Annotated in this window: 37 protein-coding genes, 2 pseudogenes and 1 riboswitch; of the genes and pseudogenes, 37 read left to right on the top strand and 2 right to left on the bottom strand. The window is 33.8% G+C overall.

Annotated features, from left to right (window positions below; all coding sequences use genetic code 11):
* The first annotated feature begins 558 nt into the window (after positions 1 to 558).
* The 25 genes and pseudogenes from ACFCYN_RS07755 to dpaB form a co-directional block, all read left to right on the top strand.
* Positions 559 to 1,323, top strand: coding sequence for a FliA/WhiG family RNA polymerase sigma factor (locus ACFCYN_RS07755; protein WP_172445242.1), 765 nt, complete (start codon positions 559 to 561; stop codon positions 1,321 to 1,323).
* Between the two features lie 530 nt (positions 1,324 to 1,853).
* Positions 1,854 to 2,552 (top strand): 30S ribosomal protein S2, encoded by a 699-nt coding sequence (gene rpsB, locus ACFCYN_RS07750; protein WP_056470859.1) that lies wholly within the window; start codon positions 1,854 to 1,856, stop codon positions 2,550 to 2,552.
* 127 nt (positions 2,553 to 2,679) lie between these two features.
* The gene (tsf, locus tag ACFCYN_RS07745; protein ID WP_172445241.1) at positions 2,680 to 3,564 is read left to right on the top strand and encodes a translation elongation factor Ts; all 885 of its coding nucleotides are present in this window, start codon (positions 2,680 to 2,682) and stop codon (positions 3,562 to 3,564) included.
* A gap of 92 nt (positions 3,565 to 3,656) precedes the next feature.
* Positions 3,657 to 4,379, top strand: a complete 723-nt coding sequence (gene pyrH / locus ACFCYN_RS07740; RefSeq protein WP_056470854.1) for a UMP kinase — start codon at positions 3,657 to 3,659, stop codon at positions 4,377 to 4,379.
* Between the two features lie 2 nt (positions 4,380 to 4,381).
* On the top strand, positions 4,382 to 4,939 hold the full coding sequence (gene frr, locus ACFCYN_RS07735) for a ribosome recycling factor (RefSeq protein ID WP_098117483.1): 558 nt from the start codon (positions 4,382 to 4,384) through the stop codon (positions 4,937 to 4,939).
* A gap of 187 nt (positions 4,940 to 5,126) precedes the next feature.
* Positions 5,127 to 5,906: an undecaprenyl pyrophosphate synthase gene (locus ACFCYN_RS07730; RefSeq protein WP_375948531.1), complete on the top strand. Its 780-nt coding sequence runs from the start codon at positions 5,127 to 5,129 to the stop codon at positions 5,904 to 5,906.
* A gap of 17 nt (positions 5,907 to 5,923) precedes the next feature.
* Positions 5,924 to 6,712 carry a phosphatidate cytidylyltransferase gene (locus ACFCYN_RS07725; protein ID WP_172445239.1) on the top strand — a complete coding sequence of 263 codons (789 nt, stop codon included), beginning with the start codon at positions 5,924 to 5,926 and terminating at the stop codon, positions 6,710 to 6,712.
* 33 nt (positions 6,713 to 6,745) lie between these two features.
* Positions 6,746 to 7,897: a 1-deoxy-D-xylulose-5-phosphate reductoisomerase gene (dxr, locus tag ACFCYN_RS07720; RefSeq protein ID WP_172445238.1), complete on the top strand. Its 1,152-nt coding sequence runs from the start codon at positions 6,746 to 6,748 to the stop codon at positions 7,895 to 7,897.
* A 13-nt stretch (positions 7,898 to 7,910) separates the two neighbouring features.
* Positions 7,911 to 9,167 (top strand): RIP metalloprotease RseP, encoded by a 1,257-nt coding sequence (gene rseP / locus ACFCYN_RS07715; protein WP_375948529.1) that lies wholly within the window; start codon positions 7,911 to 7,913, stop codon positions 9,165 to 9,167.
* A 155-nt stretch (positions 9,168 to 9,322) separates the two neighbouring features.
* Complete coding sequence (locus ACFCYN_RS07710; RefSeq protein ID WP_098171322.1) at positions 9,323 to 11,020, top strand: proline--tRNA ligase; 1,698 nt, start codon at positions 9,323 to 9,325, stop codon at positions 11,018 to 11,020.
* 161 nt (positions 11,021 to 11,181) lie between these two features.
* A complete protein-coding gene (locus ACFCYN_RS07705; protein ID WP_375948526.1) occupies positions 11,182 to 15,489 on the top strand; it encodes a PolC-type DNA polymerase III in 4,308 nt (1,435 codons plus the stop codon).
* A gap of 233 nt (positions 15,490 to 15,722) precedes the next feature.
* The gene (gene rimP, locus ACFCYN_RS07700; RefSeq protein WP_098117476.1) at positions 15,723 to 16,196 is read left to right on the top strand and encodes a ribosome maturation factor RimP; all 474 of its coding nucleotides are present in this window, start codon (positions 15,723 to 15,725) and stop codon (positions 16,194 to 16,196) included.
* Between the two features lie 16 nt (positions 16,197 to 16,212).
* A complete protein-coding gene (gene nusA, locus ACFCYN_RS07695) occupies positions 16,213 to 17,337 on the top strand; it encodes a transcription termination factor NusA (protein ID WP_172445235.1) in 1,125 nt (374 codons plus the stop codon).
* A gap of 8 nt (positions 17,338 to 17,345) precedes the next feature.
* Complete coding sequence (rnpM, locus tag ACFCYN_RS07690) at positions 17,346 to 17,615, top strand: RNase P modulator RnpM (RefSeq protein WP_172445234.1); 270 nt, start codon at positions 17,346 to 17,348, stop codon at positions 17,613 to 17,615.
* Positions 17,612 to 17,911, top strand: coding sequence for a YlxQ family RNA-binding protein (locus tag ACFCYN_RS07685; RefSeq protein ID WP_098117473.1), 300 nt, complete (start codon positions 17,612 to 17,614; stop codon positions 17,909 to 17,911). The genes rnpM and ACFCYN_RS07685 overlap by 4 nt, the downstream gene beginning before the upstream one ends.
* Before the next feature lie 23 nt (positions 17,912 to 17,934).
* Complete coding sequence (gene infB / locus ACFCYN_RS07680; protein ID WP_375948523.1) at positions 17,935 to 20,109, top strand: translation initiation factor IF-2; 2,175 nt, start codon at positions 17,935 to 17,937, stop codon at positions 20,107 to 20,109.
* Positions 20,110 to 20,295: 186 nt separating this feature from the next.
* Positions 20,296 to 20,643, top strand: coding sequence for a 30S ribosome-binding factor RbfA (rbfA, locus tag ACFCYN_RS07675; protein ID WP_025568543.1), 348 nt, complete (start codon positions 20,296 to 20,298; stop codon positions 20,641 to 20,643).
* Positions 20,644 to 20,714: 71 nt separating this feature from the next.
* The gene (gene truB, locus ACFCYN_RS07670; protein ID WP_375948520.1) at positions 20,715 to 21,626 is read left to right on the top strand and encodes a tRNA pseudouridine(55) synthase TruB; all 912 of its coding nucleotides are present in this window, start codon (positions 20,715 to 20,717) and stop codon (positions 21,624 to 21,626) included.
* 72 nt (positions 21,627 to 21,698) lie between these two features.
* Positions 21,699 to 22,643 (top strand): bifunctional riboflavin kinase/FAD synthetase, encoded by a 945-nt coding sequence (gene ribF / locus ACFCYN_RS07665; protein ID WP_375948518.1) that lies wholly within the window; start codon positions 21,699 to 21,701, stop codon positions 22,641 to 22,643.
* A 135-nt stretch (positions 22,644 to 22,778) separates the two neighbouring features.
* Positions 22,779 to 23,048 carry a 30S ribosomal protein S15 gene (rpsO, locus tag ACFCYN_RS07660; RefSeq protein WP_025568545.1) on the top strand — a complete coding sequence of 90 codons (270 nt, stop codon included), beginning with the start codon at positions 22,779 to 22,781 and terminating at the stop codon, positions 23,046 to 23,048.
* A gap of 231 nt (positions 23,049 to 23,279) precedes the next feature.
* Positions 23,280 to 25,394, top strand: a complete 2,115-nt coding sequence (gene pnp / locus ACFCYN_RS07655) for a polyribonucleotide nucleotidyltransferase (RefSeq protein ID WP_375948516.1) — start codon at positions 23,280 to 23,282, stop codon at positions 25,392 to 25,394.
* A gap of 286 nt (positions 25,395 to 25,680) precedes the next feature.
* Positions 25,681 to 26,661 (top strand): polysaccharide deacetylase family protein, encoded by a 981-nt coding sequence (locus tag ACFCYN_RS07650; protein WP_375948514.1) that lies wholly within the window; start codon positions 25,681 to 25,683, stop codon positions 26,659 to 26,661.
* Positions 26,662 to 26,760: 99 nt separating this feature from the next.
* A complete protein-coding gene (locus tag ACFCYN_RS07645; RefSeq protein ID WP_172445228.1) occupies positions 26,761 to 28,002 on the top strand; it encodes a M16 family metallopeptidase in 1,242 nt (413 codons plus the stop codon).
* A 216-nt stretch (positions 28,003 to 28,218) separates the two neighbouring features.
* A complete protein-coding gene (gene dpaA, locus ACFCYN_RS07640; RefSeq protein WP_098117466.1) occupies positions 28,219 to 29,118 on the top strand; it encodes a dipicolinic acid synthetase subunit A in 900 nt (299 codons plus the stop codon).
* Positions 29,118 to 29,543, top strand: a pseudogene (gene dpaB / locus ACFCYN_RS07635) (dipicolinate synthase subunit B); the annotation flags it as partial. The gene dpaA and the pseudogene dpaB, both read left to right, overlap by 1 nt.
* A gap of 30 nt (positions 29,544 to 29,573) precedes the next feature.
* On the opposite strand, the gene ACFCYN_RS07630 reads toward dpaB, so the two are convergent.
* Complete coding sequence (locus tag ACFCYN_RS07630; RefSeq protein WP_375948511.1) at positions 29,574 to 31,070, bottom strand: recombinase family protein; 1,497 nt, start codon at positions 31,068 to 31,070, stop codon at positions 29,574 to 29,576.
* 129 nt (positions 31,071 to 31,199) lie between these two features.
* Between ACFCYN_RS07630 and ACFCYN_RS07625 the strand changes: the two genes are divergently transcribed.
* The 6 genes and pseudogenes from ACFCYN_RS07625 (at position 31,200) to dapA (ending at position 36,154) form a co-directional block, all read left to right on the top strand.
* Positions 31,200 to 31,376, top strand: a complete 177-nt coding sequence (locus ACFCYN_RS07625; RefSeq protein WP_172445226.1) for a cell division protein FtsZ — start codon at positions 31,200 to 31,202, stop codon at positions 31,374 to 31,376.
* A 522-nt stretch (positions 31,377 to 31,898) separates the two neighbouring features.
* Complete coding sequence (locus ACFCYN_RS07620; RefSeq protein ID WP_375948509.1) at positions 31,899 to 32,432, top strand: hypothetical protein; 534 nt, start codon at positions 31,899 to 31,901, stop codon at positions 32,430 to 32,432.
* Positions 32,433 to 32,575: 143 nt separating this feature from the next.
* Positions 32,576 to 32,758: pseudogene (gene spoVFB, locus ACFCYN_RS07615) on the top strand (dipicolinate synthase subunit B); the annotation flags it as partial.
* Positions 32,759 to 32,941: 183 nt separating this feature from the next.
* Positions 32,942 to 33,985 carry an aspartate-semialdehyde dehydrogenase gene (gene asd / locus ACFCYN_RS07610; protein WP_172445224.1) on the top strand — a complete coding sequence of 348 codons (1,044 nt, stop codon included), beginning with the start codon at positions 32,942 to 32,944 and terminating at the stop codon, positions 33,983 to 33,985.
* A gap of 25 nt (positions 33,986 to 34,010) precedes the next feature.
* Positions 34,011 to 35,240 (top strand): aspartate kinase, encoded by a 1,230-nt coding sequence (gene dapG / locus ACFCYN_RS07605; RefSeq protein WP_172445223.1) that lies wholly within the window; start codon positions 34,011 to 34,013, stop codon positions 35,238 to 35,240.
* 20 nt (positions 35,241 to 35,260) lie between these two features.
* On the top strand, positions 35,261 to 36,154 hold the full coding sequence (gene dapA, locus ACFCYN_RS07600; RefSeq protein WP_375948507.1) for a 4-hydroxy-tetrahydrodipicolinate synthase: 894 nt from the start codon (positions 35,261 to 35,263) through the stop codon (positions 36,152 to 36,154).
* A 56-nt stretch (positions 36,155 to 36,210) separates the two neighbouring features.
* Here the strand turns inward: dapA and ACFCYN_RS07595 are convergent, their stop codons facing one another.
* Complete coding sequence (locus ACFCYN_RS07595) at positions 36,211 to 37,743, bottom strand: multicopper oxidase family protein (protein WP_375948550.1); 1,533 nt, start codon at positions 37,741 to 37,743, stop codon at positions 36,211 to 36,213.
* Between the two features lie 415 nt (positions 37,744 to 38,158).
* Between ACFCYN_RS07595 and ppsA the strand changes: the two genes are divergently transcribed.
* From ppsA to ACFCYN_RS07565, 6 genes are all read left to right on the top strand, one after another.
* On the top strand, positions 38,159 to 40,771 hold the full coding sequence (ppsA, locus tag ACFCYN_RS07590) for a phosphoenolpyruvate synthase (protein ID WP_375948505.1): 2,613 nt from the start codon (positions 38,159 to 38,161) through the stop codon (positions 40,769 to 40,771).
* Between the two features lie 608 nt (positions 40,772 to 41,379).
* Positions 41,380 to 43,038 carry a ribonuclease J gene (locus ACFCYN_RS07585; protein ID WP_375948548.1) on the top strand — a complete coding sequence of 553 codons (1,659 nt, stop codon included), beginning with the start codon at positions 41,380 to 41,382 and terminating at the stop codon, positions 43,036 to 43,038.
* A gap of 169 nt (positions 43,039 to 43,207) precedes the next feature.
* Positions 43,208 to 43,891: a ClpP family protease gene (locus ACFCYN_RS07580; protein WP_257131817.1), complete on the top strand. Its 684-nt coding sequence runs from the start codon at positions 43,208 to 43,210 to the stop codon at positions 43,889 to 43,891.
* Positions 43,888 to 44,100, top strand: a complete 213-nt coding sequence (locus ACFCYN_RS07575; RefSeq protein WP_098172736.1) for a YlzJ-like family protein — start codon at positions 43,888 to 43,890, stop codon at positions 44,098 to 44,100. Before ACFCYN_RS07580 ends, ACFCYN_RS07575 begins: the two co-directional genes overlap by 4 nt.
* Before the next feature lie 123 nt (positions 44,101 to 44,223).
* Positions 44,224 to 46,623 (top strand): DNA translocase FtsK, encoded by a 2,400-nt coding sequence (locus tag ACFCYN_RS07570; protein WP_172445220.1) that lies wholly within the window; start codon positions 44,224 to 44,226, stop codon positions 46,621 to 46,623.
* A 61-nt stretch (positions 46,624 to 46,684) separates the two neighbouring features.
* A riboswitch (purine riboswitch) is annotated at positions 46,685 to 46,786 on the top strand.
* Between the two features lie 249 nt (positions 46,787 to 47,035).
* A complete protein-coding gene (locus tag ACFCYN_RS07565) occupies positions 47,036 to 47,761 on the top strand; it encodes a GntR family transcriptional regulator (RefSeq protein ID WP_098117454.1) in 726 nt (241 codons plus the stop codon).
* Positions 47,762 to 47,902 lie beyond the last annotated feature (141 nt).

The following is a 47,902-nucleotide window of genomic DNA, read 5'->3' as shown; positions in this document are numbered from 1 at the left end:
GTTTTCACATTATCTTAAAGAATATGAGGATAAAATTGGTGGATTTAATATTATAATTTTTTTAAGGTAGTAGAAAAGTGAAACATAAAGTTTAATTCGTAATGTACTTAAGGGAAAACATAATCGCTTTTTAAAAGAAGTAGTATGTATTTGAAATACTATTTGAGTTTGAAGATTTAGTTGATTCTTATTAAAGAAAGTCGGAAATTTTTTAATAGATTCATATTCATTACCTAAATTATTTGTTTATTGATATAACCGTATAATTTTTTCGCTTTGTTAAGGTTCAATTAGCATAACATTTTAAGTGATGGAACGAATGAAGCAAGACATCAGTATATTGTGGCAATGCATTTATAATACATAAAAAAATCACTTTAAAATTAATTATTAAATTTAAAGAGGACTACAAAAAAGATGTGTGAGAGCACAACGATTCAATTCTACTAATGTATTAATGACCTAATTAATTTTCACAAGTAAACTCAAACTTAAAGGGAGTTGAATTTGAATCAAGTTATCAACATAATATGGTAATTCGCTGAGGTGAAAGACGTGTTGCAAGTTCAAAAAAATGTTTCACAAAGTTATTGGAAAACGTGGATAGAGGATCGCGATGTAAATGCAGGAGATGCGTTAGTTCGCATTTATATGCCATTAGTTCATTTTCAAGTTAATCGTATAGCTCATAGATTACCTTCAAATGTCAGTAGAGATGATTTAAGAAGTTTTGCGATGATGGGCTTATATGACGCATTAGAGAAGTTCGATCCAAATAGGGATTTAAAGTTTGAAACCTATGCTTCAATTAGAATAAGTGGAAATATAATGGATGGTCTTCGAAAAGAGGATTGGCTACCTAGAACTACGAGAGATAAAGCTAAGAAAATTGATTATGCAATTGAAAAGCTAGAACCAACGCTTCAGCGCAAAGTCACCCCAGAAGAAATTGCACAATATACTGGTTTTTCCTCAAAAGAAGTTGTTAATGTCATTAATGATGTATTTTTTTCAAATATGTTATCATTTGATGACCAAATAAAAGATGATGGAGATGGACAAGTAAATTTTATCCAGACGATTAGAAATCACGAAACATTAACACCAGAAGAGGAAATACTGAAGGATGAACAAATTAAACAGTTAGCCGAGACGATTGTTGCTGAATTAAATGAGAAAGAACAAATGGTTATTAGCTTGTTTTATCATGAAGAATTAACATTTACTGAAATAGGGTCAATTATTAACTTGTCTACATCTAGAGTTTCTCAAATCCATGCAAAAGCAATTTTTAAACTTAGGGATTTTTTTAGTAATAACTAGTATTATTCAACTTAATATCGTGTGGATTAAATTTTTTTCTTAATAAGTAGTTGGCATTATTATTTAATTATTTTGCTTTAATGAAAGTATGCGTTTTTTAAAATTTTGCGAGAAACAGACAAAGTTTCTTGCTTTTTCTTTGAAGAACAGAAAATATAGAAGATAAATTTTGAATAAATTAACAAAAAATTCCTATACTGATAATATTGCTTTTAGAATCAAATAAAAATTCAAGTGACAAAAGAAAAATTTATTTTAATAGAAGCAATTAAATAAATTGTAGAAAATGTTGGACTTTTCTATAGTTGAAATCAGTCAAGAAACGTCAAATTTAAATCAACTCAAATAAGAGAGTAGAAAGTTCGACAATAATTTCTCGTTTTCTCTTGATAAATAATTCTACATATGCTATAGTAATCCATGGTGTTATTACACACGCTTGCCGATTTTCTTATTGGTGCTACCCAGTATGGGAGTGATAGGAGAAGATGACGCGAGCGGAGGAAAAAGAACCATTAGGAGGAAATAAAATGTCAGTAATTTCTATGAAGCAATTATTAGAAGCTGGTGTTCACTTCGGTCACCAAACTCGCCGTTGGAACCCAAAAATGAAACGTTACATCTTCACTGAGCGTAACGGTATCTACATCATCGACCTACAAAAAACAGTTAAAAAGGTTGAAGAATGTTACAACGTAATGAAAGGTATCGCTGCTGAAGGTGGAAACATCCTTTTCGTTGGTACTAAAAAACAAGCTCAAGAAGCTATTAAAGACGAAGCAATTCGTTCTGGAATGTACTTCATCAACCAACGTTGGTTAGGTGGAACATTAACAAACTTCCAAACAATCCAAAAACGTGTTAAACGTTTAAAAGATATCGAAAGAATGCAAGAAGATGGCACTTTTGAAGTGTTACCTAAGAAAGAAGTTATTCAACTTAAAAAAGAATTAGAACGTCTTGAAAAATTCCTAGGCGGAATCAAAGACATGAAGCAACTTCCTGATGCATTATTCGTTGTTGATCCTCGTAAAGAGCGTATCGCTGTTGCTGAAGCTCGTAAGTTAAACATTCCTATCATCGGTATTGTTGACACTAACTGTGATCCAGATGAAATCGATCACGTTATCCCAGCAAACGACGATGCTATTAGAGCTGTAAAACTTCTTACATCAAAAATGGCAGATGCGATTCTTGAAGCGAAACAAGGCGAAGAAACAACTGCTTAATGAGAAATTGAAAGGTGATAAGAGGGTTTAGCCTTTTATCACCTTTTTTTAAGGTTAAAATAATCAAAAAATGTTTACCTTATAAAACGATTAAATAAAATAAGCTTACATATAGGAGATGAATACTATGGCAATCACTGCACAAATGGTAAAAGAATTACGTGAAAAAACTGGCGCTGGTATGATGGATTGTAAAAAAGCATTAACTGAAACTGAAGGTAACATGGAAAAAGCAATCGACTACCTTCGTGAAAAAGGGATCGCAAAAGCTGCTAAAAAAGGTGATCGTATCGCTGCTGAAGGTTTAACTTTCGTTGAAGTTTCTGGAAACGATGCAGTACTAATCGAAGTAAACTCTGAAACTGATTTCGTTGCTAAAAACGAAGGTTTCAAAGAATTAGGTTCTATTTTAGCTAAACACATTGTTGCTAACAAACCTGCAACTGTTGAAGAAGCTTTAGCTCAAACAATGGAAAACGGTGAAACTCTTGAAACTTTCATCAACCATTCAATCGCTAAAATCGGAGAAAAAATCTCTTTACGTCGTTTTGAACTAGTTTCTAAAACAGATGCTGACGCATTTGGTGCATACTTACACAGTGGTGGACGTATCGGTGTTCTTTCAGTTGTAGAAGGAACTACTAAAGAAGACGTTGCTAAAGACGTTTCTATGCACATCGCTGCAATCAACCCTAAATATATCTCTCGTGATGCTGTTTCTCAAGAAGAAGTTGAGCATGAGCGTGGAATTTTAACTCAACAAGCATTAAACGAAGGTAAACCAGAAAACATCGTTGCTAAAATGGTTGAAGGACGTATTGGTAAATACTTCGAAGAAATCTGCTTATTAGATCAATCTTTCGTTAAAAACCCAGACGTTAAAGTAGGTCAATTCGTTAAAGCTGCTAACGGAACTGTTACATCTTTCGTTCGTTATGAAGTTGGAGAAGGCTTAGAAAAACGTGAAGATAACTTTGCTGAAGAAGTAATGAATCAAGTTAAAGGTAACTAATTTAGTTACTATGAATGAAAATAGGGGACACTATGTGTTCCCTATTTTTTAAAGAACGTAAATTACATAGAGGTACTTAAATGGAGGGTATTATGAGTAAAGCAAAGTATAATCGCGTAGTATTAAAACTTAGTGGAGAAGCATTAGCTGGTGGGCAAGGATTTGGAATTAATCCATCAGTTATTAAATCAATTGCTGAGCAAGTTAAAGAAATCGCAGAACTAGATGTTGAAGTTGCAGTTGTTGTTGGTGCTGGTAATATTTGGCGCGGTAAAACAGGTAGCGAAATGGGTATGGACCGTGCTACTGCAGACTACATGGGTATGTTAGGTACAGTAATGAACTCGTTAGCACTTCAAGATAGTCTTGAAACACTTGGTGTACAATCACGTGTACAATCATCAATTGAAATGCGTCAAGTTGCAGAGCCATATATCCGTCGTAAAGCAATTCGTCATTTAGAGAAAAAACGTGTTGTCATTTTTGCTGCTGGTACAGGAAATCCTTATTTCTCAACTGATACTACTGCTGCATTACGTGCTGCTGAAATCGAAGCAGATGTTATTTTAATGGCAAAAAATAATGTTGATGGAGTGTACTCAGCTGACCCATCAATCGATAAAACGGCTGTAAAATACGAAACACTAACATACTTAGACGTATTAAAAGAAGGTTTAGGTGTAATGGATTCAACAGCATCTTCATTATGTATGGACAATGACATTCCACTAATTGTATTCTCAATTATGGAAGAAGGTAATATTAAACGTGCCGTTCTTGGCGAAAATATTGGAACAATAGTAAGGGGGAAATAAAAATGTCTAATCAAATCATCTCTTTAGCAAAAGAAAAAATGACTAAAGCTGTTTCAGCTTACACAAGAGAATTAGCGACTGTTCGTGCTGGTCGTGCAAATCCAGCTATTTTAGATAGAGTTTTAGTTGAATACTATGGTGCTCCAACACCACTTAACCAAATGGCAAATATTTCAGTGCCAGAGGCAAGATTATTATTAATTACTCCTTATGATAAAACTGTAATTAACGATATGGATAAAGCAATTCAAAAAGCTGACTTAGGTTTAAATCCTTCAAATGACGGAAATGTAATCAGAATAACATTCCCACCATTAACTGAAGAGCGTCGCCGCGATTTAGTTAAAAGTGTAAAGAAATTAGCAGAAGATGCTAAAGTTGCAGTTCGTAACATTCGCCGTGATGCAAATGATGATTTAAAGAAAGCAGAAAAAAATGGCGATATTACTGAAGATGAATTACGTGGTCTTGTAGAAGACATTCAAAAACAAACAGATTCACATATCGAAAAAATCGATGGAATCTCAAAAGATAAAGAAAAAGAGATAATGGAAGTTTAATACTGCATTGCAAGGTATATCTTACTAGCGCTTAGAAAAATAATGATTTTTTCATGTTTTGTATTACATAATTTCATTATTGCATTATAATTAAATAAACTAAGCGCTTTGAGTAAAAAGACCCTCTGTTTAAGGGGGTTTTTTTACTCAATGCTTTAATTAGATATACTTAAACGGAGGATTAAAGATGTTTAAATTAATTTCTTTTTTTAAAAGAAATAAGGTAGAGAAAAATGTACCTCCAAGTTCGCAATTAAATGGGGTCGATGGAGTAATTCCTGAGCATGTTGCTATAATAATGGATGGTAATGGTAGATGGGCACAAAAGAGAAGTTTACCAAGAGTAAAGGGCCACTACGAGGGAATGAAAGTAGTTCGAAAAATCGCAAGAACTGCAAGTAATTTGGGAATTAAGACTTTAACTCTATATGCTTTTTCAACTGAAAACTGGAAAAGACCAAAAACTGAAGTAGAATTCTTAATGAAGTTGCCACAAGAATTTCTAGGTACATTTTTACCTGAATTAATCGAGGAAAATGTACAAGTAAGACTAACTGGAAATAAAGAGCAATTACCAAGCTATACAACCGAAGCAATTTTAAAGGCCGTTGAGGAAACAAAGGATAATACAGGTATGGTATTAAACTTTGCTCTAAATTATGGATCTAGAGATGAAATAATAAATGCAGTTAAAAAGATTTCTTCAGATGTATCGGATAATAAAATAAATAAAGAAGAAATTAATGATGAATTGTTTAATTCGTATTTAATGACGAGTGATTTTAAAGATCCAGATTTGTTAATTAGAACTAGTGGGGAATTAAGAATTAGTAATTTTATGCTTTGGCAGATTGCTTATTCTGAACTATATTTTACTGATGTATTATGGCCAGATTTTACTGAAGAATCTTTAATTGAAGCAGTGAAAGAATATCAAAATCGTGCAAGAAGATATGGTGGTATTTAAGAAAGCGGTGAACGAATTTGAAACAGCGTATTATAACAGGAGTTATAGCTGGAGCATTATTTTTAGGATTAGTAATATTTGGTAAATGGCCGTTTGGGATACTTGTATTTGCTTTAGGCACAATCGGCTATTTTGAATTAATAAAAATGAAAAAGTTTAATTTATCTAGTGCACAAACGGTACTAGGATTAATTTTAACATTGGTTTCTATCATACCGAATGATCTGTCAAATAAGATATTTCCAGATCAAATTGGTAAAACTGAAATTTCTATTGTATTAATCCTCTTACTTTTATCATATACGGTAATTACAAAGAATACATTTACTTTTGAAGATGCTTCTTTCATAGTATTAAGTAGTTTATATGTTGGCTTTGGTTTTCATTATATGTACGAAATGAGAAATATGGGGATTGCGTACTTTTTCTTCCCATTATTCGTCATATGGGCAACTGATTCGGGTGCATATTTTATTGGTAAAGCAATGGGTAAAACAAAACTTTGGCCAGATATTAGTCCAAATAAAACGATTGAAGGTTCAATAGGTGGAATTATTTGTGCCATAGTTGTTGCAGTAATTTTATCGATTATGTTAACTTTAAATCATAATATACTATATTTAGTACTAATAGCCGTTTTAGTATCGATTTTTGGTCAATTAGGTGATCTTGTTCAATCTGCATATAAAAGACATTACGGTGTAAAGGACTCAGGAAACCTGTTACCTGGTCATGGTGGGATTTTAGACAGATTTGATAGTATCATTTTCACATTGCCAATCGTCTATTTATTATTTACGTTATAGTATTAGTTTTTGTATTTAAGGAGACATATGAGAATGAAGAAAATCAGCTTACTCGGAGCAACTGGTTCAATCGGTATTCAAACACTTGATATAATTAGAAATCAATCGAATGATTTTGAATTAGTCGCATGTTCTGCCGGTAGAAATATTGACGAATTATATAAGATAATTTTAGAATTTAATCCAAAACTAGTTTCAGTTGCAAGTAAAGAAGAAGCAAAAAGACTAGCGGGGCTGGATATCCCTTCTAAGACGAAAATTTTATATGGCGAAGAAGGTCTAATCGAAGTTGCAGTCCACGAAGACAGTACAATTCTAGTAAATGCAGTCGTTGGAAGTGTTGGCTTAGTGCCTACAATGAAAGCAATCCAAAGTGGTAAAACAATCGCTCTAGCGAATAAAGAGACTTTAGTAACGGCTGGTCATATTGTAATGGCAGAAGCAGCAAAATATGGTGTTTCAATCTTGCCAGTAGATAGTGAGCATTCGGCGATCTTCCAATGTTTAAATGGTGAAAACCCAAATGAAATACATAAATTAATCATCACAGCTTCCGGTGGTAGTTTTAGAGACAAGTCAAGAAATCAATTAAAAGATGTTACAATTGAAGATGCCCTAAATCATCCAAATTGGTCAATGGGTGCTAAAATTACGATTGACTCAGCTACAATGATGAATAAAGGTTTAGAAGTCATTGAAGCGCATTGGTTATTTAATATGCCATATGAACAAATTGATGTAGTATTACATAGAGAAAGTGTTATTCACTCTATGATTGAATTTAAAGACGGTAGTGTAATGGCACAATTAGGAACACCTGATATGAGAGTCCCTATCGCTTATGCACTAAACTATCCTGAAAGAAAACCAGTAGCAAATCATAAACCATTAGATTTAATTAAATTTGGGACACTTCATTTTGAAAAAATGGATTTTAACAGGTTTAAATGTTTGGATTTTGCTTATCATGCTGGAAAAATAGGTGGTAGTTTACCAACAGTGTTAAATGCGGCAAATGAAGAAGCAGTAGCTGCTTTTCTTCAGGGAAAAATATCATTCTTACAAATTGAGAATTTTATAGAAAATGCTCTTGAAAAACACAATGTAATAAGTAATCCTTCATTGGAAGAAATTCGTAGCATTGATGATCAAACAAGACAATTCGTTTCATCACTATTAAAGTAAGGGTGGTAATTACATGAATACAGTAATCGCGTTTATCGTAATTTTTGGCGCACTTGTATTTTTTCATGAACTAGGTCATCTATATTTTGCAAAACGTGCTGGTATATTATGTAGAGAATTTGCAATTGGATTTGGTCCAAAAGTTTTCTCGTTTTATCGAAATGAAACTACATATACAATAAGATTATTACCACTTGGTGGCTATGTTCGATATGCTGGAGAAGATCCGGAAATGGTACAAGTTAAGCCTGGATCACATATCGGATTACAATTTAATTCAAATAATGAAGTAACAAAGATTGTTGTTGATCAATTTGATCGTTTCCAAGACCTTCGTTTTGTTGAAGTAGATTCGATTGATTTAGAGCATAAGCTAGAAATCATTGGAATAGAAGAAGGTTCTGAAGAAGTTTCTAAATTCAATGTAAATGAAAAAGCGTTCGTTTATAGTGAAGGACAAGGTCATCAAATTGCACCGTATAACAGACAATTTAATAGTAAATCTGTTGGTAAAAGAGCGATTGCAATTTTTGCTGGTCCGATGATGAACTTTGTTTTAGCTTTAGTTATTTTCATCTTACTAGGTTTACTTCAAGGAACACCTGTTAACGATGCAAAAATCGGTAAGCTACTTCCAAAAGGTGCAGCGCAAACGGCTGGTCTAAAAGAAGGAGATGCGGTTTTATCAATTGATAATCATTCAGTTTCGAAATGGGCGGAAGTAGTTAAGATTGTAAGAGAAAGCCCGGGAAAAGAATTATTATTTAATGTTAAACGAGATAACAAAACGATTTCGCTTCCAGTTACGCCAAAATCAGAAGAAATTGATCATAAAGTAAATGGCTTAATTGGTGTATATGCGCCAGTTGAGAAAAATGTTTTTTCTTCGATTAAATATGGAATAACTGAAACGTATGGTTGGACAAAAGAAATAGTTTTAGCAGTTGGTCATTTAGTTACTGGTCAATTCTCTATTAATAATCTTTCTGGTCCAGTTGGTATTTATCAAGTTACAGATCAAGCTGCACATTCAGGTATATTCTATTTAATGAAATGGGCAGCATTCTTAAGTATCAACCTTGGTATTATGAATTTATTACCACTACCAGCTCTTGATGGTGGTAGACTGACATTTTTTGCAATAGAAGCATTAAGAGGAAGACCGATTGATCGCCAAAAAGAAGGTGTTGTTCACTTTATCGGTTTTGCGTTATTAATGTTATTAATGATTATCGTAACTTGGAACGATATTAAAAGATTATTCTTATAAGAAGCTCTGTTTAATTTAAACGTGTAATGAGAATCCGCGTCTTACTTGCTAAAAAAACGGACTTACTGAGCCCGTTTTTTAGTGGGAGCGGATTCTTATCATTATTAGTAAAAAAAGAATTTGAGAATAAAAGAAAAAATATGAGGTGAATCCTTTTGAAACAAAGTATCGTATATAGTCCAACTCTTCGTGAAGTACCATCAGATGCAGATATTAAAAGCCATCAATTATTATTAAGAGCTGGTTTTATTAGACAGAATGCATCTGGTATATATAGTTTTTTACCACTTGGGAATAAAGTTCTTCAAAAAGTAGCAAATATCGTTCGAGAAGAAATGAACAATGCAGGTGCGATGGAAATGTTAATGCCATCAATGCAAGCACAAGAATTATGGGAAGAATCAGGTCGTTGGGAAAATTTTGGACCAGAATTAATGCGTTTAAGAGATCGTCATGGTAGAGGATTTGCTCTAGGGGCAACTCATGAAGAAGTTGTTACTTCAATTATTCGCGATGAATTAAAATCGTATAAAAAGTTACCGATTACACTTTATCAAGTTCAATCTAAATTCCGTGATGAAAAACGTCCTCGATTTGGATTACTACGTGGTCGTGAGTTCTTAATGAAAGATGCCTATTCATTCCATGCGACTCAAGAGAGTTTAGATGAAGTGTATGATCGACTATTTACTGCTTATAGTAATGTATTTACACGCTGTGGTCTGAATTTCAGAGCGGTTGTAGCAGATTCAGGTGCAATGGGTGGTAAAGATACACATGAGTTTATGGTGTTATCTGACATCGGTGAAGATACGATTGCTTTTTCGAATGAATCTAACTATGCAGCAAATATTGAAATGGCTCCAATTATTACAAATTATGAACCATCAGACGAGCCGCTAGAAGAAGTTCAAAAAGTAGAAACGCCAAATCAAAAAACAATCGATGAAGTGATTGAATTCTTAAATTTACCGATTGAAAAAAGTATTAAATCAATTATTTTTAAAGCAGACGAAAATTTTGTTTTAGTTCTTGCTCGTGGTGATCACGAAATCAACGATATTAAATTGAAAAATTATTTAGGTGCACATTCGGTAGAGCTTGCTTCTAAAGAAGAAGTAAAAGAGCTAATGAACTGTGAAATCGGATCATTAGGTCCTATCGGCGTGAAATCTGATTTATTAGTTTTAGCTGATCAAGCAATTAAAGGAATTGTAAATGGTTGCTGTGGAGCAAATGAAGAAGGTTACCACTACATTAACGTTACTGTAAATCGCGACTATAACGTTAAAGACTTTGTAGATTTAAGATTTATTCAAGAAGGTGACTTATCACCAGACGGTAATGGTACAATCTCATTTGCAAAAGGTATTGAGGTAGGTCATGTATTCAAATTAGGTACAAAATATTCTGAGTCTATGAATGCTACATTCTTAGATGAAAATGGTAAATCAAATCCAATCATTATGGGATGCTACGGAATCGGTGTATCTCGTACATTAGCTGCAATTGTAGAACAATATAATGATGAAAAAGGTATTGTCTGGCCTAAAAATCTTGCTCCATTCGATGTACATGTTATTACTGTAAATACAAAGAATGAAGAGCAAGTTACTCTAGCGGATGATATTTATAAAACATTAAAAGAAATTGGACAAGATGTATTACTAGATGATCGAAATGAACGCGTAGGCGTTAAGTTCGCAGATGCAGATCTTTTCGGTATTCCTGTACGTGTAGTAGTTGGTAAAAAGGCTGCAGAAGGAATTGTAGAATTAAAAACTAGAGATGGACAAGTTAGCAAAGAAGTAGAAATTTCTAACCTTGTGAATGAAATAAATATGTTAAAATAAAATAAAAGTGGGTCGACCTCTTAAAGGGTGACGGGCACACAAATAATGAAAGTACCTCTTTTTTGAGAGGTACTTTCAATTTTTAGTCAAAATCTAGACTTTTATAATTTCAAAAATGTATTGTATTTTTTAATGCAATTTTTTAAAAGGTTGGTGAAAGAATGGGACAAACTCGAGAGGAACGTTTTCAGCTATTATTAGATCAACTTCAATTTCCTCAAGAAATGCGAGAACTGTATTTTAAAAACGGAGAAATCGTAAATCTTGAAGTAAATAAAAGTGAAAGAAAATGGCAGTTTATCTTTAAAATAGAAAATGTTTTACCTTTTGCAACGTTTCAAGTTTTTGTTACAAGTTTATTAAGGACGTTTAAACATATAGCAGATGTTTCAGTAGTTATTAAAACAGATAACCTAACTATTGAAGAACAAAAAGTAATCGATTATTGGTCATTTATGATTCAATCAGTTGAATCAAAATCTCCAATTTTACAACATATAGAAGGAGCAATACCTTCAGTTGAAAATAATAAAGTAACGATTAATTTAAATAGTCTAATTGAAGAAAATACATTTACAAGTAGATATGTACCTCAGCTTCAAGACTTATACCAAAAAGTAGGCTTTCCAAAATTATTTTTTGAGAATACGATTCTTGAAAATGTAGAAGAAAAAGCCGAGTTTCTTGAGAAAAAGGCTGAGGAAGATCGCAAAAGAGCGATGGAAGTACTTGTTGAATTAGATAAGAGAGAGGCAGAAGAGGCTGAGGGAGATGAACCACAAGGTCCTCTAGTTGTCGGTTATTATATTAAGGAAACAGAAATTAATACAATCTCGTCAATCATTGAAGAAGAAAAACGTGTTGTAGTCCAAGGTTATGTATTTGATTCTGAAGTACGTGAACTTAAAAGTGGCAGGGTCTTAATTACGTTTAAAATGACAGATTACACTAGCTCAATACTAGTGAAAATGTTCTCTAGAGACAAAGAAGATATCCCGATGTTAAATAGAATCAAAAAGGGTATGTGGTTAAAAGTAAGAGGATCAGTACAAAATGATACATTTGTACGTGATTTAGTGATGATGGCAAATGATATTAATGAGATTACTCCTGAAGAACGGAAGGATAAGGCAAAAGAAGGTGAGCGCAGAATCGAGTTACATGCACATACTCATATGAGCCAAATGGATTCTGTAGTTTCAGCAGGAGACTTAGTTAAGCAAGCAAGTAAGTTTGGACATGAGGCAATTGCCATCACGGATCATGCAGTTGTACAGTCCTTCCCAGAAGCATTTGGAACAGGTAAAAAACTTGGTGTGAAAATATTATATGGTGTTGAAATAAATCTAGTAAATGATGGTGTTCCAACAGCATATAATCCATCTCATGTTTCATTAGAGGAAGCAACCTATGTTGTATTTGACGTAGAGACAACTGGACTATCAGCGGTTTACGATACGATTATCGAATTAGCTGCTGTTAAGATTCATAAAGGTGAAATTATTGATCGATTTGAACGATTCGCAAATCCACATCACCCTTTAAGCGCAACTACAATCGAATTAACTGGAATTACAGACGAAATGGTTAAAGATGCTCCAAATGTAGACGTTATTCTTCGGGAATTTAAAGAGTGGATGGGTGACGATATACTTGTCGCACATAATGCATCATTTGATATGGGCTTTATTCAAATGGGCTTTAAAAAATTTGATATTGGAATTACGAATAACGGTGTAATTGATACGCTTGAGTTAGCTAGAAACTTGTATCCAGATTTTAAAAACTTCCGCTTAAATACACTATGTAAAAAATTCGATATTAACTTAACACAACATCATAGAGCGATTTATGATGCTGAAGCCACTGGTTTCTTGCTTCTAAAAATGCTTAAAGATGCAGCAGAGCAGGATATGAATTATCATGACGAGCTAAATAATAATATGGGGAAAGGCGATGCGTATAAACGAGCACGACCATCACATGCGACTTTACTTGCAACGAATGAGATAGGTCTAAAAAACTTGTTTAAAATTGTTTCATATTCCCATCTTCATTATCATCATCGAGTTGCAAGGGTACCTAGATCATTATTAGTAAAACATCGTGAAGGAATATTAGTTGGATCTGCTTGTGATAAAGGTGAAGTTTTTGAGGCGAGTGTTCAAAAATCTCCTGAAGAAGCAGAAAAGCTAATGGAATTTTATGATTATATTGAAGTAATGCCACCAGAAACATTATTACATTTAATAGAATTAGAACTTGTTCGAAATGAACAACATTTAAGAGAAGTAATCTCAAAGCTAGTGAAAATGGCCGAAAAAGTAGAAAAAATTGTAGTTGGTACTGGTAACGTACATCACTTACAAAAAGAAGACCAAATTTATCGCAAAATTTTAGTTGGTTCTCAAGGCGGAGCAAATCCATTAAATCGACATCGCTTACCGGATGTTCATTTTAGAACAACTGATGAAATGCTAGCTTCTTTCGCATTTTTAGGAGAAGAAAAAGCAAAAGAGATCGTCGTTACAAATACTCAAAAAATTTCTAGTTTAATTGAAGATATTAAACCAATTAAAGATGACTTATATACTCCAAAAATTGAAGGCGCAGAAGATGAAGTTCGTGATATGAGCTATCAAATGGCAAGGTCTATTTATGGGGAGCAGTTACCTGAAATTGTAGAAGCGCGTCTTGAAAAAGAATTGAAAAGTATCATTGGGCATGGATTCGCCGTAATTTACTTGATTTCACATAAACTAGTAAAAAAATCTTTAGATGACGGTTACCTAGTAGGTTCAAGGGGATCTGTAGGATCATCACTAGTTGCGACGATGACAGAAATAACGGAAGTAAATCCACTTCCACCACATTATGTCTGTCCAAATTGTAAACTCTCAGAGTTCTTCAATGATGGATCTGTAGGATCGGGATTTGATTTACCTAATAAAGATTGTCCAGAATGTGGAACAGCATTTAAAAAAGATGGACATGATATTCCTTTCGAAACCTTCCTTGGATTTAAAGGGGATAAGGTTCCTGATATTGATTTGAATTTCAGCGGAGAATATCAACCAACTGCTCACAACTACACAAAAGTACTATTTGGTGAGGACTACGTGTATCGTGCAGGTACAATTGGTACCGTAGCTGATAAAACAGCTTACGGTTATGTAAGAGGCTATGCAAATGATCATAATCTGACTTTACGAGGGGCTGAATATGATCGCTTAGCGATGGGATGTACAGGTGTTAAAAGAACAACTGGTCAACATCCAGGGGGGATTATCGTTGTACCAGATTATATGGACATTTTTGATTTTTCTCCAATTCAGTTCCCAGCCGATGATGTGAAGTCTGAATGGAAAACGACTCATTTTGATTTCCACTCAATCCATGATAATTTATTAAAACTTGATATTCTTGGACACGATGATCCAACCGTTATCCGTATGCTTCAAGACTTAAGTGGAATTGATCCAAAAACAATTCCTACTGATGATCCTGAAGTAATGAAAATATTTGCGGGACCTGAGCCATTAGGTGTTTCAGAAGAACAGATTGGCTGTAAAACAGGTACTTATGGAATTCCTGAATTTGGAACAAAATTCGTTCGTCAAATGTTAGAAGATACGAAGCCATCTACATTTTCTGAACTAGTTCAAATATCAGGTCTATCACATGGTACCGATGTATGGTTAGGAAATGCGTCTGAGTTAATAAACAGCGGAACATGTTCTCTATCTGAAGTAATTGGTTGTCGTGATGACATTATGGTTTATTTAATTTATCAAGGATTAGATCCATCATTAGCATTTAAAATAATGGAATCTGTTCGTAAAGGTAAAGGTGTACCACCAGAGTGGGAAGAGGAAATGAGAAATAATAAGGTTCCTGCATGGTATATTGATTCTTGTAAAAAAATTAAGTACATGTTCCCGAAAGCGCATGCTGCTGCATACGTTTTGATGGCGGTACGAATTGCTTATTTCAAAGTACATCATCCAATTCTTTATTATGCTGCTTATTTTACAGTACGTGCAGAAGATTTTGATATTGAAGCAATGATCACAGGTCCAAGTACGATCAAAGTAAAAATTGAAGAAATTGCCATAAAGGGATTAGATGCATCAGTTAAAGAAAGAAGTTTAATGACTGTACTTGAGTTAGCGTTAGAAATGTGTGAAAGAGGCTTTTCATTTGAAAAAATGGATTTATATCGATCAAGTTCCGATGAATTTTTAGTAAATGGTAATAAATTATTACCTCCATTCAATTCGATTCCAGGATTAGGGACAAATGCTGCTAAAAACATTGTAACAGCAAGAGAAGACGGTGAATTCCTTTCAAAAGAAGATTTACAACAAAGAAGTAAAATTTCTAAAACAGTATTAGAATATCTAGATAAACAAGGCTGTTTACAAAATTTACCAGATCAAAATCAATTATCACTATTCGATGGCTTTTAAAGTTTGCAAAACTTGGGAATTATGGTATAGTAAATACAGATGTGATTTAGCACGGGATTTTTTTTGGAGAGCAGGGGAACCTGCTCTTTCTTATTACCCAATTCATCTTTTACCGATGATATTAACCTTAATTTTAGGTTACGATTATTGTGTAAATTGGAAATACTAAAGATAATTTCCCTGCTAAATAGCAGGGAATTTTCATCTTGTTATGTTTGGAAGGAGGATACTTCTTGAGTAAGAAGGTCACAGAGGTTGTAACGGAATTAGCGCAACCAATAATTGAACAACTAGGATTAGAATTAGTTGATGTAGAATACGTAAAAGAAGGAAAAGACTGGTTCCTTCGAGTATTTATAGATAGTGAGAATGGAATTGATTTGGAACAATGTGCCGGAGTAAGTGAAAAACTTAGTGAAGTATTAGATGAAAAAGATCCAATTGAAAATCTTTACTTCTTAGATGTTTCATCACCTGGTGCTGAGCGTCCATTAAAAAAAGAACAGGACTTTATCAAAGCGATTGGAAAACAAGTTTTCATCAAAACTTACGAGCCAATCCTTGACGAAAAGAAATTTGAAGGAAAATTAATATCCTATACGTCAGAAGAAGTTCAGTTAGAATTAACGATTAAAACGAGAAAAAAAATGATTACAATTCCAACACCAAAAATCGCAAGTGCAAGACTTGCTGTTACGTTTTTCTAAGTAGGGGGTACTTTTAATGAGTTCGGAGTTATTAACAGCATTAGAAATAATTGAAAGAGAAAAAGGAATTAGCAAAGATGTGGTAATTGAAGCGATTGAAGCGGCTTTAATTTCTGCTTATAAACGTAATTTTAATCAAGCACAAAATGTTCGAGTTGATTTTAACCTACATAATGGTTCAATTCGTGTATTTGCAAGAAAAGAAGTTGTAAGCAATGTGTTTGATACTCGTTTAGAAATTACTGTTGAAGAAGCTCAAACGCATAATCCAAACTTTATGGTTGGAGATGTCATTGAGTTAGAAGTAACTCCAAAAGACTTTGGACGAGTTGCTGCAACTACTGCTAAACAAGTAGTAACACAAAGAGTTCGTGAAGCAGAACGCGGTGTAATTTACTCTGAATACATTGATCGTCAAGAAGATATGATGACAGGTACAGTACAACGTATCGACTCTCGAGCAATTTATGTTAACTTAGGTAAAATAGAAGCAGTGCTTCCTGTAACAGAACAAATTCCAACTGAGAAATACAAAATCCATGACCGCATTAAAGTATTTGTTACAAAAGTTGAAAAAACGTCTAAAGGACCACAAATTTTTGTATCACGTACACACCCTGGATTACTAAAACGCTTATTTGAAACTGAAGTACCTGAAATATATGATGGAGTTGTAGAAATTCGTTCTGTAGCTCGTGAAGCTGGAGACCGCTCTAAAATTTCAGTCTATACATCAAATCCAGATTTAGATCCAGTAGGTGCTTGTGTAGGTCAAAAAGGACAACGTGTTCAATCAATCGTGAATGAATTAAAAGGTGAAAAGATTGACATTGTACGTTGGTCTTCTGATCCAGTAGAATTTGTAGCAAATGCACTAAGTCCATCACAAGTCATTAGAGTTTTAGTTAATGAAGATGATAAAGCAACTACTGTAGTTGTGCCGGATCACCAATTGTCTCTTGCAATTGGAAAAAGAGGTCAAAATGCAAGATTAGCTGCGCGTTTAACTGGATGGAAAATTGATATTAAATCACAGTCAGATGCAGATAAAATTGGGATTGACTATACATCACCAGCACAAGAAGTAACAGTTTCTAATGATAGTTTTGAAGCTTACGCTGACGACTTTAATGAGGAGTGAGTAAACTCATGAATCGAAAAATTCCATTACGTAAGTGTGTTGTTACACAAGAAATGAAACCAAAAAAAGAATTAATAAGAATTGTGCGTTCTAAAGAAGGAGAAGTGTCAATTGATCCAAGTGGTAAAAAATCGGGTCGTGGCGCGTACTTAACAAAATCTGTTGAAGTTGTGAAACTAGCTCAACAAAAAAATACTTTAGAACAGCAATTAAACGCTAAAATTGATACTAGCTTATATGACGAACTAATTGCTTTTATTGAAAAGGACCAAACATGATAGATAAAGGCTTGTCATTATTAGGACTTGCAGCTAGAGCTCGAAAAGTGGTTTCAGGCGAGGAGTTAGTTGTAAAAGAGGTCCAGCAAAAAAGAGCAAAGCTAGTGATTTTGTCAAAGGATGCTTCCGATTTAACCGCGAAGAAAATAAAAGACAAAACAACTTATTACAATACACCACTTTGCTATGTTGAAAATCGATATGAATTAGGGCACGCTATTGGGAAAGATGCTCGCGTGGTCGTTGCAATTACTGATCAAGGATTTGCAACAAAACTTCAGACATTATTAAATTAATGGACTAATCTGGGGGTGAACGTATGACGAAAATTAGAATTTATGAGTATGCTAAAAAGCAAAATGTTTCAAGTAAGGAAATTATTGAAAGACTCAAGGATTTAAAAATCGAAGTAAAGAATCATATGGCCACAATTGCAGAAGATATTGTTGAAAAGTTAAATGTGAGTTTTCAGCCTAAAACTGTTGAGATAAAACAACCCCAAAAAGCTAAACCTTCTTTTAAGGTAATTCCTGCATTTAATGTAGAAGTTAGTGAAGAGCTTGATTTCGAAGAAGATTATCAACTAGAAGAAACAGAAGTAAAGTCAAAAAAGAACAGTAATAAAAAGAAAAAGACTGATAGCCAAAAGCAAAGCAGTCAAAATGAAGATCGACAAACGACAGGGATAAAGAAAGGCATTCAAAATATGAATCATAAAAATAACTCGACCGATAATACCTCAAATAAAATAATTTTCTCAGGTTCTTTAAAAGTATCTGAGCTTGCAAAAAAATTAGGTAAAGAACCATCAGAATTAATTAAAAAATTATTCATGCTTGGCATTATGGCAACAATTAACCAAGACCTTGATAAAGACACAATAGAATTATTAGCAAGTGACTATGGTGTTGAAGTAGAAGAAGAAGTAATTGTTGATGAAACAGAATTCGAAGGCTTTATTGATGAAGCTGATGATGAAGCTTCTTTAGAAGAACGTCCACCAGTTGTAACAATTATGGGTCACGTTGACCATGGTAAAACAACTTTACTTGACTATATTCGTAAATCAAAGGTAACTGCTGGAGAAGCAGGTGGTATCACTCAACATATCGGTGCTTACCAAGTAGAAATCGAAGGAAAGAAAATTACATTTTTAGATACTCCTGGTCACGCAGCGTTTACTACAATGCGTGCACGTGGAGCACAAGTTACTGATATTACAATTATCGTTGTAGCAGCTGATGACGGTGTTATGCCTCAAACAGTAGAAGCAATCAACCACGCAAAAGCAGCAGAAGTACCTATTATCATTGCTGTGAATAAAATGGATAAAGAAGCTGCAAACCCAGATCGTGTAATGCAGGAATTAACTGAACACGGTATTGTATCAGAGGCATGGGGTGGAGACACAATCTTTGTTCCAATTTCAGCATTAAATGGTGAAGGTGTTGATCAGTTACTTGAAATGATTCTTTTAGTTAGTGAAGTAGAAGAATATAAAGCAAATCCTACTCGTAAAGCACTAGGAACTGTAATTGAAGCTGAATTAGATAAAGGTAAAGGTTCAGTTGCAACATTATTAGTTCAAAATGGTACATTAAAAGTAGGAGATCCAATTGTAGTTGGTACTTCATTTGGTCGTGTACGTGCGATGGTAAATGACTTAGGTCGTCGAATTAAAGAAGCTGGCCCATCAACTCCAGTGGAAATTACTGGTTTAAATGAAGTTCCTCAAGCTGGCGACCGCTTTATGGTATTTGCTGATGAGAAACGTGCACGTCAAGTTGGTGAAGCTCGTGCTTCAAAAGCAGTTCTTCAACAACGTAGCGAAAGCTCAAAATTATCTCTTGAAGATTTATTTGCTCAAATTCAAGAAGGTAATGTAAAAGAAATCAACTTAATTGTAAAAGCAGACGTACAAGGTTCTGTTGAAGCGATGGCAGGTTCATTACAAAAAATTGAAGTTGAAGGCGTAAAAGTTAAAATTATCCATACTGGCGCAGGTGCAATTACTGAGTCTGATGTAATCTTAGCTTCAGCATCTAATGCAATCATTATTGGTTTCAATGTACGTCCTGATGTAAATGCAAAACGTACTGCTGATTTAGAAAAAGTTGATATTCGATTACACCGTATTATTTACAAAGCAATCGAAGAGATCAAAGCTGCGATGAAAGGTATGCTAGACCCTGAGTTCGAAGAAAAAGTAATCGGTCAAGCGGAAGTACGCCAAGTATTTAAAGTATCAAAAGTTGGAACAATTGCTGGATGTTATGTAACTGAAGGTAAAATCACTCGTGATAGCGGAGTTCGCTTAATTCGTGACGGTATTGTTGTATTTGAAGGTCAATTAGATACTTTAAAACGTTTCAAAGATGACGTTAAAGAAGTAGCTACAAACTACGAATGTGGTATTACGATCGAGAAATACAATGATATTAAAGAAGGCGACGTAATCGAAGCTTATGTAATGGAAGAAATTAAACGTAAATAACGAAAAATGAAGCGACTCACTTTGCCCCCGAAGTAAGCTAATTAGAGGGGCAAGTCGCTTTATGTTAGAAAAAGTGAACCGGTCTCAAATGATTAGGTAAGCAACATAAATAATTATTTATACAATTAGTTAAACTAATCGTATGAAAGCACGAAATGTTTTGCTTTGTAAGATAGAGGTGAAAGTATGAAAGTAAGAGCACATCGAGTTGGGGAACAAATGAAGAAAGAGCTTGGTGAAATTATTGGTAGAAAAATTAAAGATCCAAGAATCGGCTTCGTAACAGTTACTGACGTTCAAGTAACTGGTGACCTTCAACAAGCTAAAGTCTATATTTCAGTATTAGGTGACGATGAACAACGTCAGAATACATTAATTGGTTTAGCGAAAGCAAAAGGATTTATTCGTTCTGAAATTGGTCAACGTATTCGTTTACGTAAGACTCCAGAATTAATTTTTGAATTTGATGAGTCAGTCGATTATGGTAATCGAATTGAAACATTGCTAACTCAAATTAATAAAGAAAATAACTGATAATGAATGGATAGGCGAGTGATTCGTCTATCCATTTTTCATCATGCAAAAAATAAATTATAGGTGATAAGATGAATGGCGTAATCGCACTGAATAAACCAGCAGGTCTTACCTCTCATGACTGTGTCTTTAAAATTAGAAAAATTTTAAAAACAAAAAAGGTTGGTCATACAGGTACACTTGATCCCGAAGTAACGGGTGTTTTGCCAATATGTATTGGTGAAGCAACAAAGCTAATACCATATTTAACTGATGATCGTAAAAAATATATTGGTGAAATTACTTTAGGTTTTTCTACAACAACTGAGGATGCACATGGTGAAATAGTTGAGCAAAAGAATGTTGATCGAGTTATTACTCGTGAAGAAATTTTAACTGTTTTAAATCAATTAACAGGTGATATTCAGCAAACACCTCCAATGTATTCAGCAGTTAAAGTAAATGGTAAAAAGTTATATGAATATGCGCGAGCAGGAATCGAAGTAGAACGTCCAACTAGAACGATTACGATTTTTGAAATGATGTTACTTGATGATCGAGAAGTATTTGAAGGAGAAACAATTTCATTTAAATTTGAAGTGTTCTGTAGTAAAGGTACATATATTAGGACGTTAGCTGTTCAAATGGGTGAACTGTTAGGTTACCCTGCACATATGTCTTATTTAACTAGAACAAAAGCTGGTGCATTTACAATAGATGATTGTGTAACATTAGAGGAACTAGAAGAAGCTACTGAAGCAGCAACTCTTGATCGTGTGATGCTAACGATGGAGCAAGCACTAAATGAGTATCCTCGTTTAAATGTGACTGCCGAAGAAGAAGTAAGAGTATTTAATGGTGGATTTTTTCCTAACACAATGAATTGTAAAGAAGAAGAATATATTGCAGTCTATAACGAAAATAACAAAATTATTGCAATGTATACTCCAAATCCTAAAAATAATCAAGTCATTAAACCAACAAGAGTATTTCATAACCAATAGAAAAAACTATATAAATTTTAATCATTGTTCTATAATGGGAAAAGAGACTTGATTATAGAAAAGGTGATATAAATGACAAAAGTAATAAAAATCACCCATCCTCATTCAATAAAAAAAGAAGATTGTAAAGAAACGGTCTTAGCACTTGGCTTTTTTGATGGAGTACATATAGGTCATCAACAAGTCATAAAAACAGCCAAAGAGATTGCGGATGAAAAAGGATTATTATTATCAGTAATGACATTTGATCCTCATCCATCTGCTATACTTGGAAATCGTGATGATGCGATTTCTTATTTGACGCCTTTGGAACTAAAAGTGAAGTGGATGGAGAAACTTTGTGTAGACCAATTATTTGTAGTTGAATTTTCAGAGGAATTTGCAAATCTCCAACCACAAGAATTTGTCGATCAATATATTATTTCTTTAAATGCAAAACATGTTGTAGCTGGATTTGATTTTTCATTTGGAAAATATGGTAAAGGGAACATGGAATCATTACCATTCCATTCTCGAGGTGAATTTACTCAATCAACCGTAACGAAATTTGTTTTAGATGAAGAAAAAGTTAGTTCGACTCGCATTAGAGAAGCAATAAAAGCCGGCGAAATGGAAGATGCTACTCATTTACTTGGTAGACAGTATCAAATAAAGGGAATAGTTGTAGACGGGGACAAACGTGGTAGAACAATTGGATTTCCGACAGCTAATATTTCTGTTTCAATACCGTATGCATTACCTTCAGTTGGTGTTTATGCAGTAAAATGTATCGTTAACGGACAACTGTATGAAGGTATGTGTAATATAGGATACAAACCAACTTTTTATCATGAATTCCAAAAACAAACAATTGAAGTAAATATATTTGATTTTAACGATGATATTTATGGAAATGAAGTAGAATTATTCTGGTACACAAGAATACGTGATGAAAAGAAATTTAATGGAATCAATGAACTGATTGATCAATTACAAAAAGATCGAGAAACTGTAAAAAGTTATTTTCGAAATAACTAATTTACAAGACTTGCTTTTATAGTTAAAACAATGTAAACTTAATAAAGTATTTGAAAAACCGTTGCTTGGCTGATCGATTCACCGACGACTGCTAGGTGATAGGTGTTCAACAATAATATTATGAGGTGAATTAACATGGCATTAACTCAAGAACGTAAAAACGAAATTATCAGCACTTACAAAACTCATGCAAACGATACTGGTTCTCCAGAAGTTCAAATTGCAGTTTTAACTGAAAACATTAACTCTTTAAATGGGCACTTACGTACTCACAAAAAAGATCACCACTCTCGTCGTGGTTTATTAAAAATGGTTGGTAAGCGTCGTAACTTACTTAACTACTTACGTAACAAAGACATTACTCGTTACCGTGAATTAATTAACAAATTAGGTTTACGTCGTTAATTTCGAGTATTAATTTGATACTTTTAGAAAAAGCGGGATTCTTCCCGCTTTTTCTTATACATATCGACTTAAATTAAGTGTTCATTCGATGTTAAATTTATAAATATTTAATCTCTTTTTCTCGTTAGTTGATTTCTTTACTAAACATAGGAGATAATAGAGAATATACGATTTTTTACATAATTTAATCTAAACATTGAATTGTAAATTAGAGAGGGGTATTTATACCATATGGAACAACAAAAGCACGTTTTTTCCACGGAGCTTGCTGGTAAAACTCTTACAGTTGAAGTAGGACAATTAGCTAAGCAAGCAAATGGAGCAGTTTTAGTAAGATACGAAGATACTGTCGTATTATCATCAGCAACTGCATCAAAAGAACCTAAAAAAGTTAGCTTTTTCCCATTAACAGTAAACTATGAAGAGCGTTTATATGCAGTAGGTAAAATTCCTGGTGGATTTATTAAACGTGAAGGTAGACCAAGTGAAAAAGCAATTTTAGCGAGTCGATTAATTGACCGTCCAATTCGACCATTATTCGCAGATGGATTCCGTAATGAAGTACAAGTAATCAGTATGGTTATGAGTGTAGATCAAGATTGCTCATCAGAAATGGCTGCTATGTTTGGTAGTTCATTAGCTCTATGCGTATCTGACATTCCTTTTAATGGACCAATTGCTGGAGTAGTAGTCGGTCGTATAAACGGCGAATTTATTATTAATCCAACTGTTGAACAAGCTGAAAACAGTGACATTAATTTAACCGTAGCTGGAACAAAAGATGCAATTAACATGGTTGAAGCTGGAGCTGACGAAGTGCCAGAAGAAGTAATGCTTGAAGCAATCATGTTTGGTCATGAAGAAATTAAAAAATTAATTGCTTTCCAAGAAGATATAGTAGCTCAAATTGGTAAAGAAAAATTAGAAATTCAACTTCATGAAATTAATGCGGAATTAGAAAAACAAATTCGCGAAATTTGTGAAGAAGAATTAAACGCAGCAATCCAAGTTCATGAAAAACATGCTCGTGAAGATGCGATCAATGTAGTAAAAGAACGCGTTGTTCTACATTTTGAAGAAAATGAAGCGGACGACGAGACAATTGGACAAGTAAAAGAAATTCTTTCAATGCTTGTAAAAGAAGAAGTTCGCCGATTAATTACAGTTGAAAAAGTACGTCCAGATGGAAGAAAATTAGATGAAATCCGTCCATTATCTTCACAAGTTGGTTTACTACCACGTACGCATGGTTCTGGTTTATTCACTCGTGGGCAAACTCAAGCGTTAAGTATTTGTACACTAGGTGCTCTAGGTGACGTACAAATCCTTGATGGATTAGGTATTGAAGAATCAAAACGATTTATGCACCATTATAATTTCCCACAATTTAGCGTTGGGGAAACAGGACCAATTCGTGGACCAGGTCGTCGTGAAATTGGTCACGGAGCACTAGGAGAAAGAGCTCTTGAGCCAAGTATTCCGGATCAAAAAGACTTCCCATACACAATCCGTCTTGTTTCAGAAGTTCTTGAATCAAATGGATCAACTTCACAAGCTAGTATTTGTGCAAGTACATTAGCAATGATGGATGCAGGTGTACCAATTAAAGCACCAGTTGCAGGTATTGCAATGGGATTAATTAAATCTGGTGAACATTATTCAGTCCTTACAGATATTCAAGGTATGGAAGATCACTTAGGAGATATGGACTTTAAAGTTGCAGGTACTGCAAAAGGTGTTACTGCACTTCAAATGGACATTAAGATCGATGGATTATCAGAACAAATTTTAAAAGAAGCTTTAGAACAAGCGAAAATTGGACGTATGCAAATTCTTGATTCAATGTTGGCAACAATTAGCGAACCAAGAACAGCATTATCTGAGTTTGCTCCAAAAATCTTAATGATGTCAATTAATCCAGATAAAATTAAAGATGTTATCGGACCTGGTGGAAAACAAATCAATAAAATTATTGAAGAAACTGGCGTAAAAATTGACATTGAACAAGATGGTACTGTATTTATCTCATCTGTAGACCAACCTATGAACGAGCGTGCAAAACAAATTATTGAAGACCTTGTTCGTGAAGTAGAAGTAGGCCAACTATACATGGGTAAAGTTAAACGTATTGAAAAATTCGGCGCATTCGTTGAAATTTTTGCAGGTAAAGATGGCTTAGTACACATTTCTGAAATAGCAGAAGAGCGTATTGCAAAAGTTGAAGATGTACTTTCACTTGGGGACGAAATCCTTGTAAAAGTAACTGAAATCGACAAACAAGGCCGAGTTAACTTATCTCGCAAAGCAGTATTAAAAGAGCAAAAAGAAAAAGCTGAACAAAACTAAAAAAGAGAAAGTGTATAGCTTTCCTTATAATAAAGAACAACAGGCACTTAAGGTGAACCTGTTGTTTTTTTTTATTTTTTTGTTTTACCCTCTCTTTCTAGATACTTCCTTTCCTTGATTCCGCATTTCCTATTTTTTCCTGCATTTTTTTGTGTTTCATATTTTTTTTTGGTTACAATAAAAAAGTAGAACTAGAAATTACCATATAAGTACATAATTTTGTAGGGAGCTTGTTCTATTTTATTCAAAAATATCATATTCCTTCTAGTAGGAGGGTGTTTAGGAAATGAGTAGAGGTAGGTTAAAAGTCTTAGCATTAGTTGTGGCATTATTTCTAGCAACTCTAGTAGTTAGAAATCATTACACTAATCATTACGTAAGGAATTTAAATGCAAAATCGTCACTAGTAACAGCAAAAACAAATGATTTACTAGCTGAAATTAAAACAAACGCACCATCATATGAAATACCTCCTAAAGATGCTTATTTGGATTCGGTTTGGAAGGCCATTCCTGGGTATAACGGTTTAGCGGTTGATGTAGATGCATCGTATAGGAAAATGAAGGCAAAAGGCAAATTCGATAAGAGTAAGCTAGTTTTTAAAGAAGTTTCTCCTAAAATTCACTTAAAAGATTTACCTCCATCACCAGTGTATAAAGGGAATCCGGAAAAACCAATGGTAGCGTTTACGATTAATGTGGCTTGGGGAAATGAATACATTCCAAGAATGTTGGAAGTGTTAAAGAAGCACAATGCAAAAGCAACTTTCTTTCTAGAAGGTAGATGGGTAAAAAATAACCCAACTGTTGCTCAATTAATTATTGCTGCGGACCAAGAGGTTGGTAATCATTCGTATACACATCCTGATATGGCAAGATTAGGCAGTCAACAAATAAGAAATGAAATAGTGGAAACAAATTCTGTAATTTTAGCTACAACCGATCATAAAGTTGAATGGTTTGCCCCTCCAAGCGGTAGCTATCGTGATGAAGTGGTAAAAATTGCTTCAAGTTTAGGGTTAAAAACAATTATGTGGACAGCAGATACGATTGATTGGCAAAAGCCACCAAGAGAAGTCATTATTAATCGTGTCATGAAAAAAGCAGAAAATGGTACGATCGTTCTTATGCATCCAACCAAACCGACAGCTGATGCGCTTGATGAATTGATTACAAGAATTGAGACATCAGGAAGGAAAGTTGTAAATATCTCAACTTTATTAGATGAAAAACGGTACGATACAATTAAAAAAGTTGAAAACAAATGACAATTGAATTCAGCTTTGTTAAGATGATTGTAAAATATAGTTAAATTTTTCAATCTTATTACAATTGTAAATAGATGGTGTATACATAGGAGGCATTACATGATTGTACGACATACTTGTAAAAATGGAGTAAGAGTAGTTATTGAAAATATTTCAACGGTTCGTTCCGTTGCACTAGGTGTATGGATTAAAACTGGTTCATACAATGAAACACCAGAATTAAATGGCGTTTCGCATTTTCTAGAGCATATGTTCTTTAAAGGTACTAAAACGCGCAATGCTAAAGAAATTGCGGAAAGTTTTGATTCAATTGGTGGACAAGTAAATGCTTTTACTTCAAAAGAATATACTTGTTATTACGCTAAAGTTTTAGATACACATGCAGATTACGCATTAGAAGTACTAGGGGATATGTTCTTTAATTCAACTTTTGACGAGGGTGAATTAGAAAAAGAAAAAAATGTAGTACTAGAAGAAATTAAAATGTACGATGATACACCAGATGACTTAGTACATGACTTACTAAGCAAGGTTATGTATGAAACTCATCCACTAGGGTATCCAATATTAGGTACTGAAGAAACTTTAAAAACTTTTAATGGCGATACACTACGCCAATATATGAATGATTTTTATACACCAGATCAAGTCGTTATTTCGATTGCTGGTAATATTGATGAATCTTTTATTAAACGAGTTGAAGATTTATTTGGAAATTATGAAGGGAAAAAGAAAGACGTTAACTTTGGGATTCCTACAATTCATTATGGAGAAATTTCTCGTAAAAAAGAAACAGAACAAGCACATCTTTGTATCGGATATAGAGGTCTTGAACTAGGACATAAGGATTTATATCCATTAATCGCCTTAAATAATATTCTTGGCGGTAGTATGAGTAGTCGATTATTCCAAGATGTTCGTGAACAAAAAGGACTTGCTTACTCAGTTTTCTCATATCATTCTGCATATCAAGACAGTGGTATGGTGGCAATATATGGTGGTACTGGTAAAAGCCAAGTAAACCAATTATTTGAAACAATCCAAGAAACTTTAAAAGTTTTAAAGGCAGATGGCATATCAGAAAAAGAATTAATTAATTGTAAAGAACAATTAAAAGGTAATTTAATGTTAGGCTTAGAAAGTACAAATAGCAGAATGAGTCGTAATGGTAAAAATGAATTAATGATTGGTCATCATCGTTCATTAGATGAAATAATCAAATTAATTGATGACGTTACGATTGAAAATGTAAATGATATTGCAAACTTTGTCTTTACAGACGATTATGCAGTTGCATTAGTTAGTCCAGATGGGATAATTCCATCTAATTTAAAACATTAAGATTATGAATGAGAGGGTCCTTAACAAAGGTTAAGGATCCTCTTTTATTTTTTCTGATAAATACTTTTTGATTACTGGGCCTTAATTTTAGAAAGAATCTTCACCAATGCAAAGGAAGATTCATAAGATATTTAGGAGAAAGATGTTAGGCGGTAGTCCTGCTTACAAATTATTAATTTCCATTTACCATAGTGAAGTAAAGAAGGTGAATGCTGCATGTTAACTGGCTTGCACATTGCTGTTATTGGCGGGGACGCCAGACAGTTAGAAGTTATTCGGAAGTTAACAGAGTTAGACGCAAAAGTAACATTAATAGGTTTCGAACAATTAGATAGTGGTTTTACAAGTGCATCAAAAGAATTAATGGCAGATGCTAATTTTGAAGATCTAGATGCAATTCTTCTACCAGTACCAGGTACGAATATTGAAGGAGTTGTTGATACAATTTTTTCAAATGAAAAAGTTGTTTTGACGAAAGAAATATTAGATAGTACTCCAGCTCATTGTACGATTTACTCCGGAATCAGTAACTCTTACTTAGATAGTATAGTTGCAGCTTCAAATCGAAAATTAGTAAAATTATTTGAACGTGATGATGTAGCAATTTATAATAGTATTCCAACTGTTGAAGGAACAATTATGATGGTAATTCAACACACTGAATACACGATTCATAATTCTAAAGTAGCGGTATTAGGTTTAGGTCGCACAGGAATGAGTGTCGGAAGGACCTTTCATAATTTAGGGGCTAAAGTAAAAGTAGGCGCTCGTAAATCTGAACATATTGCAAGAATCGTTGAAATGGGCTTAGAAGCATTTGAATTCAAGAACATTGAAGAAGCCTTAAAGGATGTTGATATTGTTATTAATACAGTTCCTACTTTAATTGTCACTGCAGGGGTCATTTCAAAATTACAGCCACATGCGCTAATTATTGATTTAGCTTCAAAACCTGGAGGAACAGATTTTCGTTATGCTGAAAAAAGAGGTATTAAAGCATTATTAGCACCAGGTTTACCAGGAATCGTTGCTCCTAAAACAGCAGGGCAAATAATCGCAAACGTACTAACACAGCTATTAAAAGAAGATTTAGAGAAAAGGAAGGAGCAATCGTAATGAGTTTAAAAGGTAAGAAAATAGGATTTGGAATTACAGGTTCTCATTGTACTTATGAAGAGGTCGTACCCCAAATTCAAAAATTAGTCGATGATGGAGCTGACGTATATCCTGTAGTTACATTTACAGTAAAAAGTACAACAACAAGATTTGGTGTAGGAGAAGACTGGATCAAAAAAATTGAAGAAATAACAGGGCGTAAAACAGTTGATTCAATTGTAGGAGCAGAACCATTTGGACCAAAAGTACAATTAGATTGTATGGTAATTGCACCTTTAACGGGTAATTCAATGAGTAAGTTTGCTAATGCTCAAACTGACAGCCCTGTATTAATGGCAGCTAAAGCTACTTTGAGAAATGGAAACCCTGTTGTTTTAGGTATTTCTACAAATGATGCTTTAGGTTTAAATGGAACTAATTTAATGTGACTTAGATGATAATACCAAACACCAAAATCATTTTGGTAGCTTCGGATAAAGAATAATACTAAAATCATCTAATTTTTGATGTGTTTCTTTTTGATATTCAACCTTAATTAGGATTGATTTCAGTAGACGATTTTTAAGTTCTATATCAGTTGTTTTGAAATATAAATCTAGCACGTTTTCAACTGTTGGAATCACTTGCTCTTTAAACTGTTCTCTTTGTTGATATTTTGACAATTCTTCTACTATTAAGGTCTTACTATTTGAGAGCTCTTTAAAACGATTAGAGAGTATCTCAGAGCGTTCAATATAAATGGATTCATCATAAACTCCACGTTCTAAAAAATTAAATAAATTATTTTTTTGTTTTTCTACTTCCTTTAAATCATTTTCGATTTGCTTAAGTGCTTGTTTTTTTAAATTAATAACTTCAAAGTCGTTGATCTCTAATAGATTTTTAAAACTTAGTTTATACTCTTTTAACCAAATTTCTAATCCTTGTAATATCCTCTCTTCAACTAAATGAGTATAGGAGGACCGAGTATTACAGCGGTTATTTGTACAAACAATTTGTCTAGGTTTTCCTTTCGGATAGCGCTGCTGTAATTTTGAACCACATTTACTACAAAAAATTAATCCAGCTAGTTGATTGCTTAACTTACTATTATAAGGAGCATGATAACGACTACCTAAAATTTCTTGTGCCGAATTAAATACTTCGTTATCGATAATTGCATCATGTTTTCCATCAACTATAAGCCACTCAGATTTAGGCTTTCTTACACCCTTGCCATTTTTTTTATTCCAGGTTATTTTACCAATGTAAGTAGGATTTTTTATCATTTCAAGAATAGAATGATAGCTCCACTTCTTACCCGAAAAAGAAGGTATATTCATTTGATTTAATCGGTTCGCAATCTCAGTTGCACCAATCAATTCTTTTGTATACCATTCGAAAATACTTTTTACTACTGTTGCCTGTTCAATATTAATACTTAAAGAACGAAATTCTTTTGTTTCATATAAATCATAGCCATAAGGAGCAAAAGTTCCGATGTAATTGCCTCTTTGAACTGATAAAATACGACCTCGTTGAAGTCTACGAGTAATAATTTTCAACTCTTTTCGAGCCATAAAAGCTTCAAATTCACTATATTCTTCATCGAACTCATCATGTAGATCATAAGTCTTTCTAGGCGTAATAATTTTTGTTTTGGAAGATTTAAAGGTTTCTAATATAATTCCTTGTTCCTTCATATTACCGCGTCCAAGCCGATCCATATCCATTACAAGTACACCATCATATTTAAATTCTTCGACCTCTTGTAAGAGCTTAAGCATTTCCGGCCGATAAACAAGTGATTCACCAGAAGCAATTTCCTGCCGAATACAAATTATATTTAACTGACTATCTTGTGCGAATTTTAAAAGCTGCTCTTTATGTTTTGATAAAGTTTCACCTTCACCACGGGCTTCAGCATCAAGATCCGCACGACTTTTCCGTAAATACAAAGCAACACGTTTCATTTATTTTTCACCTCTTAGACTATGTATATGTCTAATTAAGGAATTAATTAATTTGTGAAGCTCTCGTAACCTTATTAAAAGATTGGTTAGTCCGTATCCAAACGAATCATATAATAAATTACGGGGGTGGTGAAACTGAGCAAACAAACAGAATTTACTGCTACCTATCAATTTGGAAAAACAAAAGTCAATATCATTGCACCTATTGATGTATCGGAAGAAAATAAAATAAAAATCCTCGAAGAAATCCACCTAATTGGCTGGAAAATTATTAAACAAGAGTTGGAGAATAAGGATGATTATTAAACTAGAGGGTGTCCCGATAGTGTGATAGGGATAACCTCTTTTTTGTGTTTTTAGGAATTATCTCATTAAATATCCATAAATGGAGCTCGTATAATCAACTCTTATTGAAAAAAACCACTTAGATACCCTCACACTTTCCTTTATGACAAGACAGTCAAGATCGCTAATGTGTCGATTAAGATTTTTGGACGGCCACTTAAATTTAACAAACCTTTAGATACGATGCCTCCAGCCCTTGTTAGACTATATTTTTTATCCTTTTACAACGGTAAAAAACTAAATATGCAATCATTTTTTCTGAAGATATAATAAAGGCCATGACACTAATATGACGATACAAGTAGTTGAATAGTATTGCTAGTTTGTTACGGGATAATGAGCACCGAAGATAGACCAATTACGAAAGAAGCGAGCGTTTGGCGAGCAGTCTAGGACAGATTATTCAAAAATCTGTCATTTTTTTTACAAAAGGAACGTATTTATGGTGATAGTGAGTTTAAATATTCATCATAGAGAGGAATGTTGGTTATTATCGAATATCAATTCAAAAAACAACTAAATAAAGTGGAAAAACTGATTGAACAAAAACATGCCGAGCATTTAATTTCAAATGTTAGAATTAGAGATGTGTTGGAGCTAGCTTATAAAAATTGGACATTAGATTATGCCAAATCGGTAGTTGCTTTAAATCTAACAAATGGTGAATTAATAGGATACTCAGTAAGTAGTTCACAAAAACATCATAGAAGTGATTCTCAGATTGTCATTTTTGAACTCGATGCAAATGTTGACGTGGAGGATGTTTCCGTATTGTTAGGAAATATGGGAGTGAAAGCTGTACGATCATTCTTTGAAATTGACGATGAAACTTTTTCAAATAATATGTTTTTTTGGACTGAATGTTATTTGAGGTTTCATAATTTAACAATTAAATCGATTAGAGATAGCTTTTTAAGAGTACTCTATAATGATTACAAACAAACATTTTATAATACTTGCATTAAAAAACAATTGAATTATGTATACTCTTACTATTATGTTAACAATCATCAATAGGATGAAATTGCATTATTCATTATTTTAACTGCTTTCTTGTTTCAATCCCCAATTAAATCCTTTATGATACTTCCTTTTAAGTCAATTTATATGTCCCATATAAAACGATAAACTGATTAAATAGGTATTATCCTCTAAGCCATAATTTAATGCGTTTAATGAGTACAAAAAATATATATTTTATTCCCTTTGGTCAAGACGATCCTGTAAAAAAACCAAATTCATTAGTAGCAAGAATGGAAGCATTACTTGATACAGTTAAATCTTCAATAGAAGGAAAACAGCTTCAACCAGTTCTAGTTGAAAAATATCGTGATCTACAATAATTATTTTAGAAAAAATAATACTGAATTATTTTTTCTATGTTAGAATGAAGAAAATTGAGTATGTGTCATTAGGATACATACTCGTTACTATGAAAATAATTATTCAAGCGAAAACCTTTGAATATCAACTTCATTTGACGTAAACTATTTAATAAAAGTGAAAACAGGGATGGTGCAAAAAAAGTGGGGAATAAACAAAGTTATGTAGTAGCTGTAGTAGGTGCGACTGGTGCAGTTGGACAACAAATGATTGCAACATTAGAAAAAAGAAATTTTCCAATTAAAGAAATTAAATACTTATCATCAAAACGTTCTGCAGGAACAAAGTTATCATTCAATGGGCAAGAAGTTATCGTACAAGAAGCTACTCCTGAAGCATTCGAAGGTGTAGATATTGCTTTATTTAGTGCTGGGGGATCTGTATCGAAAGAACTAGCTCCAGAAGCAGTAAAAAGAGGAGCAGTTGTAGTAGATAACACTAGTGCTTTCAGAATGGCTGTAGATGTGCCATTAGTTGTACCTGAAGTAAATGACAAAGATTTATTTAATCATAAAGGTATTATTGCTAACCCTAACTGTTCAACAATTCAAATGGTTGTTGCACTTGAACCAATTCGTCAAACAATTGGTTTAAATAAAGTAGTAGTTTCTACTTACCAAGCTGTTTCAGGTGCTGGAGTTACAGCGATTGAAGCGTTAAAGGATCAAGCTCAAGCTTTCTTAAATGGCGAAGAAGCTACTCCATCAGTATTACCGGTAAAAAGTGGTGAAAAACATTATCAAATTGCTTTTAATGCAATTCCACAAATCGACGTATTTACTGAAAATGGATATACTTATGAAGAAATGAAAATGATAAATGAAACTAAAAAAATCATGCATTTACCTGAATTACAAATTAGTGCAACATGCGTAAGACTACCTGTAATTTCTGGTCATTCAGAGTCAGTATATATTGAAGTTGATAAAGAAGTATCGGTAGAAGAATTAAAATCACTATTAAGTGATGCACCTGGAATCGTTTTACAAGATGATCCAGAACAACAACTATATCCAATGCCATATTACAGTATTGGAAGTAATGAAGTATTTGTAGGACGTATCCGTAAAGACTTAGATAATCCATTAGGATTCCATTTATGGATTGTATCAGATAATCTGTTAAAAGGTGCTGCTTGGAATTCAGTGCAAATTGCTGAAAGATTAATTGAGTTAAGCATCATTTAGTGAAAACTGCTAGAGAGGTGCAAGAATGAAAATATTAGTCCAAAAATTTGGTGGGACTTCAGTACGTGATGAAAATGGTAGAAAGCACGCACTTAAGCATATAAAAAAAGCGTTAGAAAATGGTTATAAACTAGTAGTAGTTGTATCTGCAATGGGACGAAAAGGTGAGCCTTATGCAACGGATACACTATTAAATTTAGTTGGTGCCAAAAAAAGTAAAGTTACTCAACGAGAACTTGATTTATTAATGTCATGTGGAGAAACAATTTCATCAATTGTCTTTTCAAATTTATTAAATGAAAATGGTATTCACGCTATGGCAATGACAGGAGCATCGGCTGGCTTCAGAACAAATGATGAATTCGGTAATGCGAAAATTTTAGATATGAAGTGTGGCCGATTATTGAAAGAATTAGAAAACTACGATGTAGTAGTAGTTGCAGGTTTCCAAGGATCAACATCTAATGGTGATACCACGACTTTAGGTAGAGGTGGAAGTGATACATCTGCTTCTGCTCTTGGTGTTGCAGTAGGCGCAGAAACAATCGAAATTTTTACCGATGTTGAAGGCGTAATGACAGCCGACCCAAGAATTGTAAAAGAAGCTAGACCATTATCTGTTGTTACTTATGCAGAAATTTGTAATATGGCATATCAAGGGGCAAAAGTAATTCATCCTCGAGCTGTCGAAATTGCAATGCAAGGAAAAGTACCTATTCGAATTCGTTCAACGTATTCAACTAGTTTAGGTACACTAGTAACATCGAATCCAACACAGCGAATCATTGGTGAAGGTATTCATGATCGATTAATTACAGGAATCGCACATGTACCTAATGTTACACAAATTAGAGTAACATCAAAGGAACATACATTTGATTTACATTCTCAAGTATTTAAAGCGATGGCAAATAAAGGAATAAGTGTAGACTTTATTAATATTTCTCCAAATGGTGTTGTATACACAGTGAGTGATGAGGTTTCTACTAAAGCAATTGATGTACTAAAAGGAATTGGCTACGAGCCTTCATACACTACAGGTTGTGCGAAAGTATCAATCGTTGGAGCTGCAATTGCTGGAGTACCTGGAGTAACTTCTAAAATTGTAACAGCACTTGCTGAAAAAGGAATTCAAATTTTACAATCAGCAGACAGCCATACGACTATTTGGGTACTTGTAAAAAATGAAGATATGGTCGAAGCGGTTACGGCACTTCATGATGCATTTGAACTTAGTTCAGTTAAAGTGGATTAATATTTGATCGGAGTGGAACAATGAGTAGATTTGGTAAAATTTCAACAGCAATGGTAACTCCTTTTGATTCAAAAGGTAACATTGATTTCGCAAAAACAACAAAACTTGTGAACTACTTAATAGAAAATGGGACTGATTCAATCGTAGTATGCGGTACAACTGGTGAATCTCCAACTTTAACGACTGAAGAGAAATTAGCGTTAATCAGTCACGTTGTCTCAGCTGCAAATGGTAGAGTACCAGTAGTAGCGGGTACTGGAAGTAATAATACACGTGAAACAGTAGAATTAACTAAAAAGGTTTCAGCTTTAGGCGTAGACGCAATCATGGTTGTTGTACCTTATTACAATAAACCAAACCAAGAAGGTCTATATCAACATTTTAAAGCTGCAGCAGAAAGTACTGAACTACCTGTAATGTTATATAATGTACCAGGAAGAACAATAGCTAGCCTTTCTGTAGACACAGTTGTAAGACTTGCAGAAATAAAAAACGTAGTTGCAATTAAAGATGCGACTGGTAACTTAGGTATCATGACAGAAATTATTGATCGTACTCCTGAAGATTTTGAATTATATTGTGGCGATGACGGTTTAACGTTACCAGCATTTGCAATTGGTTCAAAAGGAACTGTTTCAGTAGCATCTCACGTGTTAGGAAATGAAATGCAGCAATTAGCTGAAAGCTTCTTCACAGGAGATATGGCTAAAGCACAATTCTTACACCGTAAGCTTTTGCCATTATTTGATGGATTCTTCATGGCTCCAAGCCCAAGTCCAATCAAAACAGCTTTACAAATGAAAGGTTTAGATGTTGGTGGTGTTCGTTTACCACTTGTACCACTTTCAGAAGCTGAGCGCACAACATTAAGTATTCTAATTAACAAATTAGACGAAGCATTACAAAAAAATTAATACTAAAACCACTTACAATCCAATTATTTGGATTGTAAGTGGTTTTTTTTTTGCCACTATTGAATAACAATATATGGCCTCATCATTTCATAGTCCTCATGCTCTAACATATGACAGTGCCAAACATATAATCCTGTGAAAGGTCCAAACTTCATTATGATTCTAGTTACTTGGTTTGGATTAGACTGAACAGTGTCCTTCCATCCATTTTCTTGTGGTTTTGGTGTGATAGCTGGTCCTGTGTAATGAATGATCCTTTCTTTCTTATATTTTTCTACATCAAAATTTCTCCGGTCTACTATTTGGAAATCAATTAAGTGAAGATGGATTGGATGAGCATCAGGCGTTAAGTTAATTAAATACCATATTTCGGTCGAGCCTAACTTCGGGTTTTCAGAAATCGGCGCATCCCAGTGTTTGTTATCCAATAACATAATTTCTCGTCCGTATTGATCCATCTCGTGATTTAATGTGAGATATCGCTCCATTGAAACAGACCGTTCATTTATTTTTGGAATACTCATCATATAACCTGGGATCATACTAGTATCAATATTTGACAAAGGCAAAGTAACTCTAAACTGCATGATAGTCCCTGTATTTTCATCAACGGCATTTCCATCTGGAAACGGGGCAGGGGCATCGTTCTTTAGAATAATAGATTTACCTTCAAGATTCGTAAAATCAATGATGACTTCTGCACGTTCGGCAGGAGATAACATAAGTTCATTGATTCCAATAGGGTGCTGCATAAACCCACCTTCTGTTGCGATTTGATACATAAGCTGACCGGAATCAAGCGTAAATCGAAAAAAGCGTGTATTCGAAGCGTTTAGTAATCTGAATCGATATTTTCTTGGTTCAACATTAAAATAGGGATGCACTTTACCATTAACAACAATCGTATCTCCAACAAATTCAGGCAGAATAGACGTCTGCAATTCTTTGATAGGTTTATCTGGTTGATTTGGATAAAAAAGTGATCCATCATGATTAAAACTTTTGTCTTGTATCATAAGCGGAACATCATACTTCCCACTAGGTAAATTGAATAAATGCTCATTTTGATCACTTATTAAATAGAAACCTGCTAATCCAGCATAAACATTGAGTCTAGTAATACCAAGTGTATGATCATGGTACCAAAGTGTCGAGGCACAATCGCAATTATCATATCGATAAACTTGCTTTTTAAAATAACGGCCAACTTGAATAAAGTCCCTAGTAAACCAAGCTTCAGGATAACCATCGCTATCTGATTCAACACAAGCACCATGAACATGTACAACCGTACGTACTTCAGGTAGATCCATATGTGCACCGTGAACTGTATAGTCTATGGGGAACAAGTGCCGATCAGGAAGATGATTGATCCATTTAATAAACACTATTTCACCTGATTCAACTTGAATTGTAGGTCCCGGGTAACTACCTTCGTATCCCCAAACAGTTGAATCATCTAACTCACTATGAAGAGATTGCTTGAACTCCGTCATTCTTACTTCATAATAAGAATAAAAATGATCCTTCCAAAGAGGTTTTAAAATAGGTGGAATAGGGAGTTCATCAACAAATTTAGAGAGGCTGATTTTATTTGAACGTACGTTATTACTGATCGATTGGTTATTTATTAGAGGATTAGTACGTTGTTTATCGGAAAAATGATTAAAATTATGTGACTCACTGTTATTTATATTCATGCATTACCTCCCTTCCTAAATTATTCATATTCCTTTCTTATCTAAAAATTACATTAGATAAATAAAAGTTCAAAAGAGAGATTAGCTATTCTTTAGAGGGGGAAATATAAAACAGTAAAAAAAGTTGAAATCGTTTTTTAAAATGAAAAAGAGCACCCTGTATAGTCATTTAACAGAGTGCTCATTAATTTTATTTTCTCTTCCTACTTTAATTATACCATTTTATATCAAGTTAAAATAGACTGTTTATTCTCCCTTACTACTGCTAAAATCAAATAACAAAATTGGTTAGGAGAGATGTGTAATGAGTTCTTTAATTCTCGATTTTCTAGAAATTGAAAAAAATCAGCTTTTTCATGTTGGAGGTAAAGGGTTAAATTTAGGAGAATTATCAAAAATTCAAGGATTAAATGTCCCAAAAGGTTTTTGTATTACAACAGCTAGTTTTCAAAAAGCGATGGAAAAAAATGAATTGTATCATACTTTGTTAGAACAACTAAATATGGTAAAAGTAGCAGATCGAGATAAAATTGGAGAAATCAGCAGGGAAATTCGAGAAATCATACTCGATACAGAAATTCCTTCTGATGTTATATCAGCAATTACAAACTATCTTTCCGAGTATGAAGATAATCAAGCATTTGCAATTCGATCTAGTGCGACTGCTGAAGATTTACCACATGCGTCTTTTGCTGGCCAACAAGACACTTATTTAAATATCATCGGCAAAGAAGCAATCTTGCAGCACATTGTCAAATGTTGGGCATCCTTGTTTACTGACCGTGCAGTAATTTACCGTATTCAAAATGGATTTGACCATAGTCAAGTTTATTTATCCGTTATCGTTCAAAAGATGGTTTTTCCACATGCTTCAGGGATTTTATTTACTGCTGATCCTGTTACATCAAACCGGAAAATAGTATCAATTGATGCCAGTTTTGGACTTGGTGAAGCTCTTGTCTCAGGGATCGTTTCTGGAGATTGCTATAAAGTATGTGAAGGTGAAATCGTTAATAAAAGGGTAGCAACCAAAAAATTAGCAATCTATGGACGACCTGAAGGAGGAACAATAACACAACAAATCGAACCGGCACAGCAAAAAAATCAAACTTTGACTGACGAACAAATACTGCAACTAGCAAATATAGGAAGAAATATAGAATCTTATTTTGATAAACCACAAGATATTGAATGGTGCCTTGTTGATGACACATTTTACATTGTCCAAAGCAGACCAATTACAACACTGTACCCAATTCCTGAAGCGGATGATCAAGAAAATCACGTTTATCTTTCAGTTGGTCATAATCAAATGATGACTGATCCAATGAAACCATTGGGATTATCTTTTTTTATGTTAACGACTAAAGCGCCAATGCGTAAAGCAGGTGGGAGGTTGTTTGTTGACATTACACGCAATCTTGCTTCACCTACCGCCAGAAAAATGCTTATTGATGTAGCAGGAAACTCAGACCCACTTGTAAAGGGTGCATTATTAAATGTTGTTGAACGTGATTTTATTAAATTGACATCAGTTGAAAATAACGCACCGATTTCAAAACAAAACAATAAAGATTTATCGTCTACCGAATTTAAACCGCAAATAGAAAACGATCCTACGCTTATAACTAAGTTAATTAATAAGAATCAAGCATCAATCGAAGAGCTAAAGCAAATCATTAAATCGAAATCAGGATCAAATTTATTAGAGTTTATTTTAGAAGATATCCAAACATTACAGGCGATCCTATTTGATCCACAAAGCTCAGGAGTAATTAGGACTGGGATGGATGCCTCATCTTGGATTAATGAAAATATGAACAAGTGGTTAGGGGAGAAAAACGTAGCAGATACATTATCTTTATCGGTTTCTAACAATATTACTTCGGAAATGGGTCTTTCGTTAATGGATGTTGCAGATGTAATTCGTCCATATCCTGAAATCATAAATTTTTTACAACATGTAAAAGATGAAAACTTTTTAGATGAACTGATTAAGTTTAATGGTGGGAAGGAAGCAAAAGACGCTATCAATCATTATTTAAGCAAGTACGGAATGCGATGTGCTGGAGAAATCGATCTTACAAAAACGCGTTGGATCGAAAAACCAACTACACTTATTCCGATGATTTTAAATAATATTAAAAATTTTGAGCCTAGTGCAAGCAAACAGAAATTTGAGCAAGGGCAACAAAAAGCCTTGAAAAAAGAAAATGAGCTTATTGAGCGTTTAATGCTATTACCAGATGGTGAAAGAAAAGCAGAAGAAACAAAACGAGTTATCAGCATACTTCGAAATTTTATCGGTTATCGTGAATATCCAAAATACGGCATGATTAATCGTTATTTCGTTTATAAACAGGCTCTATTGAAAGAAGCTGAAAAACTGGTATTTACTAATGTTATTAATAATAAAGAAGATATTTACTATCTAACTTTTGAAGAACTTTGCGAAGTAGTGCGTACAAATAAACTTGATTACGAAATTATAAGCAAACGAATTGAAGAGTACAAATTTTATAATAAACTAACGCCACCAAGAGTAATCACATCTGATGGTGAAATTATTACAGGTGAGTATAAACGAGAAAATCTACCAACAGATGCGATCCCGGGTCTGGCAGTATCCTCAGGGGTTATAGAAGGACGCGCTCGCGTGATCTTAAACATGGAAGATGCAGATTTAGAAGATGGAGATATATTAGTTACGCCATTTACCGATCCTAGCTGGACACCATTATTTGTTTCCATAAAAGGCCTCGTTACCGAAGTTGGTGGACTAATGACTCATGGGGCAGTGATTGCGCGTGAGTATGGTTTAGCTGCGGTTGTCGGTGTAGAAAATGCCACAAAACTTATAAAAGATGGACAACGAATTCGAGTAAATGGAACAGATGGATATATTGAATTATTATAATGGCTGAACTACTTGATTTTGATGTTCTTTTGATTTTGTAAATGTCATTTCAGACCTGGAATTTGATAACTACGAAAAGAAAATGCAATCGGCCTTTTCGGTAGCCTGCCTCCTTCTATTATTAGAAGAGGGGGTCAGTTTGTTGAAATATGGGCCAAACATAATCATAGGTAAGTAATGTTGGTAGTAGTGGGCTTCCACTAAGGCTTGTTAAGAGTAAGTTTGTTTAATCATCTTGTATTTTTACGTACTCATGCACTTGTTATGAGTACGTTTTTTTTGAAATTTTAGCTAATATAGTTACTCATGACCTCTTTATGAGTAAGTGTTTTAGAGAATTTAGCAGTTTTAGTAACTCATGCCCCTTTAAGTGTTTTTGACCAGCATGCTTATTTTCTTACTCATGCCCCTTTCTAACCTCAATCTTCTACTACTTTAAAAGATCATCATTCTGTTCCATTTTTCATACCATTAGTAATTCGATTTTCCTATATAAGGAAGAATGTATCTTGTTTTACCTGTTCGGACTAGGATATAATAATTGTAAGATTTTGAACGGTCTGTAAATTTAAAGAATTATGTAGGAGGAACAGGTTGTGGTGAACGAAATGAAAGAACAAGTAAAAGTTTTTGCCCTTGGTGGGGTAGGTGAAGTCGGAAAGAACATGTATATAGTCGAAGTAGGAGATTTGATATACGTGCTAGATGCGGGTTTGAAATTTCCTGAGCAAGAAATGTACGGAATAGATCATGTTATACCTGATGTCAGTTATTTAGAGAAGAACGCTCATAAAATTGTTGGAGTTTTTATAACACATGGACATGAGGATCATATTGGTGCAATTCCATATATTATGAATAAGCTTCCTCAAGTAAAGTTTTATACAAATAAATTAGCTTATTTATTTATTAGAGAAAAATTAAGTGAAAAAGGAATAAAGAACCTTGAGCAATTTGAACTATATGATGAAAATAGCTTATTTACATTTGAAAATAGTTCTATTAGCTTTTTTAGAGTTACTCATAGTATTCCAGATTCATTTGGTTTTTGTGTAAATACATCTCAAGGAGCGGTAGTTTATACCGGGGACTTCAAATTTGATCAATCGAAAAGTCCTTTTGCTGGTGCTGATTTAGGTAAACTTGCAATTATCGGGGATAAAGGAGTTCTATGTTTACTTTCAGATAGTACAAACGCAGAAAGACAAGGATTCTCAGGTTCAGAGAAGAAAGTAGCCGAAGAGATTAAAAAAGAAATAATGTATGCGAAGGGAAGAGTATTAGTAGCTTGTTTTTCTTCAAATATTTATCGTATTCAACAGGTTATGAATGCATGTGTTGCAGCCGAGCGAAAATTAGCAGTTGTCGGAAGTAGTATGATGAAGTCAATTGAAATAGCGAAGGAATTAGACTATTTAACAATTCCAGAGGATTTAATGATTTCTGTAGTGGATACTGATAATTTTAAAGAAAGAGATATTGTAATCTTAACAACTGGAACTCAAGGCGAGCCAATGGCAGCACTTTCTAAAATCGCAAAAGGTACACATAAACAAGTTTCAATACGAAAAGGTGATACTGTAATAATGGCATCAACGCCTATTCCAGGTAATGAAATGTTAGTAGCGACTTCTGTTAATCTATTATTTAGGGCTGGAGCGAATGTAATTTATGGTTATAAAAAAGTTCACGTATCTGGCCATGGTTATGAAGAAGAATTGAAATTGATGCTAGAGTTGATGAAACCTACTTATTTCATACCAGTTCACGGTGAATTTAGAATGCAAAAAGCACATTCACATATTGCAGAAGAAGTAGGGATCGCGAAAGAAAATATATTTATTGTTGAAAAAGGTGACATTGTCTCGTTTCACAATGGCCAAGCTACTCGAACTGAAAGAGTTGAAGCAGGGAATGTTCTAATAGATGGAATTGGTGTCGGTGACGTTGGAAATATTGTATTGCGTGATCGTAAACTACTTTCCCAAGATGGCATACTGATTGTAGTTGTCACATTTAATAAACAAAAAAGAGTAATTATCTCTGGTCCAGAAATTATTACTCGCGGATTTGTTTATGTTCGTGAGTCAGAAAAATTAATAACGAGATCAACTGAAATTGTAAAAGGCATTACTGAAAAAATGTTGCAAAACGATCAAATTGAATGGACATTATTGAAAAATTCAATTAGGGATGGATTAAGTGCTTATTTATATGAAGAAACAAAAAGAAGACCGATGATTCTTCCAATCTTAATGGAAGTATAAATTTAAAAGCTTAAGCGCTTCATATTCCAAAGATGGGTATGATTTCCTTATTATTTTCACATACTAACTTGTATGAAAAATGATAGGGGGAACCGTTGTGACATATTCAAATAATGAAACGCCAATACCAAATGAAGAAGCACCTCCAAAGCCAAATGATCAAAAGGACATGAGTATCGTTGAAAAAATTCAACAGTTAGGACAAACAAATGTTCCAACTAGTAATGATTCAAAAATACATTGTTTAACGATCATTGGGCAAATTGAAGGGCATGTTGCATTACCACCTCAGAATAAGACGACTAAATATGAGCATTTGATACCTCAATTAGTAGCGATTGAGCAAAATCCTAAAATTGAAGGATTATTAATCATATTAAATACGGTTGGTGGAGATGTTGAAGCAGGACTTGCAATTTCAGAAATGATTGCATCCTTAACAAAACCTACTGTTTCAATCGTTTTAGGTGGAGGACATAGTATTGGAGTACCAATTGCAGTAAGTACTGATTTTTCATATATTGCTGAGACAGCTACAATGACGATTCATCCAATTCGTTTAACAGGTCTCGTAATTGGTGTACCACAAACGTTTGAATATCTTGATAAAATGCAGGAAAGAGTAACTCGATTTGTTACGAAGCATTCAAATATTACTGAAGAGCGGTTCAAGGAACTAATGTTCACAAAAGGTAATTTAACTAGAGATATCGGCTCAAATGTAGTCGGTGGAGATGCAGTAAAATATGGATTAATTGACGATGTTGGTGGAATTGGGCAAGCACTAGGTAAATTGCAGGAATTAATTGATGAAAGAAAAGAAAAATCAACTAAAGAGGAGAATGAATTTTGATTCTTTATACAATTATGCCACTTGAATCGATTTATCCTGTTGATCAAAAAGAATATACCTCACAGCAATTTATGGAATACAATGGTGTTCCTATGTTAGTTGATAGTGTTGGGGGGACAGCTTTTGAAATTAGAAGAATTGTCAGTACCGATCCAGAGCATTATATGCAATATTCACCAGGTCAAAGAATTTTAGTTTTTCCATCTTGAGGTAATTATTAACAATACATGGTAAACATATGTTCTGATATGTTATAATAAATTCAATTTAAGAAAGCAGCCAAAAGGCTGCTTTCTTTGGCGAATCTGCAAATTTAGATGGGGGTGAATTACATGGCAAAGCAGAAGCAGCAAAAGTCAAAAGCTCGAAAGTCATCAAATGGACATGCAAAGGGACATGGCTCAATATGGTATGAAATAAGTGGATTAATATTTTTAGCACTTTCGATTGTCACAATCTTAAAGCTTGGAATAGTTGGTAAAGTCTTTGTATTATTCTTGAGATTTTTCTTTGGCGAATGGTATATGCTTAGCTTCTTATTTATTATCGGTTTATCTGCATATAGTATTATTTACCGGAAAAGACCTCCATTTGTTTCGAGTATAACGATTGGCGGATTGTTAATCTTCTTTAGTATATTGATGTTTAGTCATGTTACTCTATTTGATTTATTAGCAAAAAATAACCAATTTAAAGATCAATCTGTCATAAAGAGTACACTAGATTTATTCCTTATCGAAGCTAAAGGTAAAATTAGTACGGTAGATCTTGGTGGAGGGATGATTGGAGCGCTACTTTTTGCAGTATTATATTTCTTATTCGATCGAACTGGTGCGATTCTCTTTGGAATAATTGCTGTTGTTGCTGGGATATTGTTTATTACTGGAAAACCACTTGGCGGTTATTTATATCAATATATGATGCCAAAAGTAAGAAATATTATTTCAGATAGTTGGAAGGATTTTGCAAATTTCTGGAAGCGAGGAAGGGAACAAAAAACAACAACTAGTAGACGGGCTGAAGCAAAGCAAAAAAGAAAATCGAGAAAAGATTCATATGAAGAAACTGAGGAAGAGGTTCCAAACAATAGTATTCCGAATTATCATATTGATCATGCATATGAAAATGAGGCTGTTGAACCGAAAAAAGAAATTCAAATTGAATATTCTCCTACATATCAGCCTCCTAAAGAGCCAAAATTTACCGTAGCAAGTGATTCAAATCAGATTCAAGCACAGTTTGCTGATGAAGATGATCAATCAATAGACTTGCCAGTCGCCGAAGTTGGGATGGATGATAAAGTAGATTATGTATTACCTTCATTGGATTTATTGGCATACCCAAAAGGCGTTAAAAAACGAGAAAATGAATCAAAATTAAAGGAAAATGCGGACAAGCTTGAAAGAACATTTCAAAGCTTTGGCGTAAAAGCAGCTGTAACAAAAGTACATCATGGACCAGCTGTTACGAAATATGAAGTTTACCCTGAAGCAGGTGTAAAAGTTAGTCGAATTGTCAATTTAAGTGATGATTTAGCACTTGCGCTTGCTGCTAAAGATATCCGAATTGAAGCTCCAATTCCTGGTAAATCAGCGGTTGGAATTGAAGTGCCTAACACAAGTATAACGACGGTTTTATTAAGAGAAGTTCTCGAAGCGAAAAATCCTAAATTACAAAATCCATTAGCAGTATCGCTAGGTAAAGATATTGCCGGTGATGCTGTGTTTGCAGAGCTTAATAAAATGCCGCACTTATTAGTAGCTGGAGCAACAGGTAGTGGGAAAAGTGTATGTATAAATGGAATCATAGTTAGTATCCTAATGAATGCGAAACCTTCTGAAGTAAAACTTATGTTAATCGACCCGAAAATGGTTGAATTAAATGTTTATAATGGGATTCCGCATTTATTAACTCCAGTTGTAACGAATCCTAAAAAAGCATCACAAGCACTTCGAAAAGTTGTTAGTGAAATGGAAAGAAGATACGAGCTTTTTTCACACTCAGGAACTCGAAATATCGAAGGTTACAATGAATTAACGAAACAAAATAACGCAATGACGGATTCGAAGCAACCTTTATTACCATTTATCGTTGTTATTGTAGATGAGTTAGCAGATTTAATGATGGTAGCTTCAAGTGATGTAGAAGATTCCATTACAAGATTAGCGCAAATGGCTCGTGCTGCAGGTATTCATTTAATTATTGCTACACAAAGACCGTCGGTTGATGTCATCACTGGGGTCATTAAAGCGAATATACCATCACGAATTGCTTTTAGTGTATCTTCTCAAACAGATTCTCGTACGATCCTTGATACTGGTGGAGCAGAAAAACTTTTAGGTAGAGGAGATATGTTATACCAACCTATAGGTGCATCTAAACCAACTCGAGTTCAAGGAGCATTTTTATCAGATGATGAAGTTGAAAGAGTTGTTGAGTTTTCGATCTCTCAACAAAAGGCTCAATACCAAGAAGAGATGATGGTGAAAGAGGAAAAAGATGGTAAAACTGAAGTGAATGATGATCTTTATAATGAAGCTGTTGAGTTAGTTTCAAACATGCAATCAGCCTCGGTTTCACTACTACAAAGAAGGTTTAGAATAGGTTATACTAGAGCAGCTAGATTGATTGATTCTATGGAAGAAAATGGAATTGTTGGTCCGTATGAAGGCAGTAAACCACGAGAAGTATTAATTAGTAAACCTGTAGAAGATGAGCAGGCCTTATCTTAATAAAATTAAAAAAATTGTCGAAACATTATTGACAATTTTAGACATAGAATGATATTATTTCTTCAGATAAATTGATAGTCCTCATATAAATCAGGCGTTATGGGTCGGAAGTTTCTACATTGCAACCAATATTTGCAATACTATGGGGAAAAAGCATTATTATGGAGAAATGATTTTATACTTAATGAAAAATCAAAAACTCTTATAATCTAGCTTTTTCACCTAGTGAAACTGTAGATTATAAGAGTTTTTTTTATGTTTAATCGAGTCAAAAGTTGTATTAACGAAATAAAAAATAAAGCGTTTTCAAAAAAGTGTTGAAATGAGTAAAAAATAACAGTATAGTAAAGAAGGATTATACGACAGATGTCTAACAACTGATGTCTGAAATCCGAAGTTTGGGGGATGGGAAATGAAGATTAAAACCGATACCAGATTGCTTTATCTTCAAGTGATGGATCGCATAAAACAAGATATTGAGAATGGTATTTATTTACCACATCATAAGTTACCATCAGAGTATGAGTTATCGAAAATTTTTGGAGTCAGTAGAGCAACATTAAGAGAAGCATTAAGAGTTTTAGAAGAAGAAAATATTTTAGTTAGAAGACACGGAGTAGGGACGTTTGTTAAACCGAAACCGATTTTTAGGACAGGTATTGAACAATTAAGTAGTGTCTCAGAAATGATTATTGATGCTGGTAAAACGCCTGGTACAATCTTCTTAACTTCTAAACTATTAGTTCCTACAAAGGAAGATTTAAAAAGCTTCACAATTACCGAAGATGATCGCATGCATGTAGTTGAAAGAATTCGAACAGCTAATGGAGAACCTGTAGTTTACTGCATTGATAAATTACCAACAAATTATTTTAAACAGGTTCCATCATACGAAGATCATTCATTTTTTTCATTCATCCAAAAAGAAACTGGTCGAACTATCGAATACTCTAGTGCAAGAATTGAGCCAATAGGATACCACGATAAAGTATCCCCTTTGTTACAGTGTGAACCAGATGTTTCATTATTATTAATCGAACAGTTACATTTTGATGACTTAAACCGTGCAGTTTTACATTCTTATAATTACTTCAGAGCGGATCAGTTCAGTTTTAATGTTTTAAGAAAGAGAAATTAAACTGTATAGCCAAAATTATGTTTACGAAAAATAAGTTTTGGCTGGTTTGTAAATAATATTGTCAGAAATTTCATTAAAAATTATTAGGGAGGTGGATCGTTAAGCTAACGATTATATACCAAGCTAGTACAAATGTAAATA

The organism is Gottfriedia sp. NPDC056225 (genome assembly GCF_042267765.1).
Classification (GTDB): domain Bacteria; phylum Bacillota; class Bacilli; order Bacillales; family Bacillaceae_G; genus Gottfriedia.
The sequence above is the reverse complement of the archived record's forward strand: the minus strand, read 5'-3'. Positions and strand labels throughout refer to the sequence as shown.

What these genes read in the sequence shown, in the direction of transcription:
- rpsB (WP_056470859.1), top strand. Translation starts at nt 1,854, where the DNA reads ATGTCAGTAATTTCTATGAAGCAATTATTAGAAGCTGGTGTTCACTTC.
- tsf (WP_172445241.1), top strand. Translation starts at nt 2,680, where the DNA reads ATGGCAATCACTGCACAAATGGTAAAAGAATTACGTGAAAAAACTGGC.
- pyrH (WP_056470854.1), top strand. Translation starts at nt 3,657, where the DNA reads ATGAGTAAAGCAAAGTATAATCGCGTAGTATTAAAACTTAGTGGAGAA.
- frr (WP_098117483.1), top strand. Translation starts at nt 4,382, where the DNA reads ATGTCTAATCAAATCATCTCTTTAGCAAAAGAAAAAATGACTAAAGCT.
- ACFCYN_RS07730 (WP_375948531.1), top strand. Translation starts at nt 5,127, where the DNA reads ATGTTTAAATTAATTTCTTTTTTTAAAAGAAATAAGGTAGAGAAAAAT.
- dxr (WP_172445238.1), top strand. Translation starts at nt 6,746, where the DNA reads ATGAAGAAAATCAGCTTACTCGGAGCAACTGGTTCAATCGGTATTCAA.
- rseP (WP_375948529.1), top strand. Translation starts at nt 7,911, where the DNA reads ATGAATACAGTAATCGCGTTTATCGTAATTTTTGGCGCACTTGTATTT.
- ACFCYN_RS07705 (WP_375948526.1), top strand. Translation starts at nt 11,182, where the DNA reads ATGGGACAAACTCGAGAGGAACGTTTTCAGCTATTATTAGATCAACTT.
- nusA (WP_172445235.1), top strand. Translation starts at nt 16,213, where the DNA reads ATGAGTTCGGAGTTATTAACAGCATTAGAAATAATTGAAAGAGAAAAA.
- rnpM (WP_172445234.1), top strand. Translation starts at nt 17,346, where the DNA reads ATGAATCGAAAAATTCCATTACGTAAGTGTGTTGTTACACAAGAAATG.
- ACFCYN_RS07685 (WP_098117473.1), top strand. Translation starts at nt 17,612, where the DNA reads ATGATAGATAAAGGCTTGTCATTATTAGGACTTGCAGCTAGAGCTCGA.
- infB (WP_375948523.1), top strand. Translation starts at nt 17,935, where the DNA reads ATGACGAAAATTAGAATTTATGAGTATGCTAAAAAGCAAAATGTTTCA.
- rbfA (WP_025568543.1), top strand. Translation starts at nt 20,296, where the DNA reads ATGAAAGTAAGAGCACATCGAGTTGGGGAACAAATGAAGAAAGAGCTT.
- truB (WP_375948520.1), top strand. Translation starts at nt 20,715, where the DNA reads ATGAATGGCGTAATCGCACTGAATAAACCAGCAGGTCTTACCTCTCAT.
- ribF (WP_375948518.1), top strand. Translation starts at nt 21,699, where the DNA reads ATGACAAAAGTAATAAAAATCACCCATCCTCATTCAATAAAAAAAGAA.
- rpsO (WP_025568545.1), top strand. Translation starts at nt 22,779, where the DNA reads ATGGCATTAACTCAAGAACGTAAAAACGAAATTATCAGCACTTACAAA.
- pnp (WP_375948516.1), top strand. Translation starts at nt 23,280, where the DNA reads ATGGAACAACAAAAGCACGTTTTTTCCACGGAGCTTGCTGGTAAAACT.
- ACFCYN_RS07650 (WP_375948514.1), top strand. Translation starts at nt 25,681, where the DNA reads ATGAGTAGAGGTAGGTTAAAAGTCTTAGCATTAGTTGTGGCATTATTT.
- ACFCYN_RS07645 (WP_172445228.1), top strand. Translation starts at nt 26,761, where the DNA reads ATGATTGTACGACATACTTGTAAAAATGGAGTAAGAGTAGTTATTGAA.
- dpaA (WP_098117466.1), top strand. Translation starts at nt 28,219, where the DNA reads ATGTTAACTGGCTTGCACATTGCTGTTATTGGCGGGGACGCCAGACAG.
- ACFCYN_RS07630 (WP_375948511.1), bottom strand. Translation starts at nt 31,070, where the DNA reads ATGAAACGTGTTGCTTTGTATTTACGGAAAAGTCGTGCGGATCTTGAT.
- dapG (WP_172445223.1), top strand. Translation starts at nt 34,011, where the DNA reads ATGAAAATATTAGTCCAAAAATTTGGTGGGACTTCAGTACGTGATGAA.
- dapA (WP_375948507.1), top strand. Translation starts at nt 35,261, where the DNA reads ATGAGTAGATTTGGTAAAATTTCAACAGCAATGGTAACTCCTTTTGAT.
- ppsA (WP_375948505.1), top strand. Translation starts at nt 38,159, where the DNA reads ATGAGTTCTTTAATTCTCGATTTTCTAGAAATTGAAAAAAATCAGCTT.
- ACFCYN_RS07585 (WP_375948548.1), top strand. Translation starts at nt 41,380, where the DNA reads ATGAAAGAACAAGTAAAAGTTTTTGCCCTTGGTGGGGTAGGTGAAGTC.
- ACFCYN_RS07580 (WP_257131817.1), top strand. Translation starts at nt 43,208, where the DNA reads ATGAGTATCGTTGAAAAAATTCAACAGTTAGGACAAACAAATGTTCCA.
- ACFCYN_RS07570 (WP_172445220.1), top strand. Translation starts at nt 44,224, where the DNA reads ATGGCAAAGCAGAAGCAGCAAAAGTCAAAAGCTCGAAAGTCATCAAAT.
- ACFCYN_RS07565 (WP_098117454.1), top strand. Translation starts at nt 47,036, where the DNA reads ATGAAGATTAAAACCGATACCAGATTGCTTTATCTTCAAGTGATGGAT.